41 protein-coding genes and 2 tRNA genes are annotated in these 43,143 nt (G+C 32.1%); 24 read left to right on the top strand and 19 right to left on the bottom strand.

All coding sequences use genetic code 11. From position 1 onward, the window contains the following. Positions 1-4 precede the first annotated feature (4 nt). The 3 genes from B2U95_RS04665 to B2U95_RS04655 all read right to left on the bottom strand — a co-directional run bounded on the left by B2U95_RS04665 (position 5) and on the right by B2U95_RS04655 (position 3,790). The gene (locus B2U95_RS04665) at positions 5-1,090 is read right to left on the bottom strand and encodes an imelysin family protein (RefSeq protein ID WP_296313320.1); all 1,086 of its coding nucleotides are present in this window, start codon (positions 1,088-1,090) and stop codon (positions 5-7) included. Between the two features lie 5 nt (positions 1,091-1,095). Continuing rightward, positions 1,096-2,451 carry a di-heme oxidoredictase family protein gene (locus B2U95_RS04660; RefSeq protein ID WP_296313318.1) on the bottom strand — a complete coding sequence of 452 codons (1,356 nt, stop codon included), beginning with the start codon at positions 2,449-2,451 and terminating at the stop codon, positions 1,096-1,098. Between the two features lie 124 nt (positions 2,452-2,575). After that, complete coding sequence (locus tag B2U95_RS04655) at positions 2,576-3,790, bottom strand: imelysin family protein (protein ID WP_296313316.1); 1,215 nt, start codon at positions 3,788-3,790, stop codon at positions 2,576-2,578. A gap of 233 nt (positions 3,791-4,023) precedes the next feature. On the opposite strand from B2U95_RS04655, the gene guaB reads away from it, so the two are divergent. The 5 genes from guaB (at position 4,024) to B2U95_RS04630 (ending at position 10,277) form a co-directional block, all read left to right on the top strand. Beyond that, positions 4,024-5,496 (top strand): IMP dehydrogenase, encoded by a 1,473-nt coding sequence (gene guaB / locus B2U95_RS04650; protein WP_296313315.1) that lies wholly within the window; start codon positions 4,024-4,026, stop codon positions 5,494-5,496. A gap of 851 nt (positions 5,497-6,347) precedes the next feature. Further along, positions 6,348-6,542 (top strand): hypothetical protein, encoded by a 195-nt coding sequence (locus B2U95_RS04645; RefSeq protein WP_296313313.1) that lies wholly within the window; start codon positions 6,348-6,350, stop codon positions 6,540-6,542. A gap of 484 nt (positions 6,543-7,026) precedes the next feature. After that, on the top strand, positions 7,027-8,502 hold the full coding sequence (crtD, locus tag B2U95_RS04640; protein WP_349675754.1) for a 1-hydroxycarotenoid 3,4-desaturase CrtD: 1,476 nt from the start codon (positions 7,027-7,029) through the stop codon (positions 8,500-8,502). Then, positions 8,502-9,137: a carotenoid biosynthesis protein gene (locus tag B2U95_RS04635; RefSeq protein ID WP_296313311.1), complete on the top strand. Its 636-nt coding sequence runs from the start codon at positions 8,502-8,504 to the stop codon at positions 9,135-9,137. The genes crtD and B2U95_RS04635 overlap by 1 nt, the downstream gene beginning before the upstream one ends. Then, a complete protein-coding gene (locus B2U95_RS04630; RefSeq protein ID WP_296313309.1) occupies positions 9,138-10,277 on the top strand; it encodes a lycopene cyclase family protein in 1,140 nt (379 codons plus the stop codon). Here the strand turns inward: B2U95_RS04630 and B2U95_RS04625 are convergent. Together B2U95_RS04625 and B2U95_RS04620 are read right to left on the bottom strand one after the other, a co-directional pair. Then, on the bottom strand, positions 10,274-10,513 hold the full coding sequence (locus tag B2U95_RS04625; RefSeq protein ID WP_296313308.1) for a hypothetical protein: 240 nt from the start codon (positions 10,511-10,513) through the stop codon (positions 10,274-10,276). The two genes, B2U95_RS04630 and B2U95_RS04625, sit on opposite strands and share 4 nt — an antisense overlap. Continuing rightward, positions 10,506-10,961, bottom strand: a complete 456-nt coding sequence (locus B2U95_RS04620; RefSeq protein ID WP_296313307.1) for an SRPBCC family protein — start codon at positions 10,959-10,961, stop codon at positions 10,506-10,508. Before B2U95_RS04620 ends, B2U95_RS04625 begins: the two co-directional genes overlap by 8 nt. A gap of 236 nt (positions 10,962-11,197) precedes the next feature. Between B2U95_RS04620 and B2U95_RS04615 the strand changes: the two genes are divergently transcribed. The 7 genes from B2U95_RS04615 to B2U95_RS04585 all read left to right on the top strand — a co-directional run bounded on the left by B2U95_RS04615 (position 11,198) and on the right by B2U95_RS04585 (position 21,341). Continuing rightward, positions 11,198-13,156 (top strand): peptidylprolyl isomerase, encoded by a 1,959-nt coding sequence (locus B2U95_RS04615; protein WP_296313305.1) that lies wholly within the window; start codon positions 11,198-11,200, stop codon positions 13,154-13,156. Positions 13,157-13,222: 66 nt separating this feature from the next. Further along, the gene (locus B2U95_RS04610; RefSeq protein WP_296313303.1) at positions 13,223-14,014 is read left to right on the top strand and encodes a peptidyl-prolyl cis-trans isomerase; all 792 of its coding nucleotides are present in this window, start codon (positions 13,223-13,225) and stop codon (positions 14,012-14,014) included. Next, positions 13,998-15,422 carry a peptidylprolyl isomerase gene (locus tag B2U95_RS04605; RefSeq protein WP_339614648.1) on the top strand — a complete coding sequence of 475 codons (1,425 nt, stop codon included), beginning with the start codon at positions 13,998-14,000 and terminating at the stop codon, positions 15,420-15,422. The genes B2U95_RS04610 and B2U95_RS04605 overlap by 17 nt, the downstream gene beginning before the upstream one ends. A gap of 2 nt (positions 15,423-15,424) precedes the next feature. After that, positions 15,425-16,378: an AAA family ATPase gene (locus B2U95_RS04600; protein WP_296313300.1), complete on the top strand. Its 954-nt coding sequence runs from the start codon at positions 15,425-15,427 to the stop codon at positions 16,376-16,378. A gap of 1,324 nt (positions 16,379-17,702) precedes the next feature. Further along, positions 17,703-19,970, top strand: a complete 2,268-nt coding sequence (locus B2U95_RS04595) for an aconitate hydratase (protein WP_296313299.1) — start codon at positions 17,703-17,705, stop codon at positions 19,968-19,970. A gap of 124 nt (positions 19,971-20,094) precedes the next feature. Beyond that, positions 20,095-20,766, top strand: coding sequence for a Crp/Fnr family transcriptional regulator (locus B2U95_RS04590; RefSeq protein ID WP_296313297.1), 672 nt, complete (start codon positions 20,095-20,097; stop codon positions 20,764-20,766). An 11-nt stretch (positions 20,767-20,777) separates the two neighbouring features. Further along, positions 20,778-21,341 (top strand): TlpA family protein disulfide reductase, encoded by a 564-nt coding sequence (locus tag B2U95_RS04585; RefSeq protein WP_296313296.1) that lies wholly within the window; start codon positions 20,778-20,780, stop codon positions 21,339-21,341. 3 nt (positions 21,342-21,344) lie between these two features. Here B2U95_RS04585 and B2U95_RS04580 read toward each other — a convergent pair whose 3' ends face one another. The 6 genes from B2U95_RS04580 to B2U95_RS04555 all read right to left on the bottom strand — a co-directional run bounded on the left by B2U95_RS04580 (position 21,345) and on the right by B2U95_RS04555 (position 25,341). Then, the gene (locus B2U95_RS04580) at positions 21,345-21,791 is read right to left on the bottom strand and encodes a sterol desaturase family protein (protein ID WP_296313295.1); all 447 of its coding nucleotides are present in this window, start codon (positions 21,789-21,791) and stop codon (positions 21,345-21,347) included. 18 nt (positions 21,792-21,809) lie between these two features. After that, complete coding sequence (locus B2U95_RS04575; protein WP_296313293.1) at positions 21,810-22,649, bottom strand: phytoene/squalene synthase family protein; 840 nt, start codon at positions 22,647-22,649, stop codon at positions 21,810-21,812. A gap of 27 nt (positions 22,650-22,676) precedes the next feature. Beyond that, positions 22,677-24,137 (bottom strand): phytoene desaturase family protein, encoded by a 1,461-nt coding sequence (locus tag B2U95_RS04570; protein WP_296313291.1) that lies wholly within the window; start codon positions 24,135-24,137, stop codon positions 22,677-22,679. Next, positions 24,137-25,039, bottom strand: coding sequence for a MerR family transcriptional regulator (locus B2U95_RS04565; protein WP_296313289.1), 903 nt, complete (start codon positions 25,037-25,039; stop codon positions 24,137-24,139). Before B2U95_RS04565 ends, B2U95_RS04570 begins: the two co-directional genes overlap by 1 nt. 86 nt (positions 25,040-25,125) lie before the next feature. Continuing rightward, positions 25,126-25,209, bottom strand: a tRNA-Leu gene (locus tag B2U95_RS04560). Positions 25,210-25,268: 59 nt separating this feature from the next. Beyond that, positions 25,269-25,341 (bottom strand) — tRNA-Lys (locus B2U95_RS04555). 129 nt (positions 25,342-25,470) lie between these two features. On the opposite strand from B2U95_RS04555, the gene B2U95_RS04550 reads away from it, so the two are divergent. After that, positions 25,471-25,992, top strand: coding sequence for a shikimate kinase (locus B2U95_RS04550; RefSeq protein WP_296313287.1), 522 nt, complete (start codon positions 25,471-25,473; stop codon positions 25,990-25,992). Here B2U95_RS04550 and B2U95_RS04545 read toward each other — a convergent pair. The 3 genes from B2U95_RS04545 to B2U95_RS04535 are packed head-to-tail and all read right to left on the bottom strand — an operon-like array spanning position 25,984 to position 27,435. Beyond that, complete coding sequence (locus tag B2U95_RS04545; protein WP_296313285.1) at positions 25,984-26,487, bottom strand: phosphoribosyltransferase family protein; 504 nt, start codon at positions 26,485-26,487, stop codon at positions 25,984-25,986. The two genes, B2U95_RS04550 and B2U95_RS04545, sit on opposite strands and share 9 nt — an antisense overlap. Next, positions 26,487-27,080, bottom strand: a complete 594-nt coding sequence (locus tag B2U95_RS04540; protein WP_296313284.1) for a methyltransferase domain-containing protein — start codon at positions 27,078-27,080, stop codon at positions 26,487-26,489. The genes B2U95_RS04545 and B2U95_RS04540 overlap by 1 nt, the downstream gene beginning before the upstream one ends. Beyond that, positions 27,067-27,435, bottom strand: coding sequence for an RNA-binding S4 domain-containing protein (locus B2U95_RS04535; protein ID WP_296313282.1), 369 nt, complete (start codon positions 27,433-27,435; stop codon positions 27,067-27,069). The genes B2U95_RS04540 and B2U95_RS04535 overlap by 14 nt, the downstream gene beginning before the upstream one ends. A gap of 137 nt (positions 27,436-27,572) precedes the next feature. On the opposite strand from B2U95_RS04535, the gene B2U95_RS04530 reads away from it, so the two are divergent. Further along, complete coding sequence (locus B2U95_RS04530) at positions 27,573-28,637, top strand: FKBP-type peptidyl-prolyl cis-trans isomerase (protein WP_296313280.1); 1,065 nt, start codon at positions 27,573-27,575, stop codon at positions 28,635-28,637. A 75-nt stretch (positions 28,638-28,712) separates the two neighbouring features. On the opposite strand, the gene B2U95_RS04525 is transcribed toward B2U95_RS04530, so the two are convergent. From B2U95_RS04525 to B2U95_RS04510, 4 genes are read right to left on the bottom strand one after another with little or no spacing between them, the layout of a single operon-like run. Next, positions 28,713-29,312 (bottom strand): outer membrane beta-barrel protein, encoded by a 600-nt coding sequence (locus tag B2U95_RS04525; protein WP_296313279.1) that lies wholly within the window; start codon positions 29,310-29,312, stop codon positions 28,713-28,715. Positions 29,313-29,367: 55 nt separating this feature from the next. Further along, positions 29,368-30,321 (bottom strand): transketolase family protein, encoded by a 954-nt coding sequence (locus B2U95_RS04520; protein ID WP_296313278.1) that lies wholly within the window; start codon positions 30,319-30,321, stop codon positions 29,368-29,370. Continuing rightward, complete coding sequence (locus tag B2U95_RS04515; protein ID WP_296313276.1) at positions 30,318-31,025, bottom strand: hypothetical protein; 708 nt, start codon at positions 31,023-31,025, stop codon at positions 30,318-30,320. Before B2U95_RS04515 ends, B2U95_RS04520 begins: the two co-directional genes overlap by 4 nt. 1 nt (position 31,026) lies before the next feature. Further along, positions 31,027-31,872 carry a transketolase gene (locus B2U95_RS04510; protein WP_296313274.1) on the bottom strand — a complete coding sequence of 282 codons (846 nt, stop codon included), beginning with the start codon at positions 31,870-31,872 and terminating at the stop codon, positions 31,027-31,029. A 166-nt stretch (positions 31,873-32,038) separates the two neighbouring features. On the opposite strand from B2U95_RS04510, the gene tgt reads away from it, so the two are divergent. From tgt to B2U95_RS16285, 10 genes are all read left to right on the top strand, one after another. Beyond that, a complete protein-coding gene (gene tgt, locus B2U95_RS04505) occupies positions 32,039-33,169 on the top strand; it encodes a tRNA guanosine(34) transglycosylase Tgt (RefSeq protein WP_296313272.1) in 1,131 nt (376 codons plus the stop codon). Positions 33,170-33,226: 57 nt separating this feature from the next. Further along, positions 33,227-34,249 (top strand): LptF/LptG family permease, encoded by a 1,023-nt coding sequence (locus tag B2U95_RS04500; protein ID WP_414727663.1) that lies wholly within the window; start codon positions 33,227-33,229, stop codon positions 34,247-34,249. Next, positions 34,236-35,144 carry a DMT family transporter gene (locus B2U95_RS04495; protein ID WP_296313270.1) on the top strand — a complete coding sequence of 303 codons (909 nt, stop codon included), beginning with the start codon at positions 34,236-34,238 and terminating at the stop codon, positions 35,142-35,144. The genes B2U95_RS04500 and B2U95_RS04495 overlap by 14 nt, the downstream gene beginning before the upstream one ends. Before the next feature lie 55 nt (positions 35,145-35,199). After that, entirely contained in the window at positions 35,200-36,153 is a 954-nt protein-coding gene (locus tag B2U95_RS04490) for an acetyl-CoA carboxylase carboxyltransferase subunit alpha (protein ID WP_296313268.1), read from the top strand. Positions 36,154-36,321: 168 nt separating this feature from the next. After that, a complete protein-coding gene (gene dnaB, locus B2U95_RS04485) occupies positions 36,322-37,854 on the top strand; it encodes a replicative DNA helicase (protein WP_296313267.1) in 1,533 nt (510 codons plus the stop codon). Between the two features lie 72 nt (positions 37,855-37,926). Then, complete coding sequence (locus B2U95_RS04480) at positions 37,927-38,967, top strand: AI-2E family transporter (protein WP_296313265.1); 1,041 nt, start codon at positions 37,927-37,929, stop codon at positions 38,965-38,967. Between the two features lie 56 nt (positions 38,968-39,023). Then, a complete protein-coding gene (locus B2U95_RS04475) occupies positions 39,024-39,941 on the top strand; it encodes an aminotransferase class IV (RefSeq protein ID WP_296313263.1) in 918 nt (305 codons plus the stop codon). Position 39,942: 1 nt separating this feature from the next. Then, positions 39,943-40,659, top strand: coding sequence for a sulfotransferase family protein (locus tag B2U95_RS04470; RefSeq protein ID WP_296313261.1), 717 nt, complete (start codon positions 39,943-39,945; stop codon positions 40,657-40,659). A gap of 146 nt (positions 40,660-40,805) precedes the next feature. Next, complete coding sequence (locus B2U95_RS04465) at positions 40,806-41,990, top strand: asparagine synthetase B (RefSeq protein ID WP_296313333.1); 1,185 nt, start codon at positions 40,806-40,808, stop codon at positions 41,988-41,990. Between the two features lie 573 nt (positions 41,991-42,563). Then, positions 42,564-42,680: a T9SS type A sorting domain-containing protein gene (locus B2U95_RS16285; RefSeq protein WP_414727662.1), complete on the top strand. Its 117-nt coding sequence runs from the start codon at positions 42,564-42,566 to the stop codon at positions 42,678-42,680. A gap of 193 nt (positions 42,681-42,873) precedes the next feature. Here B2U95_RS16285 and rplT read toward each other — a convergent pair. Continuing rightward, on the bottom strand, positions 42,874-43,143 hold a 270-nt coding region (rplT, locus tag B2U95_RS04460; RefSeq protein WP_296313259.1), incomplete at its 5' end, for a 50S ribosomal protein L20.

Genomic DNA, 43,143 nt, shown 5'->3' with positions numbered 1-43,143 from the left:
AAATTTAATCGCCATCAGTATCAGTAGTCGTAATAATTATGGAGAGTACACTTCTTACATCTACTGCAAACAAAATTCGTAAATCTTCAATTTTGGTATGTAAAACTTCAACTTGTGCGTTACTTTGATTTACAGCTTCGTCTAAGGGTAATGACATAGCATTGAGTGCCGCATAGATTTCATTGATCTTATTGAGAATAGCATCATTTAAGTCTTGATTGTTAGTGATTGAAAACACATAATCATCAATCCCTAGTCCAGCTGTATTAAAATAAGCGGTTTCAACACTTTCTATACTCACGCGCACCAATGCTTTTGAGGTATCGCTAAAATAGGCTTGGGTTAATTCTGGATTTATGACCTGAGAATTTTCTAATCCTGCAGGTTTTCCAACTTTGGTGCTTTTGGTAACGTCTAAGGCATTATGAATACCATTATAATACAAATTAAATGACCCCTGAATCCCAGAGCCACTATTATTTATAAATGTAGTTCCGTAATCTTCGCCAGACGTGGCCCAAACATTTTGAAGCTTATCTGCCCTTGTTTTAAGATATATTGAAGATAATCTCAAATAATCACGACGTTTTTCAGAATTCATAAATCCTGAATTTATAGTCGCCGCATTTTCAGCAAATAACAAATATTCAATAGCAGCCAATGATTTGGCTTGTGAGCTGATGGTAGCCATAAATGTGGCGTCAATGGAATCGTTATCTGAAATAAAATATTCAATTGCACCTTCAACCGTTGGCCAATTATAGATTGAATTATGCAAAAATTGAGTTCGTGCTAAACCAATATGATAAACATAGGTTTTCTCGTAGTTAATTGCAGTCGTTTTCCACTGTTGTCTGGCCAGTTCTAAATTAGCAACCGTTGGATTATTCGTATACGTCGAAATACTTTGTTCTAAATTTGAAGTCTCTAGATTAAATGTATTGAGTGCAGGTTTTATATTTAGATTTACAGCATTGTCTAGAAAATTCTTAACGTTGAATCCTTGGTCTGATGCGTCACTATCACTACTACTACAAGCTATAATGATTATTGAAGCTATAGCAATTAGGGTAAAAGTGAATTTTTTCATAGTAATTATAGAGAGTTTACAAAATCAATTATCTGTTGACGTTGGTCTGTAGATAAATTTTTAAAATTATTTTTTGCGCTTTCAGCTTCACCACCATGCCAAAGTATGGCTTCTTCGATATTTCTTGCACGACCATCGTGTAACAAAAAGGTATGGCCGTTTACTGTTTGTATTAAACCAATTCCCCAAAGTGGTTGCGTACGCCATTCGTTACCATTTGCCAAAAAATCTGGTCTGTTATCTGCAAGTTCTTCACCCATATCATGTAATAAAAAATCAGAATAGGGTTTAATATTTACATTACTTAACATCGGCTGAATTTCAGAAGTACCTGTAACCATATTAATACGATGGCAACCAATACAATTAAGTTCATTAAAAAGTACTTTCCCTTTCAATACAGATTCATCCGTGAAGTTCCGTCTATTTGGTACAGCAAGTACACCTTGATAAAAAATAACACGTTCTAGCTGATTATCGGTCACCTCAAATTCTCCACCATTTGGTGCTTCAAAACAATCTTGCTGAGGCGATGGACAATTGTTTTCTGAAAAAAGTGAGGTTGTTAATCCCATATCTCCATGAAATGCACTCGCTATCTGTTGTCTTAAAGTAGGTGCATTAGCTTTCCAACCATATTTACCCAATTCACTTTGTTGAGTTTCTATGTTATATGCATAATTTGGACGTCCGGAAATACCGTCATTGTCAGAGTCAGATTCATCTGCGAATTGCAAAATCTGTTCATCTGGTAATGCGCTAATTAGGCCAAGTCCAATAGTTTGTGTGCCAACCCGTGGCGACATTTCTACACCGGCTAAACTACCGAATTGTTCTTCCGAGAATGAGTAAATTGGTTTTTGAAGTTGATAGGTCGTGCCATCTTCATATGCACCATTTATTTGTTCATAATTTACATTAACTTTCGCCTCAAATGAGATGCCAATATTCGAGCGTTCTTGAATTTGAGTATTATAGCCAGGTACTGGATTGTTATTTCCAAAGGCATCTTGCCCTGCTAAACTAATTCGCATTAAAAAGCCATTAGAATTTGCACCATTAAATAAAGGTCTTCCTCTGCCATCTTTAAAATGGCAAGTATTACAAGCGCGTGCATTAAATGTTGGACCCAAGCCGTCAATTGAAGTTGTTGATGCAGGGGCTGAAACCCAAGACTGATTAAATAATGAATTCCCTGTCGAAAATGCAGTTATTTCATTAAATGATAAGCCATCAATTTTTAGACCAAAAGCAGTGTCACTTGTATTGTTAACACCCAAAGAACCAGTTAAAAGTTCTTCGCCTTCTTCATATAAGTCTACAACAGGTGAATAGTTGTCGTCATCTGAATTACAAGACATAAAACAAATAATAATCAGTAATAAAATATTTTCTTTTTTCAACAACAAAAGATTAGATTAAAATGATAAATCCCAAAATGTAAATTCTGGGATTTATCTATAAAAATTAAACTAATTATGGTTATTAGTTTACAGTTAGGCCTATTAAAGTTGCTGATGCGCTAATTTCATCCGCTAAATCTCTTAATGCTACAACAGATTCCATAACAGGTCCAGTAATTGGATTTGTAGATTCTTGAGCGATTAATAAATCAAAAGGCTTAGAGTTAACACCTACGATATTCACTCTGGCAATAACCTCGTCTGCTGCAGCTTTTAAACTATTAGCTTGCGTAGGATTTTCTAATAAAACCAAATCGTAAAATGAAGCTCCATTTGTAGTACCATACGAACCAAAAATAACGTTAATAACACCCTTGGCATTATTATAAACATCACGATTAGTATTATCTGCAAAACAAGAATGCTCAAGTTCTTGTCCTAAACCACCAATTCCTTCAGTGTTATCAACTGGTACTACCATTCGTTCCTCCGATAATTCATCGCCAGAGATAAAAAATGCACCTTGGATTGCTTGTGATAAGGCAACATCTTCGTCTAGGCCTTCAAATACAGTTCTGTAAGTTCCTCCAACAGTCCATGTATTTGCCAAATCGTTAAGGTCGCTTACTAATAAATTTGTAACTACCTGCAAATACTGTCCGCGTCTATCTGCATCACTTGCTGTTGTATAATCTGTAAATTCGCGTTGACCAGCTAATTCTGCCTCAGGGAATGTTTGGTCTTGTCCCCATAATAAAAATTCTATGGCATGCCACCCTGTGCTAACCGCTTTCTCGTTTGAGCCACCAGCTTCATTTAGGTCAGCAAGTGTGCTCGCGTCAATCGTTATGCTTGCATCTGCGATAATACTACTCGTAAAAGTACCAGCCCAAGCTTCAGAACCAGCTTCTACATAATCGATATAAGCTTCGTCAATTGGCCAAGCATTCATCTGCCCTTCGGTATTCAACGACCAAGGATTACCATCTGTATCTATTGGACCAGTTGCACCTCTGTAAGCTTCTGTTTGTCCGTAAGGCTCTCTCGCTGCCAACCATGTACTTTTCGCAGTTGTAAATCTAGCATCGGTTGGATCATTTACAAAGGCGTTTATTGCACTTTGCATTGTAATGGCTGCGCTATAACTATCTGCATAGGATTGGTAAACCACATCAGCATAATTGGAAACAACGTCTGCCTTTGTAACATTATTATCATTAGGTTGGTTGTTATCATCATCACTAGAACACGCTAGAACGAGTGAGAGACTTAATAGTAAAATTGAAATTTTTTTCATCTTAAAAGTAATGGTTAATAATTATTGAATTGCGAAATTATTTAATAATCTTGAAACCACAAAGTTTATTTAGACTAAATTTAAATAAGGATTTTAAAATTAGTATTTATTTATTTTTTGATAGACTGTTTTGTCTTTTTTATAATAGAACTCATAATATATTTTCATTTTCTCATTTTCTAATTACTGCCAAAAAAAAGCGTAGCTTTGCATGCAATTATACCTTAATTGCAATGACAGCACACGAAAACAAAATATTAGGAGAAGGTCTTACTTACGATGACGTTCTATTAGTTCCAGCATTTTCTGAAGTTCTTCCACGCGAAGTCAATATTCAAACAAAGTTTACAAAAAACATTACTATTAACATCCCTGTGGTTTCCGCTGCTATGGATACCGTTACTGAAAGTAAAATGGCAATTGCCATGGCACAAGAAGGTGGGATTGGTGTGTTGCATAAAAATATGTCTATTGATGAACAAGCCAGAAAAGTTCGTAAAGTAAAACGTGCTGAAAGTGGCATGATTCTAGATCCTGTAACCTTGCCTATGGATGCTGTAGTGTCTGATGCAAAAAATGCAATGCGCGAGCATAGTATTGGAGGTATTCCGATTGTAGATGACGAAGGCATGCTTAAAGGTATTGTAACGAACAGAGATTTACGTTTCGAACACCAAAATGACAGAGCAATTGTCGCCGTTATGACCTCTGAGAATTTGGTAACTGCTGCGGTCGGGACGTCTCTTAAAGATGCTGAAAAAATTCTTCAACAAAATAAAATTGAAAAGCTACTTATTGTAGATGATAATTATAAACTCGCTGGCCTAATTACGTTTAGAGATATTACTAAAGTAACTCAAAAGCCAAATGCGAATAAAGATACGTATGGTAGATTACGTGTAGCAGCGGCAATCGGAGTTACAGCTGATGCTGTTGATAGAGCAGAGGCTTTAGTAAAAGCGGGTGTTGATGCTGTAGTTATTGACACAGCACATGGACATACAGTTGGTGTGGTCACCATTTTAAAAGCCTTAAAACAACAGTTTCCAAACCTCGATGTGATTGTGGGTAACATTGCAACTGGTGAAGCCGCTAAATATTTAGTAGAAGCTGGCGCAGACGCCGTTAAAGTTGGTATTGGTCCTGGTTCTATTTGCACAACGCGCGTTATTGCAGGAGTTGGTTTTCCTCAATTTTCAGCGGTCTTAGAAGTTGCTGCAGCTATTAAAGGTTCAGGTGTCCCGGTTATAGCAGACGGCGGCATTCGTTATACAGGAGATATTCCTAAAGCGATTGCAGCTGGCGCCGATACTGTAATGTTAGGTTCACTTTTAGCAGGTACAAAAGAAAGTCCTGGACAAACAATTATTTACGAAGGAAGAAAGTTTAAGTCTTACAGAGGTATGGGTTCAGTTGAAGCTATGAAACAAGGTAGTAAAGACCGCTATTTCCAAGATGTTGAAGACGATATTAAAAAGTTAGTTCCAGAAGGAATTGTCGGAAGAGTTCCCTATAAAGGTGACTTGGTAGAAAGTATTCATCAATTTATTGGTGGCTTAAGAGCTGGTATGGGTTACTGTGGAGCGAAAGATATTGCATCGCTTCAAGACAAAGGGCGCTTTGTAAAGATTACAGCCAGTGGAATTAACGAAAGTCATCCTCACGATGTCACTATTACTAATGAATCGCCTAATTATTCTAGATAACAAAACAAATTCCTGTAAAGGCAGGAATTTCATAATTATAAAAAAACAGCATCGTATTGATGCTGTTTTTTTATGTAGATTTTTGAGTTTCGTTTAATGTCTAGTCTAGTAATAGCCCTATTTTTTTAACGTGTTTAAATTTATTTTAACATTTTAGAGAATCACTTTTTATAAGTAAACTCTTATTGTCAATCTATTTGGTTTCTCAACTACCTTTAAACTGTAGTTATCGAAATAGAGAGTCAATATTAAGAAAAAAGTGAAACCTATTTTAAAATAAGGTTTATAAATGGTTTTTAATTGATAAATATTTTTTTGTTTTAACTATATTTGATAACAATTAGACAAAAGTAAGAAACAAGCATTTTTAAAAGAAGCGATAATTTTTAAAAATGCCAAAATAAGCCATACGACTACTAAAAATAGATTGGTAGCTTGTAGAGAAGCAAAACGACTTGTTTTAGAAATTAACGAGATGTATAAAAAATCAAAGGTGACAGCTTTAATAGAGGGTCTTACTTTTAAGAAAAAGAGAGTTGATATTAGATTAAAATGATGACTCGACTCAGTTATATATAACAAGGAATTAAATAGTAGTGGACTGCTTTATACTTATTACGAAAAGATGAGGTAGCAGTTTGAGGATAGATCCGAATTAATAATTAATCACAAAAAAGTTATAAAATGAAAAAAATTATTTTAAAATGGTACCCAATTATTTTAGCATTCCTTTGTTTATTATACTCGGTAGGATATGGAATATTAGGTATGACAGAGGAGGCTCAATATTCTGCACACTGGCCAGGGACAATATTATTGTTTGCAATAGCAATTAGACAAAGAAGAACAACATGAACATAGGATTTTTTATAATAGGTGCAATGATTTTCTCTGTATATATAGGATTAACATTTTGGAATATTTTCTATTCAAACAGGAAACAAAGAGAAGAGAACTATCCAAATCTGAAGAAAAATGAAGATGTTAATATATATACACCTTCTCAAGAAAATCCTGCTAAAGCTGACAATAAACCTACTGAATAAGATTTATATAGTCTCTTCAACTTTTTTGATATTTTAACCTATTTATCCTAATAGTTCAAAATAGGGAGTAAGTGAAAAAATCTTGAATTTTTTAGTGACTAAAATTTTGTTTTGAACGATCTTATAATGCTTATTGTCCAGAGGTTGGAGATTCGGTTTTTATCCAGAAAAAGACTAGTAGCAAAACAAATTTGTATTTTTCTTTAGTTCTAAAAATAGTTTAATATTTTTTACACCGGAGTTAGAGCATTTTAAGCAATGTCTCTAATATAAAATCGTTTCAATTTTTTTATCAAGTTCTACTGAAACAAATTCATCAGAGGTAAACGTAGTTAGCAGAAAATTTTCAGAAAGTAAAATTGTAATCTAGTTAAGATATCAATCGTCATTCCATTAAATAAAGCAAGATTCAATTTATAAATTAGTATTTTTTTTGCATTTATTTTGAGACCAATATACTTTTCATTGTACCTTTGCTTCGCTAATGAAAATGAAAACTGTTATTATAATTGGTGCTGGTATAGCTGGTATGGCTGCTGCAATTCGGCTAAAATCTCAAGGGTATAATGTTACTGTATATGAGGCTAATACCTATCCCGGAGGAAAGTTAACGGCATTTTCTAAAAGCGGTTACAGGTTTGATATGGGACCATCGCTATTTACAATGCCACAATTTATAGAGCAGTTATTTAAAGTGGCCAAAAAACCAATTGAAACGTATTTTCAATATAAAAAGAAGTCTATTGTATGTAATTACTTTTACGAAGATGGTACAACGTTTTCAGCGTTAGCAGATGAAACAGAATTTGCTAAATCTGCAGCAGAGACTTTTGATGTAGATAAAAGTGAAATTCTAGATTATTTTAAAAAAAGTAAAAAGAAATACGACCTAACAGCATCTTTGTTTTTAGAAAAGTCATTACATAAAACGTCTACCTATTTAAATACAGATAGCTTAAAAGCTATTTTTAATCTGAATAGCTTAGATATTAATACAACGCTTTCAGACTATAATTCTAAAGTATTTAAAGACGAACGTTTAGTTCAATTTTACAACCGTTTTGCGACTTATAATGGGTCTTCTCCTTACCAAACACCAGGTATTATGTCTATGATTCCGCATTTAGAACAGTATTTTGGTACGTATTTCCCCAAAGGAGGTATGCATTCAATTACAATGAGTTTGTTTCAATTGGCAAAAGATATTGGTGTTACCTTTAACTTTAGCAGTAAAGTAGATCAGATTGTTACTAAGGGTAACAAAGCCATTGGTATAGAAATAAATGGAACTACTGTTATATCTGATATTGTTATTTCTAACTCAGATATTGTACCAACCTATAGGTATTTATTAAAAGCACACAAAGCACCAGAAAAAATTCTGCAACAACCAAGAAGCAGTTCTGCTTTAATATTTTATTGGGGAATTAAGAAAGTGTTTCCACAACTAGATTTACATAATATTTTCTTTTCGGAAGATTATAAGACTGAATTCGATTATATTTTTGATAAGAAAGATGTGTATTACGACCCAACTGTTTACATTAATATATCTTCAAAAGAAGAACCAAACGATGCACCAGAAGGTTGTGAAAATTGGTTTACAATGATTAACGTGCCTAGTAATACAGGTCAAGATTGGAATAGTATAGTAGCAGATGCCAGACAAAATATTATAAAAAAATTAAGCCGATTGTTAAACGAAGATATTTCAGAATTAATTGAATCTGAAACCGTTTTAGATCCACGAACTATAGCGTCTAATACGCAAAGTTACCAAGGTGCATTATATGGTGCATCTAGTAATAATAAATATGCAGCGTTTTTAAGACACCCAAATTTTAAAAGTAGTATTGATAATCTTTATTTTTGCGGTGGTAGTGTTCATCCTGGTGGTGGTATACCATTATGCTTACTATCTGGTAAAATAGTATCAGATTTAATTGAAGCTAAAAGCTAATGAAGGAGAATTCAAATTTTAAAATCCGTATCTCTATATTTATCATATGGTTGTTTGCTATATCAGGAATAATAGGTGTGTCGTCTAGTGCGCAAGATTGGTTTTTGTCTATGACACCACTTAATTTGCTACTAAGTCTCGCAATGGTATTGTGGCACATTAAAAATTATAACTACAAAGTTATTTTGGCATTAGCTATTCCTTTTTTTATAGGTTTTATAGCAGAAGGGTTAGGTGTAAATTTTGGTTTAATATTCGGAACTTATGTTTACGGTGAGAATTTAGGGTTTAAAGTGTTTGGTGTACCACTAATGATTTGTATTAATTGGACCTTATTAACAGCAACAACAGCAGATGTTTCTAAATATTTCTCAAAAAATATTGTAATTTCAGCTTTAGTAGGTGCTGCTTTAATGACAGGTTTAGATGTTATTTTAGAAGTATCTGCACCACGTTTTGATTTTTGGGAGTTTGAAAATGGCATTGTGCCAATTAAAAATTACATAGGGTGGTTTGTTACTGCTTTTATTGCCCATTTAGGTTACCAATCATTTAAAGTTGAAACCAACAGGGTAATTTCTTGGCATGTTTTAGTATCAATAATTATCTTTTTTAGCGTATTTCTATTTATATAAATGAAGCATTACGATTACATCATATTAGGAGCAGGAGCTTCAGGTTTACTTTTAGCATACCGTATGTCTAAAGATGTCTATTTTGATGACAAGTCAATTCTAATTATTGATAAAATTATAGATAAAGGTAATGACAGAACTTGGTGTTACTGGGAAGATGGAGAAGGTGAGTGGGATACGTTATTAACTAAAACGTGGACTAAAATTTATTTCGGAAGTGACACCGTTTCTAAGACGATAGACATTTCACCTTTTAATTACAAAATGATTAGAAGTAAAAATTTTTATAAAACACTTTGGGAAACTATTAGGCTAAAATCTAATATTACTTTTGTTGAGGATACAATTGATACATTCAATATCTCAGAGATAGGTGTAGAAGTTATTAGTAAAACAAGAAGTTATTTTGGCTCAAAGCTTTTTAATAGTTTGCCAAACCCTAAGCCTTTCCAATCTCAAAAAAAATATCCTATTCTGCAACAGCATTTTGTAGGTTGGTTTATAAAAGCGAAGGAAGCTATTTTTGATGATTCTACCGCAACTTTCATGGATTTTAGGGTTAAGCAAAAAGGTAACACACGCTTTATGTATGTTTTGCCAATAGACAAAAATACAGCCTTGTTTGAGTACACATTGTTTTCAAAAGAATTATTAGAATATACAGAATACGAAACAATGATTAGTGAGTATCTAAAAGAGAAAGGTATTATAGATTATGAGATTATAGAAAAAGAGATGGGTTCTATACCAATGACATCTTTTAGGTTTTCTGAGTTAAACACAAAGCATATTCTAAATATTGGTACAGCTGGAGGTTGGACTAAGGCAAGTACAGGTTATACATTTAAGAATACTTCAAAAAAAACGAAAGCTTTAGTACAGTTTTTAAAAACAGAAAATGACCTTACTAAGTTTGATAAAAGATTGAAATTCTGGTTTTATGATTTATTATTCTTAGATGTTCTCGCTAATCATAACGACGAAGGAGCTGCGCTTTTTTCTTCTATGTTTAAAAGGGCAGACATTAAAACGATATTTAGATTTCTAGATGAGGAATCTACAGTACTAGAAGATTTTAAAATAATAGTATCTGTTCCTCCTAAGCGTTTTACTCAGGCTTTCTTTAAGCGTTTGTTTTAATCATTAGAATAAACTTGCCCTCTATGTGGCTTTAGTGCGTCTCTAATGGGTTTCATTTCAGATTCATTAACAACTAAATATGCCAAACTGTGCATATCGCTCAAGGCTTCAACACCAGTAATTTCTATATCTAAATTATTAATACTTATGTATTCTTTTAGATGAATAAGGTGATGTTCTGCGGTTTTTTGGCCAGATGGACCTCTAAAATCCCAAATTAGTTTTAATTTACGCATTTGCAACAGAAACTCCTTTTTCTACAAAGTTCTTAAAGTTTACCATATACTTTAACGACTCTTTCTTAAATATGCCTGGCATAGCAATAGTCATCATTCGCATAAAGAAATTAGTAGGTAAATACTCGTATTCAGCAACCCATTCTGTTGAGCCTTCATTGGTAGTTCTAAAATAATTTTGCTGTATGTTGTACATGCCTTTTGTATTGTAAGTGGCATGAAGCTCGTGAGGTAAGTTACGTTTTGTAATAGTTTCCTTTAGTTCTATTTTTGTGTTTCCAAAGTTATAAACTAAATTCATTCTCGCTCCAAATTCGCCAGGAGTTCCAGAAATATGTTCGCTTCTTATTAGGCCTTCTTGCCAGTGCTTCATATTATCAACTGAGTCGAGTTTTTTAATAACAACCTCGAGAGGTTTTGCTATTGTAATTCTATTACAATATTTCATTTTTGAGGGAATTTTTATTAAAGATAGATAGAAGGTGTTAAAGTCTGCTTACTTTTTCGATGAGCGTATCGTTTTTAGAGTTAAAATAAAAAGTTTATTAGTAACGTTTTAATGTTTGGTATGATTTTTATGTAAATGGAAATGATTCTACTTGCGAAATGCGCTATTTGTGTTATTTTTGTTCAACTCCAACAAGTATTGAAATTTTCAAATTCCCATAAAAATAATCTTAAATTATGAGTATTAAATTTAAAAGTTTATTCATCCTTCTATTTGTACTACTATTTGTACTAAATAGTTCCTTTTCTCAAAGTAATGATGGCGTACTTCTTACTGTAGATGGCGACCAAATAAAAACTTCAGAATTTCTAAGAGTTTATAATAAGAATCTTGATTTAGTTAAGGATGAAAGTCAGAAAGATGTTGATGGCTATTTAAAACTATTTACTGAGTATCAGCTAAAATTAAAAGAAGCAAAGCGTCTTAAGTTAGATGAAAATGCTAAATACTTAAGAGAGTTTTTAAGCTATAAAAAGCAACTTACAAAAAACTATTTGTCTGATAATAAAGTTACTGATGTCTTGGTTAAAGAGGCATATGAAAGAAGTAAATTAGATATTAAAGCTTCACATATATTAGTGCGAATTGAAGAAAGTTCTAGTGATACAGCAAAAGTCTACAATCAGCTACTAGCTTTAAAAGAACGCGTACTAAAAGAAGGTTATGATAAAGTAAAGTATGATGCACACGACGGTCAAACCATTTTTTTAGAAGATTTAGGATATTTCTCTGCATTTAAAATGGTTTATGATTTTGAAACAGTTGCTTTTAATACACCTGCAGGTAAAATTTCAGAACCCTTTAGAACCCAATTTGGCTACCATGTAGTTAAAGTAGATGAGGTAAGACTATCTCGTGGAACCATAACTGCTGCTCACATTATGGTGACATTAAAAAGTAAAGACTCTACACAAAATTCTGAAAACCGAATAAATGCTATCTACAGTCGATTACAGAAAGGAGAGGATTTCGAATCTTTAGCTAAGCAGTTTTCTGATGATAAAAGTTCTGCAAACAGTGGTGGTAAATTAGCTCCTTTTAAAAGTGGACAATTAACCTCAATACAATTTGAAGATGAAGCATTTACTTTAAAGGCAGACGAAGATTTTAGTAAGCCTTTTAAGACAGAATACGGTTGGCACATTGTAAAAAGAATAAGCCTAAAGCAGATATTACCATTTGAAGACTTAAAACCGTCTTTAGAAAGCAGAGTTAAAAGGGATGCTAGATCTAGATTAATTAATTCTGCAATGGTAGCTGAGTTAGAGAAGCGTTACACAATTTCTCGTAATAAGGATGCTAAAGCTTATTTTGAAACGGTTATAGATAATCGATTTTTCTCACGTGCTTGGAAGATACCTGAACTATTACAGAAAGATAATGTATTATTTACTATAAATAATAATACCTATACGTATTATGATTTTGGACGTCACTTATTATCAGCGCAGCGCAGCTACAATGCTAAAAATGTTCCTAAACCAAAAATTGTAGAGAAAGAACTCAATACATTTTACAACAAAACAATTCTAAAGTATAGAGAAGATAATTTAGAATTAGAAAATAAAGAATTTGCATATATTTTACAAGAATATAGAGATGGGCTTTTGTTATTTGAGCTTATGGAGAAAGAAATATGGAATAAGGCATCAAAGGATAGTATAGGTATAGAGAATTATTATAATCAGAATAAGGTAAAATACCAATGGTCTGATAGAGTAGATATAGTAATGGCGTCTTCTGCAGATAAAAACATGGTAGATAATGTTTCTAAAATGATGAAAAGAGGGAAGTCTGAAGAAGTTATAAGTTCAAAAATAAATGAAGAAAAGAATCAAAATATCATTTTTACAAAAGGTGTTTTCAGTTCTAAAGATGCTAAGCTCCCAGAGAATTTGAAAATAGCAAAAGGGATTTCTAGAATATATGAGCACAATGGAGCGTTTCATGTTATAGACGTAAAGGAGGTTATACCTGCTGGACAAAAAACCTTAGAAGAATCTAGAGGGAATGTGATTAACGATTATCAAACACAATTAGAGTTAGATTGGATTGATGTATTGTATAAGCGTTTTGATGTTAGCGTAAATAAGAGTGCTTTAAAAGCAGTTAAGACCAAAATAAAAAATCAATAAGAACCTTTGAATTATAGATTATATAGTGTTTCGATTTGCTTATTACTAATGAGCTGTGACTTCTTTATGAAGACAGACGATAGTGAGCGCATTGCCAGAGTAAACGATAATTTTTTATATAAAGAAGATATAAAGGATTTAGTGCCAGAAGGCATGTCTACTCAAGATAGTACGCTTATGGTTAATGCTTATATAAATAGATGGGCAGAACAGCTTTTGCTAATGGATGGAGCTAAGATTAATCTAAATGAATCTAAGCAACAAGATTTCTCTCAGCTTATAGATCAGTATAAGATTGATTTATATACAAATGCTTACTTAGAAGGCCTAGTAAAAAAGAATATAGACACTCTTGTTTCTGCAAAAGTAGAAGAACAGTTTTATGAAGCTAATAAAGAATCTTTTAAACTTAATGATGATTTATTGCAGTTCCGATATATCAATTTACCATTAAACCCTATTAATTTAGATACAATAACAAACAGGTTTAAGCGATTTAATGAAAAAGACAGAAGGTATTTAGATTCTATCTCTGTTCAATTTAAATCGTATGCACTAAACGATTCACTTTGGATAAAATTTAGTCAAGTAGTAGATAAAATTTCAGTGATTAATTCTGAAAACAAAAATCAACTGTTAAAAAAATCTAATTTTTTACAACTCAAAGATTCATTAAACCTATATTTGATGCGTGTTAATGACATAAAAACTTTAAACGATTATGCACCGTTAGATTATGTCAAAAATTCGATAAAACAAATTGTTATAAATAAGAGAAAACTAGAGCTAATAAAGCAACTAGAAAAAGATATTACTAAAGATGCTATTAAAAACAATCAATTTGAAATATATAACTAAAGCAATCGTAATCATTTGCTTTTTGTCTTTTACCGCAGGTAATGCACAAGAAATTATAGAGGATACAACTAAGGAATCATCTCTTAAGAAAAAAGATACTGTAATAACTGGTAATAAAATAAAAGCTGACGGTGTTGCTGCTGTTGTAGGTGATTTTATTATTCTCGAATCTGATTTAGATAGAGAAATTGCCCAATTAGAAGCTCAAGGAGCAGATTTAGAAGGCATAACAAGGTGTCAGCTTTTTGGTAGTTTACTAGAAAGTAAATTATATGCACATCAGGCGATTCAAGATAGTGTTTTAATTAACGAGTTGTATATACAGTCTTTAGTAGAACAACAAATTGATGGAATTTTAGCACAGACAAATGGAGATATGGCAGGTCTATTAAAATTCTATAAAAAAGATTCTGAAGAATCTTTGAGAGAGCAAATGTATGAAATCAATAAAAACGGATATTTAACACAGCAAATGCGTTTAAAAGTTCTTGAAAAAATTGAAGTAACACCAGAAGAAACAAGACAATTTTTTAATGAAATAATAGAAGAGGAAAGACCAACGTTTGGTACAGAATTAAAGTTGGCTCAAATTGTTATTATACCTAAAGTAACTGAAGAAGCTAAGAAGGCTGTAATTGATAAATTAAATAGTTACAAAAAAGATGTCGAAGAAAACGGTGCAAATTTCACAACTAAGGCTTTGTTTTATTCAGATGATGGTTCTAAACAAGATGGTGGTAAATTACCATCAATGAATAGAAAGCAACCAAGAATGGTTAAAGAGTTTAGGGATGTTGTCTTTAACATGCAAGAGGGAGAGATTTCTGATCCTTTTGAAACCGATTTTGGGTTTCATATTGTATGGTTAGAAAAGATTAGAGGTCAAGAATATGATGTAAGACATATTTTATTACGCCCAGAGATAACACAAGAAGCATTAAAAGGTACCGAAGATAGACTAAAAGAGGTGAGAGCTAAAATTATTGATGGTTCTGTAACTTTTGCAGAAGCAGCTAGAGAATTTAGTGATGAAAAAGAAACGAAGTATGAAGGCGGTCAAATGATGAACCCAGTAACTCAAGATTTTAATTTTGAGCTAACAAAAATTGATACTGAACTTTACTCTCAAATTCAAGATTTAAAAGATGGAGAAATCAGTCCTGTGCTGCAAGACCAAGATCGTGTTAACAGCATAAAATTTAAAATTCTAACAGTAACAGATAGAATTGATGATCATAAGGCAGACTTCTCTAGAGATTATTTAAAAATAAAGGAACTAGCCTTACAGAATAAGCATGTAGATGCTATAGCAGTATGGCAAAAAGAAACCATAGCAAAGACTTATATTAAGGTTAATGGCGAATATAAAAATTGTGATTTCCAAAATAACTGGTTAAAAAAACAATAGTTATGTCAGATGTTGCGCTAATAGAAAATTTCGTTAAGAAATTTGGGGATTTAAAAAAAGAGGTTTCAAAAGTTATTATAGGCCAAGATGAGGTTGTAAACCAAATTCTTATATCAATATTTTCTGGTGGTCATTCACTTTTAATTGGAGTCCCAGGTTTGGCGAAAACATTAATGGTAAATACTATAGCTCAGGCTTTAGGTTTAGATTTTAAACGTATTCAGTTTACACCAGATTTAATGCCTAGTGACATATTGGGTAGTGAAATACTAGATGAAAACCGTCAATTTAAGTTTATTAAAGGACCAATTTTTGCAAATATTATTTTAGCTGATGAGATTAACCGTACGCCACCTAAAACTCAAGCAGCGCTTTTAGAAGCAATGCAAGAACGCTCTGTGACTATTTCTGGTCATCAATACAAATTAACATTACCTTATTTTGTTTTAGCAACACAAAACCCAATTGAGCAAGAAGGGACTTACCCTCTGCCTGAAGCGCAGTTAGATCGTTTTATGTTCGCTATTAACTTAGAATATCCATCTTTTCAAGAAGAAGTTGATGTTGTTAAAGCAACAACTACAGATGTACAGTCTAGTGTTAATGCGTTATTTACAGCGCAAGAAATTATAGATTTTCAAAATGTAATACGTCGTATTCCTGTTGCAGATAATGTTATAGAATACGCAGTTTCTTTAGTATGTAAGACAAGGCCAAAAGCTGATACAGCCGCAGATATAGTCAAAGAATTTGTGGATTGGGGAGCAGGTCCAAGAGCCTCCCAAAACTTAATATTAGCAGCCAAAACACATGCTGCTACCAATGGTAAATTCTCACCAGACATAGAAGATGTCCAAGCTGTTGCAACAGGAATATTGCGTCACAGAATTATAAAAAATTATAAGGCTGAAGCAGAGAATGTTTCTGACGAAGATATCATTCAAAGTTTATTTTAATAAAGTCATCGCATAGGTTTACATTAACACTATGTGGAATCATCCTAACAGAAATTTTAGATTAGATGTTATAAGGGCATTAGTCATAGTGCTAATCGTTTTATCGCATTGTACATTTTAATTCCTGAATTTAATGGTCTAATAACAGATGCTATTAGACTAACGGGAGCTAAGGGAGCTGATTTGTTTTATGTACTCAGTGGTTATTTCTTATTGGTGGATTAATTATTAAGCATTTACAATCTGGTGAATATTCTGCTAGAAGTTTAATTCATTTCTGGAAACGAATATGGTTAGTGACTTTACCAAATTATTTTGTAATTCTTATACTCAATATATTATTAGTCTATTTTTTAGATCGTAAATTGAATACCAATATACTCTTGTATATTCCTTTTTTACAAAATTTAGCACATCCACAAATTAATTTACAGAGGCATGGAGCTTATCAATTGAAGAATATGCTTATCTATTTCTTTCTGCGATTATATACGTTTGGATTTTTTTAAAAAAACTAAGTCTCCTTTAAAAGTTTTTATTTTTACAACACTGCTCGTTATTGGCATTTTGTTTGTGCTTAAGTTTAACTTTTATAAAACTGTAGATATTAATAATTATAAGAGATTGGAGTGCTTCTTTTAGAAAAGTAGTCATTTATAGGTTAGATTCAATTTATTATAGCCGTATACCTACATAATAAATAGACAAGTATAAACAGCTTTAGAACCTTACTTTTAATTTTTGGAATTTCAATTTTTGTGGTAACGCATATTGTTATTGTTTATTTTAAAATAATGCCTTACGGCTATAACCTTTTATATCTCCCATTTATTGGAATAAGTATAACCTTAATTTTTCCATGGTTTATAAAACTAAATACAAATCGATTCGTTTCAGATATAGTATATTATCAAAGTACCCGACTCTACGCCATTTATTTGTAAATTATTCTCTTGTATTATTAGCCGTTGAAAGATTTATTAATCCGTCTAGACACGCAATTTTAATTTATTTAATAGCGTCATTATTTTATATAGAACAGTTGAGTTGCCTGTACTAAAACTAAGAGATAAAATTGTGCCTCGTTAAGTTTTATTATAGGGATTTTCTATACAACCTAAATTTAGGGTGTTCTGTTAATTACGAATTCATTAAATAGTTAACATATAAGTAAGTAAAATACTATTTTTTCGATTATTTTTTTGATTTTGCCTAAACTATTCTTAATGGTTTATAGATTTTACTACACATTTTTAAAAATGCTTTAAAATTTGTAAATTTGTGTCACTAAAAAAATGAATTTCCAACCTCTTAAATATACTTTATGGCATTTGATATTGATATGATTAAAAAGGTTTACGCTAACATGACTGAGCACGTTGATGCAGCTCGCGATATTGTTGGTACACCACTAACACTTTCAGAAAAAATATTATACTCTCACTTATGGCAAGGTAAACCTACTAAACCATTTACACGTGGAAAGGATTATGTAGATTTTGCACCAGATCGTGTTGCATGCCAAGATGCTACAGCTCAAATGGCATTATTACAGTTTATGCAAGCAGGAAAGCCAAAAGTTGCTGTACCAACAACAGTACATTGTGATCATTTGATTCAGGCTAAAGATGGTGCTGCAACAGATTTAAAACATGCTAATAATACAAGTAGTGAAGTTTTTAACTTTTTAGAATCAGTTTCAAATAAATATGGAATAGGCTTTTGGAAGCCAGGTGCAGGTATTATTCACCAAGTGGTATTAGAAAATTATGCATTTCCTGGTGGAATGATGATAGGAACAGATTCACATACAGTTAATGCTGGTGGATTAGGAATGGTAGCTATCGGAGTAGGTGGTGCTGATGCCGTTGATGTAATGGCTGGAATGGCCTGGGAACTTAAGTTTCCTAAATTAATTGGTGTAAGATTAATTGGTAAATTATCTGGTTGGACTGCACCTAAAGATGTTATCTTAAAAGTAGCTGAAATTCTAACTGTAAAAGGAGGAACCGATGCTATTGTAGAATATTTTGGACCTGGTGCTTTATCTATGTCTTGTACAGGTAAGGGAACTATTTGTAATATGGGTGCCGAAATAGGGGCAACAACATCTACATTTGCTTATGATGATTCTATGGAACGTTATTTACGAGCAACAGATAGAGCAGATGTTGCAGATGCAGCAAATAAAATTAGACCTTACTTAACTGCTGATGCAGAGGTATATGAAAATCCTGAAAAATATTTCGATCAGGTTATAGAAATTAATTTATCAGAATTAGGCCCATTATTAAATGGCCCTTTTACGCCAGATTTATCAACCACAGTAGGTAGAGAAATGACAGAGAAAGCTACAGCTAATGGTTGGCCAATGCAGGTAGAATGGGGATTAATAGGGTCTTGTACCAATTCTTCTTACGAAGATTTATCTAGAGCATCATCTATAGCTCAACAAGCTCTAGATAAAGGCTTAAAGATGAAAGCTGAATTAGGCATTAACCCAGGATCTGAGCAAGTACGTTATACTGCTGAAAGAGATGGGATTTTAGGAATTTTTGAAGCACTAGATGCTAAAATATTTACTAACGCTTGTGGTCCATGTATAGGACAATGGGCAAGATACAGTGACCCTAAAAATGCACCCAAGAATAGTATAGTACATTCTTTTAATAGAAACTTTGCAAAGCGTGCCGATGGTAACCCAAATACACACGCTTTTGTAGCTTCACCAGAATTAACGGCAGCTATAGCAGTTGCTGGTCGTTTAGATTTTAACCCATTAAAAGATAAACTTATCAATGAAAATGGTGAAGAAGTAATGTTCGATGAGCCAACAGGATGGGAATTACCTCCTAAAGGCTTTGAGGTAAAAGATAATGGCTATTTAGAGCCAGTAGCAGATGGTAGTGGAGTAGAAGTTTCTGTAAACCCAACGTCTGAACGTATACAATTATTAGAGCCTTTTGTACCACTTGGTGATTCTATTTCTGGTGCGAAATTATTAATTAAAGCTTTCGGTAAATGTACTACAGATCATATTTCTATGGCTGGTCCTTGGTTACGTTTTAGAGGTCATTTAGATAATATAGCAAACAATACTTTAATTGGTGCTGTTAATGCATTTGGTAAGAAAACTAACTTTGTTAAGAATCAGTTGACAGACGAGTTTGGAGGTGTGCCAGATACAGCAAGAGCTTACAAGGCTGCTGGAGTTAAGTCTATAGTTATTGGTGATCATAATTATGGAGAAGGATCTTCTAGAGAGCACGCAGCAATGCAACCAAGACATTTGGGTGTTGCTGCTGTAATTGTAAAATCATTTGCTCGAATTCACGAAACAAACCTTAAAAAGCAAGGTATGCTAGGTTTAACATTTGCTAATGAAGCAGATTATGACTTAATACAAGAGGATGATACATTCAACTTTACAGATTTAAAGGAGTTTGCACCAGATAAGAAACTACATTTAGAAGCCGTACACAATGATGGAAGTAAAGATGTTATTTCTTTAAACCACACCTATAACCAAGCACAAATTGATTGGTATAAAGAAGGGTCTGCTTTAAATTTAATTAAAAAAGAAAACGCTTAGAAAGTATAACTTTTTAGAAAATTTAAACTCCTGGCATATAAAGCTAGGAGTTTTTTTGTTTTTTATGAAAGGTTTTCTATTATTAAACGACTCTAAGGTTAACTCAATTAAATCGAAACTAATTATGAACTCATTATGGGTATTCGAAGACGTGAATCTTTTCAATATACTTTGTCCTCATAAGTTTAAAAAATTTAAGGCATGTCATGACTTTGATACTTATAAAAAATGCGATTATATTTATTTCGAAGATGATGCTGCCAACAAAGTATATCTTATAGAAAAAGGAAAAGTGAAGATTGGTTATTATAATGAAGACGGGTCTGAAGTAGTAAAGGCAATATTAAGTAAAGGAGAGCTTTTTGGAGAGAAAGCTATACTTGGGGAAGGGGTACGAAATGAGTTTGCTCAGTCTTTAGAAAATAACACGTCAATATGTCCAGTTAGTGTAGATACCATGCACGAGTTAATGAGAGATAGCCAAAGCTTTAGTTTTAAGGTCTATAAGTTTATTGGTTTTAAATTCAAAAAATTAGAACGTCGTATTCAGTTATTACTTTTTAAAGACTCTAAAACGAGGTTTTCTGAGTTTTTAAGCGAACTATGCAATGATTATGGATATGACTGTGATAAAACAGGTGATAATATTATAAATCATCCATATACACAAAAAGATATTGCTTCACTCATAGGTGTTTCTAGACCTACATTAAATATATTGCTGAATGAATTAAAGGAAGCTAACGTTATAGATTTTAAACGTAAGCAGATTAGAATTTATAAAAAGTCAGCTTAAAATTCTTTCAAATGAAGTTAAAAATTTCTAAGCTTAACATCCTATTTTTAATTATTATCCTAGTATTAATAATCCCTCAGACGAGACAACCAATACAAGTGCTACTTCATAAGGGCTTAAGTTATGTAAGTAGTTCTAACATTATAGAAAAAGAGGATAGAATATTAGTTAAGGATTCTAATTGGCAATTAAAGTCAGATAAAAATTATATTATAAATTTTATTGATAGTAAAGGAAAAGTTGTTTTTGTTAATTTTTGGGCGACTTGGTGTCCACCATGTATTGCAGAGATGCCAAGTATTCAAGAGTTATATTCAGAATATAAAGACGATGTAGTTTTTCTCTTTGTTACTAATGAAGATTTTCAGATTGTTGAAAAATTTATGACTAAAAAGAAATTTACTTTTGAAGTATTCAACCCAATCAATACTATTCCAAATCAATTATTAACGAAGTCAATACCAAGAACTTTTATTATAAATAAAAAGGGTGAAATTGTTGTCGATGAATCTGGTGCACTAGATTGGAATAGTAAAACTGTTAGACAGCAATTAGACCAATTGATTTCTGAATAATTATTACTTAAAGTATTTAAATGGTACGATAAGCATCCCAAAATTCTCACCTTTATCTTTCCCTAAGTGCTTATGGTGAATTTTGTGCGCACGTCTTAAACCTCTTGCATATTTATTATCAATATTTCTAAGCCATTTAAAACGTTGGTGAATAAATATGTCATGGACAATAAAATAAGCCAACCCGTACATTAAAATTCCAAAGCCAATAGGTAATGTAAACCAAACTCCTTCAACACTCCAAAGGTAAAAACAAGACATACTTACTACGGCATAAAAAATAAAAAAAGTATCATTACGCTCAAACCAACTATCGTGATCTTTATGATGGTGATCTTTGTGTAGACCCCATAAAAAACCATGCATAACATACTTGTGTGTAAACCATGCATTAAATTCCATCATAAAGAACGTGCTTAAGAAAATTATAATCCAAAAAAAAGTTTGCATAATAGTTATTCTAAAATTTTATAATAAGTTTAATTGATACTTCACGTAACTTCGAGTAAGTAGTTCTACTTTTCTATAATTAGGAACTCTTATTCTTGTGGATTTTATTTTTAAAGCTGGTGTCTTTTTTAACTTATCTAGTAGCTTGCTGTAGTAGCGATAGGCCATAAAAACACCAAATCTCGCTTCTAGAGGAAGACGTTTAATGCCTTCGAGACCTTTAGCAAAATCCTCTTCTATATCTTTAATAATAGTTTGCTTAGAAACTTCGTCTAAATGATTTAAATCTGTATTAGGAAAATAGGTTCTACTTAAGTCGTCAAAGTCTGCTTTTAAATCTCTAAGAAAATTTACTTTTTGAAATGCAGAGCCTAAACTCATAGCTGAAGATTTTAAATCTTCATATTTTTCATTATCACCATTTACAAAAACTTTTAAACACATTAAACCAACAACGTCAGCAGAACCATAAATATAATCTTTGTATTCTTGTTCTGTTAAATACTCTTTTTTATGAAGATCTAGTCGCATGCTATTCATAAATGAGTCAACCAAATGTTTATCAATTCGGTACTTATGATAAGTTTCTTGAAATGAATTTAAGATAGGATTTAAACTAATTTTATCCTCTAATGAATTTTCTAAATCATTTTCAAAATTCTTAAACAACTTTTCCTTATCATAATCATGAAAAGAATCAACAATTTCATCTGCAAAACGCACAAAGCCATATATGTTATATATATCTTGTCTTATGGTATCAGATAGCATTTTTGTAGCCATAGAGAATGATGTGCTGTAAGCATTCGTCACAAGCTTACTACATTCTTTGGAAACATTGTCAAATAGTGATTTCATAGTAATGTTATGTTTCTAAAACGGCAATTAAATTTCATTTTTTTGAATCAGTTCTGCTACGAGCTTTCCTGAAATTAATGATGGAGGTACACCTGGCCCAGGAACAGTTAGTTGTCCGGTAAAGTACAATCCATTTACTTTTTTACTCTTTAGTTTTGGTCTTAAAAAGGCTGTTTGCATTAATGTGTTTGCCATGCCGTATGCATTTCCTTTATAAGAGTTGTATTCGCTTATAAAATCGTTAACACAAAACGATTCTTTAAAAAGTATATTTTGTTTAACATTTTGATTGGTGCGCAGCTCAAAGCGATTCATAATTATATCAAAATATTGTTGTCTTAGTGCTGGTGTATCCTTTAAACCTGGTGCTATTGGAATAAGGAAAAACCCCGTTTCACAACCACTAGGAGACATGCTTTGATCTGTTACTGAAGGAAAGTTAGCATAAAATAATGGATCTTCGGGCCATTTTGGGTCATCATATATTTCTTCTGCATGTTTCTCAAAGTTCGTGTCAAAGAATAAATTGTGATGTTCTACATTTTTAAGCTTTACATCAAAACCAACATAAAACAGTAAAGATGAAGGAGCAAACGTACGTTTGTCCCAATACGATTCCGAATACTGCCTATAGTTTTTATCGAGTAAAGTTTCAGAATGATGGTAGTCTGCACCACTTAAAACAATGTCTGATGTAATGGTCTCTGCATTAACAGAAATCCCAACAGATTTGCCGTTAAAAACATTAATTTTTTCTACATTACTGTTTGTATTAATAGTGACTCCTAAACTTTCAGCAAGAGATTTCATTCCTTTTATAATCTCATACATACCTCCTTTTGGGTGCCATGTTCCTAAACCAAAATCAGCAAAATTCATAAAACTATAAAATGATGGTGTCTGGTTAGGTTTTGCTCCTAAAAATAAAACAGGAAACTCTAATGTAGATATTAGTTTGGGATTCTTAAAATTCTTACGAACTTCAGAACTAATTGTTTTAAAGAACTGATCAACTCTAGTTATGGTTTCTTTAGTTACCAGCTCAAATGGTGATAAACCAGGTTTTAAAACGACTTTATTTATCGCAATATTATAATGCTCTTGAGCTCTGGCAATAAACTTGCGTAAAGGCTTAGAGCTACCAGGTTCAATACGATCAAACTCTTCACATATTTGGTCCATATGGTCACCAATTGTGATTACGTCATCTGAAAAGAAAATTTTGTACGCAGGACTCAATTTATCTAACTCGTAAAAGTCACTAGTACTTTTACCAAAGTCGTTAAAGAATTTTTCGAAAACATCTGGCATCCAATACCAACTTGGTCCAATATCAAAAGTAAAACCATCTTTTGTGATTTGTCTCGCTCTTCCGCCAACCATTGCGTTTTTTTCATAAATAGTTACATCGTGTCCAGCCTTTGCCAAGTAACAACATGCAGATAAAGCAGAAAATCCAGAACCAATTATTGATATTTTTTTACTCATTAATTTAATTCGCTTAAAAGAGATTGTATAGATTTAAAGGCTTTCATCCCTTTCGGTAATTCTGTAATATCGATTACGTTTAGCATCTGGCCTAAAATCCAAAATTCAGTTTGTGGTGCGTTTAAAATATGTTCATCGAAATCATGGAGATATTGTTTTATATCATCTTTTTCTGGCATTACTGTAAAATACGAAACGTAAGTTATGTTATCGTAGTAGTTTTGAAGGTCAGATAAATTTTCTAAAGGAACACTTTGACCTAAAAATATACACTGATAGCCTTTGCTTACTATTTCGTGATTAATAAACATTAAACCAAGTTCGTGTATTTCGTTATCTGGAAGATATAGTACAAAAGTTTTATTTGATTTATGCTTTTGCTTTGCTTGGACCTTCTCTGTACTAACTAATATTTTTTGTCTAATTAGAGTGGTTATAAAATGTTCATGTGCTGGTGATATCGTATTTGTTTGCCACAATAAACCAATTTCAGTAAGAAGTGGAATATAAATATCGTAGAAAATTTCAAAGAAAGCTTTTTCCTTTATAAGCGATTCATATGTTTTATAGAATAATGCCTGATCAAAGTTAAGCATTGCCAATTTAAAGGAATTAATAGCATGACTTTCAATATTACTTTGTGATGCAATCTCTCTTACTAAAAGCGGTAACTTATGCTCTTCTATTGTTGCTATCTTCGATATTTTATAACCATTATTATTTAAGAAACTAACATTTAGTAGTTTCTGAAAACTTTCTAAATCGTAATATCTAATATTAGTCTCTGTTCTTTTGGGTGTTAGTAAACTATAGCGCTTCTCCCAAATTCTGATTGTATGCGCTTTTACACCTGTGAGATTCTCAAGGTCTTTTATACTAAACTTGTTTTTAATGTTGTTCATTTTTTATAAAAAATGGTTAAACAAAAATAGTGCTATTAGCAATATAAAAGTTTGGAATTAACAAAAAATAAGTAAAATAGAAAAAGTGCGCACGAGAAGACTCGAACTTCCACGGACTAATGTCCACCAACCCCTCAAGCTGGCGCGTCTACCAATTCCGCCACGTGCGCTAATAACATAAGTTAAAGATAAAAAAAAAGTTAAGCTTAGGTAGCTTAACTTTTTTTTGTGACCAGTCTGGGGCTCGAACCCAGGACCCTCTCCTTAAAAGGGAGATGCTCTGCCAACTGAGCTAACTGGTCATAATGCTTTTCTCTAACGAGGGTGCAAATATAAAATGTTTAATTAATTAAACAACACTTTTTTTATTTAATTTTTTGTTTTTTTGTTGTCTCTTTGCGTAGAGATTTAATAATCAATTTATAAGCTTTATGATAGTCATTTTAATGGGGTACATGGGATCAGGAAAATCTACTATAAGTAAGGAATTAGCTACAGTGCTAAATTTTAGTTTCTTAGATTTAGATGATTACATAATTAATAAGGAAAGTGCTTCAATTTCAGAACTATTTAAAACTAAAGGTGAAATATATTTCAGAAAAAAAGAAACAGCGTATTTAAAAGAGCTTACAAGTTCTAAAAATAATTATGTCATTGCTCTAGGTGGCGGAACACCATGCTATGGTAATAACATAGAGCTATTAGTAAATAACCCTAATGTTGTTTCGTTTTATTTGAAGCTTTCAATACCATCTTTAGCTCAGCGATTATTTACAGAACGTGAAAAACGACCATTAATAAGTCATTTAGAGACTGAAGCTATGTTGTTAGAATTTATTGGTAAGCATGTTTTTGAGCGTGTTCAATATTATACTAAAGCAAACCATACAATTTCTACAGACAATAAATCGAAGCAAGAAGTAGTAGAGCAAATTGTAATGAACCTAATCTAGGTATGCTTCATAAGGTTGTTTAGATAGATTAACATGCACATGTTCAAAAAGCGATGTTGATAAGGAAATACCCTTAAAATCTGCTTTTACAGGATATTTTTTGTGGTTGCGGTTAACCAATACAGCTGTTTTAAATTGTTTTAAAGGAACATCTAAAAAATGCTTTATGCCATAAATTAGAGTACTTCCAGAGTTTAGCACATCATCAATTAACACAATAGATTTATTTGTGTAATCTTCTTTTTTAAGTGATGTTAGTATAGGTAAAGTAGGTTGGCCTTTATTTATGGTTACTTTACACAATGTACATTTTATTGTAGAAATTTTTTCTAGGTTAGCTTTTATTTTTTTTGCTAATAGATAACCATTATTTTCTATCCCAGCAATAACAAGTTCTGTTTCGTCAACATTACATTCATAGATTTGATATGCAATGCGTTTAATCTTGTGCTCAATTTCTTTGTGACTTAAAATTGTGTTTTTTGTTAGTGCCATTAGGTCTTTTTTTCAAATATAAAAAACAGTTCCTTATCGTGCCTTTGTTTTACAGAATTAATTGATTTTTCTAAAACTCTAATGTCAAACAATTTTTTGAATAATGATTTGTACTCAGGTAAACTTCCACCAAATGGAGGACCAGAGTTTGTTAATTTAAAATCAAAAAGTAGGCCAACGAGTTTTCCATTTTTTTCTAATAGCGTATGCATTTTTGAAACATATGTCTTTCTTAAATTAGGGTTAAGAGCACAAAAGAACGTCTGTTCTAATATTAAATCAAAAGTAGTATTTAAATCAAAAAAATTCTTGCACAACAACTGCTCAGAAGGAAAATCTGGAATACGCTTTTTTAAGTTATCTAAAGGGTGTTTTGCAAAATCTAAAACACAAATATTTTTAAAGCCATTGTTCCATAAATATTCGGCTTCATAACTGTTGCCAGCACCTGGTATTAATACCTTTAATGTTTTATCATTAAGTTGCTGAATATAAGTTATCAAAGGGGTAGATCCATAACCGATATCCCAACCTATTTGTTTGTTTTTATAACGACTATCCCAATATTTATTATCTAAGTTATTCTTCTTCATAATAGCCATCAATATCGCGTCTATCTTTTTTTGTAGGTCTACCAGTTCCTTTCTTTCTGTAATAGTCTTTACTATACTTTAATAATTGCTTAGCCTCAAAAGCTTCTTTTGGTGTTGTATCTGTTCTGTAAATATCTACAAGTTTAGCACCAACTCTATTTGGAGGTAAATCATTTACAGTTAATTGGTATATAATCTGGTCTTTTCTTAACTCGATATTATCTGTTGCATAAACATCTCTAGACGGTTTTACAACTGAGCCATTGACCTTTATTTGTCCTTTTTTACAAGCTTTAGTAGCGATACTTCTTGTTTTATAATATCTAACACACCACAAAAATTTATCAATTCTCATATATTTTTTAACTAAAAACTACGTTAATCTTATAGTACAAAAATATTATAATATTGTATATTGCAACCATATTTATTGAGCAATAATGAACCTTATATTAATTATGTGGTATTTTAATATAAGTAAAATAAAACGTTATGAAAACTAAACAATTTAGATTAAGCCTTCTGGTCTTCTTCGCTTTTGCATTTTGTATTTCTTGTGAGCCAGATGATGATACTGTTACAAATGTCTTTACTACCAGAGATAGAGATGAGCAACAAATAGTTGACAATGATTCTATTTTAGAATTCTTTGCAACGCATTATTATAACGCTAGTTTCTTTGAAACTGGAATCAATCATAAGATTGAAGATATTATTATTTCAGAGTCAGCTATTGATGAGAACGGTAACTCTAATAGACTTTTAAGTGAGGCATTAGCAGATGGTACAATAACGACAAGAACTACTATTCTGTTTGAAATAGATTACACGTATTACTTTCTAAATTTAAACCAAGGAGAAGGAGATTCTCCTACTTTTACAGATCAAGTAAGGGTGAGGTATGAAGGTTTTACAGTAGAGACTGAAGAAATTTTTGACCAAATAGTTACACCAGTAAGTCTGCCTTTAACAGGATTAGGTTTTTCAGGTGGTGCAATACCTGGTTGGCAACGTGTTTTACCTGAGTTTAATGCAGCACTAGATTTTTCTATTGGTAGTGATGGTTCAACAAATTATAATAATTATGGTTTTGGGATTATGTTTATTCCTTCTGGTTTAGCTTATTTTGCATCACCACCTCCTGGATCTTCTATTGATGCATATGCAAATTTAGTCTTTAAGTTTGAGTTGTTACAAAAAGAGGAACTTGATCACGATAATGATGGCATACCTTCTTATATTGAAAATTTAAATAATAATGACGATGTTTTTGATGATGATACAGATGAAGATGGGGCACCAAACTATATAGATTTAGATGATGATGCTGATGGCGTTGCTACAATTAATGAACTTGTTTCTACAACTTACCAAGTAGATACTAGTATTGATCCTGAGCCTACGTTAGCTGCCAATGAATATGAGGTTAGTAGAAGTGAAGTTGATGGCATACTAACTATTAATACGGTCACAGCAGTTGATTCTGATAACAATAATATTTTAGATTATTTAGACGAAAATATTTCTGAAAATTATAATGATGATGAGGATAGCTAAGAAAAAATGAAACATAAAAAAGCCGCTTATTAGCGGCTTTTTTATGTCTATTTAAAACTAAACAATTCATTTACTCTAAAGTGCAATAGATAAACTTAATATTAATTGTTCTGGTCTTGTATCTATTCTTCCAACCGTATTTGGGCCAAAGTTGTTATTAATAAAAACAGCTTCATTATCACTAAATCCTCTTTCGTATCTCAAATCAATTCCTATCTTATTAAAATTGATTGCTATTCCAAAATTTAAACCAATTGAGAAATCGTTTTCAATATTATCTATATTAATACCATTAAAATCTGTGTCTAAAATGTATTGTAATGAAGGACCTGCAAATACACTTATTGGACCTAACACTTTAATACCAACTAATAAAGGTGCGTCTATTTTTTTGATTTCAAACAGGTCGTTATTATAGTCGCTCTTAGTAGCGGTATATATTAACTCTGGTCTAAAGTATAGTCTATTACCAATTTTGCCAAACACACCAATATGATAACCAATATTGCGATCTGGGTTTTGAGCATTTTCACCTATAGACTCAAAGTAATCACCATTAGTACCATAATTTAAACCACCTTTAAAGCCAAAACTACTTCCGTTTTGGGCATTTAAACTCAACATTGTAAGCGCTAAACAAGTAACGATTATAGTAGATTTTTTTAAAATTTTCATAATGTTCGTTTTTTAAGATTAGGAATCTAATATCAAAAACGTTGCCAAAACAAAATTATTTTCTTTTTAAGACAGTTTTTGCTGCATTTATAATAGCATCACTGTTTAATCCATACTTATCCATTAATTGTGCAGGTGTACCAGATTCACCAAAAGTGTCTTTAGTAGCAACAAACTCTTGAGGAGCAGGCTTATTTTGAGATAAAACTCTAGCAACACTCTCTCCTAGACCACCTAAATAGTTGTGTTCTTCTGCTGTTACTATGCATCCTGTTTTACCAACAGAATCTAAAATAGCTTTATCATCCAATGGCTTAATAGTATGAATGTTTATAACTTCGGCAGAGACACCAGCTTCATTTAAAGCTTTTGCTGCTTCTAGTGCTTCCCAAACCAAATGTCCTGTAGCAACTATTGTAACGTCATTTCCTTCAGTAAGTTTAACTGCTTTTCCTATTTCAAAGGTTCCGTTTTCTGGAGTAAAGTTTGCAACTTTTGGGCGCCCAAACCTAAGGTATACAGGTCCTTCGTGTTTTGCTATAGCTAATGTTGCTGCTTTGGTTTGGTTGTAATCACAAGTATTAATTACAGTCATACCAGGTATCATCTTCATTAAACCGATATCTTCTAAAATTTGATGCGTAGCACCATCCTCTCCTAAAGTAACACCAGCGTGAGAAGCACATATTTTGACATTTTTATCAGAATAAGCTACACTTTGTCTTATCTGATCGTAAACTCTTCCGGTTGAGAAATTGGCAAATGTACCTGTAAAAGGTATTTTGCCACCAATAGTCATTCCTGCTGCGATACCAATCATATTAGCTTCAGCAATACCGATTTGAAAAAAACGTTCAGGATGATTTGCTTTAAATTCATCCATCTTTAAAGATCCAGTTAAATCTGCACAAAGTGCAACAACATTTTCGTTTGTTTTACCTAGTTCTGTCAAACCAGCTCCAAATCCTGATCTTGTGTCTTTACTTCCTGTATTTGTGTATGTTTTCATTCTGTTATTTTGAAACTGTAGTTAATTTTTATTGTCTTTTTTTTATCGTTAACCTTTATGGCTTCGATCATAGTGTTATTATTTTCAATTACTTTCATAATTAAACCACTTGGTATATTTGGCATTGATTCGTCTTCTAAACCAGATTTCTGAAATGCAATCTCAAAGATTTTTTTAAAGATTTGATTATTATTTACATTGTAGTCCTTATCTGTAGCCATAGTTATTACGTCATCTGGATTTTCACTTGGAAACATATTATAAACTTTCACATCTTTTCCAAGAACTTTTATAGTCTCTCCAGTATTTTCAGTAATTAAGTCTAAACTATTTTCATCCCCATTACTTCGACGAACAGGTATAAATGAGTCTAAGCTTAAATTAAAGTAAATTAAATTTTTGTTTAATTCAAACACCAATGTCAAGGTTCCATCTTCTGTGTTAAAAATGATATTACTTTTAGCATTTACAAAATCCTCAGATGAATTTTTAAGCATCGATTTTGCTAATCCTAATGCTAGCTCATTATAATTTGTCCAAAGATATTTACCATTTTTATCAAATCCGATAGATATAGTATCAATTGTTTTATTGCCCTTACTTGGTATTGTATAGTCAACAACATAATCTATTTCTATAACCCTTTCTTGTGAAAAGACTAGTGATGTAATAAAAAGAAACGTAAAAAGTAATGATCTACTCATATTAATAGTCACCTAGAGTTTCAGGGTTTTGAGATAGTCCTGTTTTTAGTTGTTCGTCATTTGGAGCTTTACCATGCCATGCATGAGTATGCATCATAAAGTCTACACCATTACCCATAACAGTTTTTAATAAAACACAAATTGGTTTTCCTTTTCCGGTTAAAGATTTTGCTTCGGCCATACCTTCAAGAACGGCTTCAATATCATTACCTTCTTCAATTTCAACGACAGTCCAACCAAAAGCCTCAAACTTCCCTTTTATACTTCCCATTGGTAAGACACTATCTGTAGAACCATCAATTTGTTGACCGTTTAAATCTATCGTAGATATTAAATTGTCAATTTTTTTAGCAGAAGCATACATTATAGCTTCCCAATTTTGCCCTTCTTGTAATTCACCATCACCATGTAAACTATAAACCAAATGATCATCATTATTCAGTTTTTTAGTTTGCGCAGCACCTATAGCAACAGACATTCCCTGACCCAAAGAGCCTGAAGCAATTCTAATACCTGGTAAGCCTTCATGCGTTGTTGGATGCCCTTGTAAACGTGAATTTATTAACCTAAAAGTGTTCAGTTCATCTACAGGGAAATATCCGGATCTTGCTAATACACTATAATAAACAGGAGAAATATGTCCGTTTGATAGGAAAAATAAATCTTCACCATCACCATCCATATTAAAATTGTCTTTAGTTTCCATAATATCTTGGTAAAGTGACACGAAGAATTCAGCACAACCTAAAGAACCACCTGGATGACCAGAGTTTACTTTGTGTACCATTCGCAATATATCTCTACGAACTTGAGTAGTTAAATCTTTTAATTTTTGTGTATTTGGCATTTTTTATAGCTTAGATTAGTAGTGCAAAAGTAGTTTTTTATGATAGCCTTACAAAAGTGTAGTACGTTCACTTATTAACGATTTTAAGGATTTGCTAACAATTTTAAATTTAATTAAGATGTCAATGTTGTTGAGTTAATTATATTTGCCGTTAGACTAAGTTTTAATGGATTTTATACGTTTAGCAAAAGATAAAGCAACAAAGGCAAGAGCTGGTACAATTACGACCGATCATGGTACTATAGAAACACCAATATTTATGCCTGTTGGAACTGTAGGGTCAGTAAAAGGTGTGCATCAACGCGAATTAAAAAATGATATTAACCCAGATATTATTCTTGGTAATACCTATCATTTATATTTAAGACCTCAAACTGCTATTTTAGAAAAAGCAGGAGGCCTTCATAAATTTATGAATTGGGATAGGAATATCTTAACTGATTCTGGTGGTTATCAGGTTTATTCTTTGTCTGCAAATAGAAAAATAAAAGAAGAAGGTGTTAAATTTAAATCTCACATAGATGGAAGTTATCACGTTTTTACGCCAGAGAATGTGATGGAAGTTCAGCGTACTATTGGTGCTGATATTATAATGGCATTTGATGAATGTACTCCATATCCATGTGATTTTAATTACGCAAAACGATCAATGCATATGACGCATAGATGGTTAGAGCGTTGCTTAACACATTTAAAAGAGCTTCCTTTTAAATATGATTATGAGCAAACATTTTTTCCGATTGTTCAAGGAAGTTGTTATAAAGATTTAAGACAACAATCTGCGGAATATATAGCAAATGCGGGTGCTGAAGGAAACGCTATTGGTGGTCTTTCAGTAGGAGAGCCTGCTGAAGAAATGTATGCAATGACTGAAGTCGTTTGTGAAATTTTACCAGAAGATAAGCCACGTTACTTAATGGGTGTTGGTACACCAATCAATATATTAGAGAATATAGCGTTAGGTGTAGACATGTTTGATTGTGTAATGCCAACACGTAATGCTAGAAATGGAATGTTATTTACGGCATACGGTAGTATAAATATCAAAAATTTAAAATGGGCAGATGATTTTTCACCTGTAGATGAAATGGGAATTACTTTTGTAGATACAGAATATACTAAAGCCTACTTAAGACATCTATTTACAGTTAATGAATTATTAGGTAAACAAATTGCTACGATACATAACCTAGGATTTTATTTATGGTTAACTAGAGAAGCAAGAAAACACATTATTGCAGGTGATTTTGGGGTTTGGAAAGATAAAATGGTTAAACAAATGGATAATAGATTGTAATACGTGAAAATTTTAGATTGGTACATATTAAAACGCTACTTGTTTACATTTTTAATGATGTTACTTCTGTTTATTCCCATAGGTATTACGGTTGATTTAGCAGAGAAAGTTGGAAAAATATTAGAGAATGAAGCTCCATTTGGAGAAGTATCCGCCTATTATTTAGATTTTACAGTTTATTTCGCGACTTTATTATTCCCATTATTTTTATTTCTTTCGGTAATTTGGTTTACGTCTAAACTAGCTAACAATACCGAAATAGTAGCTTTTTTAAGCTCAGGGGTTTCATTTTCTAGATTTTTAAGACCCTATTTAATCGGAGCTACAATAGTTGCTAGTCTCGCTTTATTTTTAGGGATGTATTTGTCTCCTATAGCAAGTCAAGGGTTTAATGAGTTTAAGTTTAAATATTTAAAAAAGAATAAAAGAATTCAAAAAACCAAAGATGTTTATACACAGGTTAATGATAATGATTACATATACATTAGTAATTTTATGCCAAAGCAAAAAGTAGGTAGGAATTTTACTTATGAGCATTTTGAGAATAACGAGCTGAAGTATAAAATATTCGCTGACAATATTAGATACATCGAAGAAGATAGTACTTACAGATTAACCACTTATTTTAAACGTACGTTTAAAAACGGTAAAGAATATATTGAAAAAGCAAGACGAAAAAACATGGATTTACCCTTTGAGTTGGAAGATTTGACACCCGTTGAATACGCCGCTGAAACAAAGCCTTATGGAGAACTATTAGATTTTATCGCAGCAGAAAAACGTAGAGGTTCACCCAATATTGGACGATACGAGGTGGTAAAGCTAAGAAAATGGAGTTTACCAGTATCTATATATATATTAACCATTATCGCAGTTGCTGTATCATCAGTAAAACGACGTGGAGGAATGGGAGCAAACTTAGCAGTAGGTATTGCCATAGCGATGATCTATGTGTTTTTTGATAAAATTTTTGGTGTTATGGCAGAGCAGTCAAACTTTGAGCCGATAGTTGCAGTGTGGTTTCCTAATTTAGTATTTGGTATTTTAGCAATATATCTTCTGCGAAATGCCAAACGTTAAATTAAAGCACTATTTACATTTACATTTTCTTGTTTTTATTGCAGGTTTTACGGCAATTCTAGGTGAACTTATAACTATAGGATCACTAGCGCTTGTATGGTATAGAATGTCTATTGCAGGCATCATAATGTTTGTGTTTATTAAAGTTACGCGACTTAATACTGAAATTTCAAAAAAAGCAGTCTTACAATTTTCTATTGCTGGTGTGATTATAGCATTACATTGGATCACTTTTTTCGAATCTATAAATCAGGCAAACATATCTATAGCTTTGGCTATGTTTTCTTCTGGTGCATTTTTTGCATCTTTTATAGAACCCATTTTTTTTAAACGGAAGATTTTACTCTACGAGATTATTTTTGGGCTTATAGTTATTATAGGTGTTATACTTATAACCAGTAGTGAGATGGACTATATAAATGGAATTATATTAGGTTTATTATCAGCTTTATTTTCTACATTGTTTGCTGTGATTAATGGGAAATTTATCGAAAAGCATAATGCAACAATTATTTCATTTTATGAGTTTATAAGTGGTGTTGTGTTTTTGACTGTTTTTATACTTTTATCAGGTAGTAGTTTTGATGCTGAGTTTTTCACACTTTCAAATTCAGACTGGTTATATATTTTTATTTTGGCTTCTGTTTGTACTGCTTATGCATTTATAGGTGCAGTAGAAGTAATGCGTTATATAAGTCCATATACAGTTATTTTATCCTATAATCTTGAGCCTTTATATGGAATTGGACTCGCACTAATTTTGTTTCCTGAAAAAGAAAAGATGTCACCTCAATTTTATATAGGGTCAATACTTGTCTTAGGTGTTGTCTTATTAGATGCCATTTTTAAAAACTACAAAAAGAGAAAAAGTAAAACCAATACCATAACCAATTAAAGTTTTTATATTTGTAGCAGAATAACTAACCAAACTAAAACTAACTTCAAATTGTATGGAATATTTAGAGTTTGAATTACCAATAAAAGAGCTAGAAGACCAACTAGATAAGTGTCAGATTATCGGTCAGGAGAGTGATGTAGATGTTACAGAGACCTGCAAACAAATTGAGTTAAAGCTTGCTGAGACTAAGAAAGATATATACAAAAATTTATCAGCATGGCAACGTGTACAATTATCGCGTCATCCAAATAGACCTTATACATTAGATCATATTAAAGCGCTTTGTGGCGATTCTTTTTTAGAATTACATGGAGACAGAAATGTTAAAGATGATAAGGCAATGATAGGTGGTTTAGGTAAAATAGGTGACCAATCTTATATGTTTATAGGTCAGCAAAAAGGATTTAATACCAAAACCAGACAGTATCGTAATTTCGGAATGTCTAACCCTGAAGGTTATCGTAAAGCATTACGCTTAATGAAATCAGCAGAAAAATTTGGTATTCCTGTAGTTACTTTAATTGATACTCCAGGTGCTTATCCAGGTCTAGAGGCTGAAGAGCGTGGACAAGGTGAAGCCATAGCTCGAAATATTATAGAAATGGCACGTCTTAAAGTTCCTATAATAACTATTATAATAGGCGAAGGAGCATCAGGTGGTGCATTAGGAATTGGAGTAGGTGATCGCGTTATGATGCTAGAGAATACGTGGTATTCAGTTATTTCGCCAGAATCATGTTCTTCAATTTTATGGAGAAGTTGGGAATATAAAGAACAGGCTGCAGAAGCTCTAAAGCTTACAGCCAAAGATATGAAGCGCATGAAGCTTGTTGATCAAATTATTAAAGAACCATTAGGTGGCGCACACACAGACAGAGAGAAAGCTTTTTCAGCTGTAAAAGATGCTATTTTAAAGTCTTATGAAGATCTTAAAAACTTATCACCAAAAGAATTGGTTAAACAACGTATGGATAAATATAGTGAAATGGGAGTCTATAAAGACTAGTTCCACTAAACATAGGTAATTTAAAAAACTGAAGTCTTTAACTTCAGTTTTTTTGTCACTATTAACAATATATAAGAGTTATTAACAGTTAAATTGTTAACGAACTGTTGAGATTGCAAAACACTCAACATGTAGTTTATCAATACCATTTAGCTACTTTCGTACACTATGAAACAACCAAATCCAATACAAGGTTATAAAGTTGATAAGAGCAATATTATTAGCCTTGAAAAAGGTAAATTACCACCTCAGGCACTTGACTTAGAGGAAGTTGTACTTGGGGCGATGATGATTGATAAAAAAGGTGTCGATGAGGTAATTGATATTTTGAGCCCTGAAGCATTTTATAAAGATGCTCATAAACATATTTTTGAAGCTATTTTTAAATTATTTGAAAACAGTGAGCCTGTCGATTTATTAACCGTTTCTAGTCAATTAAGAAAAGATGAAAAATTAGACGTGGTTGGTGGTGATTTTTATTTAATCTCCTTAACACAACGTGTATCATCTTCTGCGCATATTGAGTTTCATGCACGTATTATTCTTCAAAAATATATACAACGAAGTCTAATTAAAATTTCTAACGAAATTATAGAAGAAGCCTACGATGAGACCAAAGATGTTTTTGACCTTTTAGATAATGCAGAAGCTAAGCTCTATGAAGTTACTCAAGGTAATGTCAAAAAGTCAACTGAGACGGCTCAGAGTTTGGTAATTCAAGCTAAAAAGAAAATTGAAGAAATGTCTAACAAAGAAGGAATGAGTGGAATTCCTTCTGGTTTTGATAAACTAGATAAATTAACTTCTGGTTGGCAACAATCCGATTTAATCATTGTAGCTGCACGTCCTGGTATGGGTAAAACAGCATTTACACTAACGATGGCTCGTAATGTTGCCGTTAATAGTAATATCCCTGTGGCTTTCTTTTCATTAGAAATGTCTTCTGTACAATTAATTACACGTTTAATTTCAAGTGAAACAGGCTTGTCTTCAGAAAAATTGAGAACAGGTAAGTTAGAAAAACACGAATGGGAGCAACTCAACGTAAAAGTAAAGACTTTAGAGAATGCACCTTTATTTATAGATGACACTCCTTCACTTTCAATTTTCGATTTAAGAGCAAAAGCACGTCGTTTAGCCTCCCAATACGGCATTAAAATGATAATGATTGATTATTTGCAATTGATGACAGCGGGTGGAAGTCAAAAAGGAGGAAATCGTGAACAAGAAATATCAACAATTTCTCGTAATCTCAAGGCTTTGGCTAAGGAATTAAGTATTCCTGTAATAGCATTATCACAGTTATCGCGTGCGGTAGAAACACGTGGTGGAAGTAAACGACCTTTATTATCTGATTTACGTGAATCTGGTGCGATTGAGCAAGATGCGGATATAGTGTCCTTTATTTATAGACCAGAATATTATAAGATTGATGAATGGGATGATGAAGAACGCTCTCCAACAGAAGGTCAAGGTGAATTTATTGTAGCTAAGCATCGAAATGGTGGACTAGATAGTATTAGATTGAAGTTTATTGGTCACTTAGGTAAGTTTGATAATTTAGATGATTTTGATACTCCTTTTGGTGAATTTCATTCTAAAATGAATGCAGCTGCAAATGATAACACGTTTAAACCAGATAATTTCCCTTCTCCCTCTGACGCTTTTGATGGACCTGAAGATGATGGTGTGCCTTTTTAACAGCATTTTATGAATTAAAAAATTCTTTTTTAGCTTACCTTTACTTTTGCTTATTTATAAGAAAATTGTCTCATGTTAGATCAAAGACGTACAACCAACGTGTTGTTACTAATTATTGTTGTTCCCCTAGTTTTTTATTTATTAAAAATCTTATCTTTTATATTTATACCATTAGTATTTTCAATGTTTATAGCGCTCTTGTTTTTACCATTAATGAGATGGTTTGGAAGAAGAAAAATACCCAAATTTGTAAGTGTAATTATAGTCTTACTTTTAGTAATTGGAGGTCTTAAACTGGGTATAGAATTAATACAATTATCTAGCAAAGAAATTATAGCTACAAAATCAGAATTTTTTCCAAAAGCAGAAGAAAGATTAGGAGAGATTAAGTTGTATTTATCTGACACGTTTGGTGTAGAATATGAACAGAATAAAAATATCTTTGCTCAATTTTTTGAGAAAGAAAATCTAGGTTCAACTATTGGGTTTTTAAGAACTTTTTTAACCACATTACTTATGACTGTTTTCTTCGTTATCCTATGGTTAGCAGAGTCAATAAATGTCTACAAATTATTAAACAACACACTCTTAAAACAAAAATATACTTCGGTAAAAACCTTTATGAAGATTGAAAATGATCTTATAAAATTTATTAAAGTAAAATTTTTGGTAAGTGTTTTAACCGGTCTCTTTACCGGATTAATGTGTGTGTTTTTTGATGTAAGTTTCCCTATTTTTTGGGGATTATTTGCTTTTGCAATAAACTTTGTTCAAATGGTAGGTTCCTTTATCTCAGTTATACTATTATCTATATTTGCGTTTGTAGAATTAGACCCAACGAGTACTTTATTTTTCTTTATTTTATCTGTAGCACTTGTTCAAGTTGTTTTCGGTGCAATTCTAGAGCCTATTTTTATGGGTAAATCGTTTTCAATTAATATCATAGCGGTTCTAGTTATGCTTATGTTTTGGGGCTTTCTATGGGGAATTCCAGGTTTAATTATGGCAATTCCAATTACTGTATTTATAAAAATTATTCTTGAACAATTTCCGGGTACAAAACTTATTGCAAGTCTTCTTTCTGGTAAGCAAACCGATCTAAAAGAACTTTAAAAGGATAAAATACTGTTACTAATTTTAAGTAGCTTTACTACTTAAAATCTAACTATATGATTCACGGTACACACAACGCCATAGAAGACCCGAGAAATGAAGCTATTTTAATTTCTATAAACGATCAATTATTCCCTAGAAATGAAGCTAAGATATCAGTTTTTGACAGTGGTTATTTAGTGGGTGATGGTGTTTGGGAAGCTCTAAGACTTCATCATGGTGTCCTAGTATCTTTAGAAGATCATTTTAATCGTTTGTGGCAATCTGCTGCAACTGTTGGTATGCATTTACCTTTTACTAAAGGGGAGTTAACTCAGAAGGTTTGGAATACGTTAAAGGCTAATAAAATGACAGACGGTGTGCACGTTAGAATAATGATAACCCGTGGGATTAAAAAAACACCTTCACAAGATCCTAGATTAATAATTTCTGGGCCTAACGTTGTTATTATTCCTGAGCATAAAACAGCCTCAAAGGACTCCAAAGAAAAAGGAATTACACTTTTTACAAGTACGATAAGAAGAGGCTCTCCAGATTATTTAGACCCACGATTAAATTGTCATAGTAAACTTCACGAAGTACAAGCTTTAATTCAAGCAATTCAAGCAGGGGCTGATGAGGCATTAATGTTAGATATACACGGGTTTATTGCAACATGTAATGCAACTAATTTTTTTGTAATTAAGAATAATGAAGTTTGGACGTCTACAAGTAAGTATTGTATGAATGGTATAACTAGAGCAAAAGTTATTGAAGTTTGTAAACTAAATAATATTCCTTGCTACGAAAAAGACTTCTCTTTATTCGACGTTTATGGTGCTGATGAAGCTTTCGTTACTGGTACATTTGGTGGATTAACACCAGTTACTAAAATTGATGGACGACAAATAGGTGAAGGTAACTATGGTGATAAGACAAGAGAACTTAGTAAACTGTATAACATACTCATTGAAAAAACAGTATCAAATGGATAATATGAAACGTATTTGTCTATGGTCTGGGCCTCGTAATATCTCAACAGCGTTAATGTATTCTTTTGCGCAACGAGATGATACTAAAGTTTTCGACGAGCCCTTATATGCCTATTATTTGAAGTATCATCCCGAAGCCCATGCTTATCATCCTGGTGCTCAAGACATTTTAAATACAATGGAAAATAATGGTGATAACGTGGTTAAAATGATGTTGGAAGAAAATGAAAAACCAGTTTTATTTTTTAAGCATATGACGCATCATCTTCTAGATCTAAATCGAGATTTCATGAAGGAAATGATTAATATTATTCTAACAAGAGACCCAGAAGATATGTTACCCTCTTTTGATAAAGTCATTAAAAACCCCACCATAGATGATGTAGGCTATAAACTTCATTTAGATTTAATAAACTACTTTAAAAATGAAAAAATTTCATTTTCAGTATTAGATTCTAAAAAAGTATTATCAAATCCAGAAGAAGTATTAAAGAAATTATGTGCATTTATTGATATTCCATTCAGTAAAAAAATGCTGAAATGGTCACCTCAAAAAATAAATGAAGATGGGATTTGGGCAGAGTATTGGTACAATAACGTACATAAATCTAAAGGTTTTTTAACATATAAGCCAAAGGAAGATAAATTCCCAGAGCATCTTATACCACTTTTAGAAAAGAGCACACCTTATTACAAACAACTCTTAGCGTACGCACTTTAAATCTTAAAAGAATAATAAATTACAGTCTTACAGATTAATATTTGACTATATTTCGTTCTAAACCTACGAATTTGAAACAAGCACTTTTTATAATAGTTGTATTTTTTTTGAATATTAATGTATATGCGTCTTATATACTTATTCCCATGGATTCGGAATCTCAAGAAAACCATTTAAAAGCTTATGGTGTAACCTACTGGATGTTAGAACGTGAGCTTAAAGTGAAATGGCTATTAAACTATAGAGGTGGATCTTTTTTATTGCCAGATGGAGAAATTATACAACGCGAGTGTCAGATAAGAGGGGTTTCTTTCGAAATTATTTCTGATGCTAAAGCGGCTCAAATTTTAGAAAATATCGCTAGTCCAGCAGTTAACCAAGAAGCTGTCGTGTTAGAAAAAGCCCCTAAAATTGCCGTATACACACCTTACGGAAAACAACCTTGGGATGACGCGGTAACCATGGTATTAACGTATGCAGAAATACCTTATGAAACAATTTATGACAAAGAAGTATTGAATGATGAATTGTTATTATACGATTGGTTACACTTACATCATGAAGATTTTACAGGTCAATATGGTAAATTTTACAGAACCTTTCGTTCTGCGGCTTGGTATATTGAAGAAAAAAAATCAGCAGAAAATTTAGCAAAAGAATTAGGATACTCTAAAGTTTCTGATGCCAAATTAGCGGTAGCTATAAAAATTAAAAATTATGTTGCAGGTGGTGGATTTATGTTTGCTATGTGTTCGGCGACTGATAGTTTTGATATAGCTTTATCCGCAGAAGGTATTGATATTTGCGAGCCAATGTTTGATGGTGATGGAAGCGATCCAGGTTATCAGAATAAAGTTGATTTTTCTAAAACTTTTGCATTCAAAGATTATATTTTAGAGCGTAGTCCAAATGTTTATGAGTTTTCTTCAATAGATATGACTCGGAAACGACAAATTCCATTTAAGACAGATTATTTTTCATTAATGGAATATTCTGCAAAATGGGACCCTATACCAACCATGTTAACTCAAAATCATACGTCATTAGTAAAAGGGTTTATGGGGCAAACAACGTCTTTTACAAGAGATCAAATAAAATCTAATGTATTAGTGATGGGAAAGAACAGAACCAATGGCGAAGCTAAATATATTCATGGTATAAAAGGAAAAGGCTTTTTCACCTTTTATGGGGGTCACGACCCTGAAGATTATACACATAGAGTGGGTGACCCAAAAACAGAATTAGATCTACATCCAACATCTCCTGGCTATAGACTTATTTTAAACAATGTGCTATTCCCTGCAGCTAAGAAGAAAAAGCAGAAGACTTAAATTGAAATTTAACACTGTGAAGCAATTTATAATCTTAGTAGTATTTGTGTTATTTTATAATGCAAATTATGCACAAGACTTTAATCTTTATGGTACTTATATGAATTAGAAGCTAATTTAAGTGGTGTTATTTGGAATGTCGAAGATGTTTAACCAAATATTCATTCATATTTAATTATAAATAATGATCTTTCTTTTGAAGGTTTTGGAGTCCGCAATACGCTTTTAGGTAATTATACGTATGATGCTAGTGGATACAGCTTATTGCCAAACTTAATTCTACATATATTGACGCGATACAGAGAGTAAAATAGTTTTGAATATTCATTTTTTAATCAAGTATCTTCTAGCACGCAAAATAACATAACTTTAAATATTGAATCTAATAGTATAGAGCTTAAGTTGGAAAGCTTTTCAGAATTTATTGCTAAATATAAAAATATCAGCTTGTCAATTTTAGAATGAAAACTAACAGAATTATCAATTTATCCGAATCCGGTTTCTGAAGTTTTATATATATCATAAAACAATACTAAAGGATTAGAAACGATTATTTATAATATTTATGGATAAATTGTATATAGAAATAAGACTAATGATTCTAGTTTGAATTTATCAGAATTACCAAAAGGAATTTATTTTTTAGAGTTAATAACTGAAGAAAGTAAGGTAATTAGAAGATTTATTTAAGATTAGTTCAGTCATTTAATATAGTTTGATAATGAATAAATTGTTGCAATTATATATGAGTATTTAACAATTAAACTTTATATCAGTTGGTTTTCAAATGAAGGTGCATTTTTTAAATTAAAAACAAAAAGTCCGATTCTTGCGAATCGGACTTTTCTAAGCGAAATGTTGTTATTAATTTTGGCTAAAAGCCTTATTTTACTTTGTTTACTACTGCTTCAAAGGCTTCTGGGTGATTCATAGCTAAATCAGCAAGAACCTTACGATTCAATCCGATGTTATTAGTTTTTAATTTTCCCATAAATCTTGAATAGCTCATTCCATGTTGTCTGGCACCTGCATTAATACGCATAATCCATAACGCACGGAAATTTCTCTTTTTTACTCTACGGTCTCTGTACGAATATTGCATCGCTTTGTCAACCGCATTTTTTGCTACTGTCCAAACGTTTTTACGTCTTCC

The organism is Winogradskyella sp. UBA3174 (assembly GCF_002364335.1).
Lineage (GTDB): Bacteria > Bacteroidota > Bacteroidia > Flavobacteriales > Flavobacteriaceae > Winogradskyella.
The sequence above is the reverse complement of the archived record's forward strand: the minus strand, read 5'-3'. Positions and strand labels throughout refer to the sequence as shown.

Coding starts and splice junctions, on each gene's coding strand:
- B2U95_RS04545 (WP_296313285.1), bottom strand. CDS start 26,487: ATGGCACTAACAAAAAACACAATTTTAAGTCACAAAGAAATTGAGCAC.
- B2U95_RS04570 (WP_296313291.1), bottom strand. CDS start 24,137: ATGAGTAAAAAAATATCAATAATTGGTTCTGGATTTTCTGCTTTATCT.
- B2U95_RS04480 (WP_296313265.1), top strand. CDS start 37,927: ATGTTAGATCAAAGACGTACAACCAACGTGTTGTTACTAATTATTGTT.
- B2U95_RS04625 (WP_296313308.1), bottom strand. CDS start 10,513: ATGCGTAAATTAAAACTAATTTGGGATTTTAGAGGTCCATCTGGCCAA.
- B2U95_RS04530 (WP_296313280.1), top strand. CDS start 27,573: ATGAAAACTAAACAATTTAGATTAAGCCTTCTGGTCTTCTTCGCTTTT.
- B2U95_RS04515 (WP_296313276.1), bottom strand. CDS start 31,025: ATGAGTAGATCATTACTTTTTACGTTTCTTTTTATTACATCACTAGTC.
- B2U95_RS04540 (WP_296313284.1), bottom strand. CDS start 27,080: ATGAAGAAGAATAACTTAGATAATAAATATTGGGATAGTCGTTATAAA.
- B2U95_RS04520 (WP_296313278.1), bottom strand. CDS start 30,321: ATGAAAACATACACAAATACAGGAAGTAAAGACACAAGATCAGGATTT.
- B2U95_RS04510 (WP_296313274.1), bottom strand. CDS start 31,872: ATGCCAAATACACAAAAATTAAAAGATTTAACTACTCAAGTTCGTAGA.
- B2U95_RS04585 (WP_296313296.1), top strand. CDS start 20,778: ATGAAGTTAAAAATTTCTAAGCTTAACATCCTATTTTTAATTATTATC.
- B2U95_RS04575 (WP_296313293.1), bottom strand. CDS start 22,649: ATGAAATCACTATTTGACAATGTTTCCAAAGAATGTAGTAAGCTTGTG.
- B2U95_RS04525 (WP_296313279.1), bottom strand. CDS start 29,312: ATGAAAATTTTAAAAAAATCTACTATAATCGTTACTTGTTTAGCGCTT.
- B2U95_RS04500 (WP_414727663.1), top strand. CDS start 33,227: ATGTTACTTCTGTTTATTCCCATAGGTATTACGGTTGATTTAGCAGAG.
- B2U95_RS04465 (WP_296313333.1), top strand. CDS start 40,806: ATGGATTCGGAATCTCAAGAAAACCATTTAAAAGCTTATGGTGTAACC.
- B2U95_RS04535 (WP_296313282.1), bottom strand. CDS start 27,435: ATGAGAATTGATAAATTTTTGTGGTGTGTTAGATATTATAAAACAAGA.
- dnaB (WP_296313267.1), top strand. CDS start 36,322: ATGAAACAACCAAATCCAATACAAGGTTATAAAGTTGATAAGAGCAAT.
- B2U95_RS04590 (WP_296313297.1), top strand. CDS start 20,095: ATGAACTCATTATGGGTATTCGAAGACGTGAATCTTTTCAATATACTT.
- tgt (WP_296313272.1), top strand. CDS start 32,039: ATGGATTTTATACGTTTAGCAAAAGATAAAGCAACAAAGGCAAGAGCT.
- B2U95_RS04655 (WP_296313316.1), bottom strand. CDS start 3,790: ATGAAAAAAATTTCAATTTTACTATTAAGTCTCTCACTCGTTCTAGCG.
- crtD (WP_349675754.1), top strand. CDS start 7,027: ATGAAAATGAAAACTGTTATTATAATTGGTGCTGGTATAGCTGGTATG.
- B2U95_RS04615 (WP_296313305.1), top strand. CDS start 11,198: ATGAGTATTAAATTTAAAAGTTTATTCATCCTTCTATTTGTACTACTA.
- B2U95_RS04580 (WP_296313295.1), bottom strand. CDS start 21,791: ATGCAAACTTTTTTTTGGATTATAATTTTCTTAAGCACGTTCTTTATG.
- B2U95_RS04475 (WP_296313263.1), top strand. CDS start 39,024: ATGATTCACGGTACACACAACGCCATAGAAGACCCGAGAAATGAAGCT.
- B2U95_RS04630 (WP_296313309.1), top strand. CDS start 9,138: ATGAAGCATTACGATTACATCATATTAGGAGCAGGAGCTTCAGGTTTA.
- B2U95_RS04595 (WP_296313299.1), top strand. CDS start 17,703: ATGGCATTTGATATTGATATGATTAAAAAGGTTTACGCTAACATGACT.
- B2U95_RS04470 (WP_296313261.1), top strand. CDS start 39,943: ATGAAACGTATTTGTCTATGGTCTGGGCCTCGTAATATCTCAACAGCG.
- B2U95_RS04610 (WP_296313303.1), top strand. CDS start 13,223: ATGAAGACAGACGATAGTGAGCGCATTGCCAGAGTAAACGATAATTTT.
- B2U95_RS04600 (WP_296313300.1), top strand. CDS start 15,425: ATGTCAGATGTTGCGCTAATAGAAAATTTCGTTAAGAAATTTGGGGAT.
- B2U95_RS04645 (WP_296313313.1), top strand. CDS start 6,348: ATGAACATAGGATTTTTTATAATAGGTGCAATGATTTTCTCTGTATAT.
- B2U95_RS04490 (WP_296313268.1), top strand. CDS start 35,200: ATGGAATATTTAGAGTTTGAATTACCAATAAAAGAGCTAGAAGACCAA.
- B2U95_RS04635 (WP_296313311.1), top strand. CDS start 8,502: ATGAAGGAGAATTCAAATTTTAAAATCCGTATCTCTATATTTATCATA.
- B2U95_RS04550 (WP_296313287.1), top strand. CDS start 25,471: ATGATAGTCATTTTAATGGGGTACATGGGATCAGGAAAATCTACTATA.
- guaB (WP_296313315.1), top strand. CDS start 4,024: ATGACAGCACACGAAAACAAAATATTAGGAGAAGGTCTTACTTACGAT.
- B2U95_RS04665 (WP_296313320.1), bottom strand. CDS start 1,090: ATGAAAAAATTCACTTTTACCCTAATTGCTATAGCTTCAATAATCATT.
- B2U95_RS04495 (WP_296313270.1), top strand. CDS start 34,236: ATGCCAAACGTTAAATTAAAGCACTATTTACATTTACATTTTCTTGTT.
- B2U95_RS04660 (WP_296313318.1), bottom strand. CDS start 2,451: ATGTCTTGTAATTCAGATGACGACAACTATTCACCTGTTGTAGACTTA.
- B2U95_RS04620 (WP_296313307.1), bottom strand. CDS start 10,961: ATGAAATATTGTAATAGAATTACAATAGCAAAACCTCTCGAGGTTGTT.
- B2U95_RS04565 (WP_296313289.1), bottom strand. CDS start 25,039: ATGAACAACATTAAAAACAAGTTTAGTATAAAAGACCTTGAGAATCTC.